Annotated in this window: 59 protein-coding genes and 1 pseudogene (1 of these 60 only partly in view); 35 read left to right on the top strand and 25 right to left on the bottom strand. The window is 72.9% G+C overall.

Features of this window, described 5'->3' with window-relative positions; all coding sequences use genetic code 11:
- A protein-coding gene (locus ACLQ25_RS20565; protein ID WP_425732423.1) for an SDR family NAD(P)-dependent oxidoreductase crosses the window boundary here: on the top strand, positions 1 to 139 show its 3' portion. 692 nt of this gene lie to the left of the window's left edge; only the last 139 of its 831 coding nucleotides appear in the window; its start codon lies beyond the left edge, outside the window; it ends in the stop codon at positions 137 to 139.
- A 5-nt stretch (positions 140 to 144) separates the two neighbouring features.
- Positions 145 to 522 (top strand): nuclear transport factor 2 family protein, encoded by a 378-nt coding sequence (locus ACLQ25_RS20560; RefSeq protein ID WP_425732422.1) that lies wholly within the window; start codon positions 145 to 147, stop codon positions 520 to 522.
- A 107-nt stretch (positions 523 to 629) separates the two neighbouring features.
- Here the strand turns inward: ACLQ25_RS20560 and ACLQ25_RS20555 are convergent, their stop codons facing one another.
- Complete coding sequence (locus ACLQ25_RS20555; RefSeq protein ID WP_357119743.1) at positions 630 to 839, bottom strand: hypothetical protein; 210 nt, start codon at positions 837 to 839, stop codon at positions 630 to 632.
- 157 nt (positions 840 to 996) lie between these two features.
- Here ACLQ25_RS20555 and ACLQ25_RS20550 point away from each other — a divergent pair, with 157 nt between their 5' ends.
- Positions 997 to 2,268 (top strand): MFS transporter, encoded by a 1,272-nt coding sequence (locus ACLQ25_RS20550; protein ID WP_425732421.1) that lies wholly within the window; start codon positions 997 to 999, stop codon positions 2,266 to 2,268.
- On the opposite strand, the gene ACLQ25_RS20545 is transcribed toward ACLQ25_RS20550, so the two are convergent.
- The 4 genes from ACLQ25_RS20545 to ACLQ25_RS20530 form a co-directional block, all read right to left on the bottom strand.
- Complete coding sequence (locus ACLQ25_RS20545; protein ID WP_355053421.1) at positions 2,223 to 2,474, bottom strand: hypothetical protein; 252 nt, start codon at positions 2,472 to 2,474, stop codon at positions 2,223 to 2,225. The two genes, ACLQ25_RS20550 and ACLQ25_RS20545, sit on opposite strands and share 46 nt — an antisense overlap.
- Before the next feature lie 108 nt (positions 2,475 to 2,582).
- A complete protein-coding gene (locus ACLQ25_RS20540; RefSeq protein WP_357119737.1) occupies positions 2,583 to 3,044 on the bottom strand; it encodes an SRPBCC family protein in 462 nt (153 codons plus the stop codon).
- A 47-nt stretch (positions 3,045 to 3,091) separates the two neighbouring features.
- Positions 3,092 to 3,508 carry a DUF2795 domain-containing protein gene (locus ACLQ25_RS20535; protein WP_425732420.1) on the bottom strand — a complete coding sequence of 139 codons (417 nt, stop codon included), beginning with the start codon at positions 3,506 to 3,508 and terminating at the stop codon, positions 3,092 to 3,094.
- An 82-nt stretch (positions 3,509 to 3,590) separates the two neighbouring features.
- Positions 3,591 to 4,568: a YihY/virulence factor BrkB family protein gene (locus ACLQ25_RS20530; RefSeq protein WP_425732419.1), complete on the bottom strand. Its 978-nt coding sequence runs from the start codon at positions 4,566 to 4,568 to the stop codon at positions 3,591 to 3,593.
- Positions 4,569 to 4,746: 178 nt separating this feature from the next.
- Between ACLQ25_RS20530 and ACLQ25_RS20525 the strand changes: the two genes are divergently transcribed.
- Complete coding sequence (locus tag ACLQ25_RS20525) at positions 4,747 to 5,148, top strand: ChaB family protein (protein WP_425732418.1); 402 nt, start codon at positions 4,747 to 4,749, stop codon at positions 5,146 to 5,148.
- 86 nt (positions 5,149 to 5,234) lie between these two features.
- Here the strand turns inward: ACLQ25_RS20525 and ACLQ25_RS20520 are convergent, their stop codons facing one another.
- Positions 5,235 to 6,668: an aldehyde dehydrogenase family protein gene (locus ACLQ25_RS20520; protein ID WP_425732417.1), complete on the bottom strand. Its 1,434-nt coding sequence runs from the start codon at positions 6,666 to 6,668 to the stop codon at positions 5,235 to 5,237.
- A gap of 72 nt (positions 6,669 to 6,740) precedes the next feature.
- Here ACLQ25_RS20520 and ACLQ25_RS20515 point away from each other — a divergent pair, with 72 nt between their 5' ends.
- Positions 6,741 to 8,351, top strand: coding sequence for a phytoene desaturase family protein (locus ACLQ25_RS20515; protein WP_425732416.1), 1,611 nt, complete (start codon positions 6,741 to 6,743; stop codon positions 8,349 to 8,351).
- Positions 8,352 to 8,402: 51 nt separating this feature from the next.
- Here the strand turns inward: ACLQ25_RS20515 and ACLQ25_RS20510 are convergent, their stop codons facing one another.
- Positions 8,403 to 9,170, bottom strand: a complete 768-nt coding sequence (locus ACLQ25_RS20510) for a polyprenol monophosphomannose synthase (protein WP_425732415.1) — start codon at positions 9,168 to 9,170, stop codon at positions 8,403 to 8,405.
- A 141-nt stretch (positions 9,171 to 9,311) separates the two neighbouring features.
- The gene (locus tag ACLQ25_RS20505; protein ID WP_425732414.1) at positions 9,312 to 9,758 is read right to left on the bottom strand and encodes an SRPBCC family protein; all 447 of its coding nucleotides are present in this window, start codon (positions 9,756 to 9,758) and stop codon (positions 9,312 to 9,314) included.
- Positions 9,759 to 9,913: 155 nt separating this feature from the next.
- Between ACLQ25_RS20505 and ACLQ25_RS20500 the strand changes: the two genes are divergently transcribed.
- Genes ACLQ25_RS20500 through ACLQ25_RS20465 form a run of 8 tightly spaced genes read left to right on the top strand, consistent with a single transcriptional unit; the run spans position 9,914 to position 18,574 of the window.
- The gene (locus ACLQ25_RS20500) at positions 9,914 to 11,587 is read left to right on the top strand and encodes an HAD-IIIA family hydrolase (protein WP_425732413.1); all 1,674 of its coding nucleotides are present in this window, start codon (positions 9,914 to 9,916) and stop codon (positions 11,585 to 11,587) included.
- Positions 11,584 to 12,558 carry a glycosyltransferase gene (locus tag ACLQ25_RS20495; protein ID WP_425732412.1) on the top strand — a complete coding sequence of 325 codons (975 nt, stop codon included), beginning with the start codon at positions 11,584 to 11,586 and terminating at the stop codon, positions 12,556 to 12,558. The genes ACLQ25_RS20500 and ACLQ25_RS20495 overlap by 4 nt, the downstream gene beginning before the upstream one ends.
- Positions 12,543 to 13,760, top strand: a complete 1,218-nt coding sequence (locus ACLQ25_RS20490) for a glycosyltransferase (RefSeq protein WP_425732411.1) — start codon at positions 12,543 to 12,545, stop codon at positions 13,758 to 13,760. The genes ACLQ25_RS20495 and ACLQ25_RS20490 overlap by 16 nt, the downstream gene beginning before the upstream one ends.
- A complete protein-coding gene (locus tag ACLQ25_RS20485; protein WP_425732453.1) occupies positions 13,757 to 14,440 on the top strand; it encodes a D-sedoheptulose-7-phosphate isomerase in 684 nt (227 codons plus the stop codon). The genes ACLQ25_RS20490 and ACLQ25_RS20485 overlap by 4 nt, the downstream gene beginning before the upstream one ends.
- A 16-nt stretch (positions 14,441 to 14,456) precedes the next feature.
- Entirely contained in the window at positions 14,457 to 15,959 is a 1,503-nt protein-coding gene (locus ACLQ25_RS20480; protein ID WP_425732410.1) for a PfkB family carbohydrate kinase, read from the top strand.
- Positions 15,956 to 16,657: an SDR family oxidoreductase gene (locus ACLQ25_RS20475; RefSeq protein WP_425732409.1), complete on the top strand. Its 702-nt coding sequence runs from the start codon at positions 15,956 to 15,958 to the stop codon at positions 16,655 to 16,657. The genes ACLQ25_RS20480 and ACLQ25_RS20475 overlap by 4 nt, the downstream gene beginning before the upstream one ends.
- Entirely contained in the window at positions 16,654 to 17,607 is a 954-nt protein-coding gene (locus ACLQ25_RS20470) for a glycosyltransferase family 9 protein (protein ID WP_425732452.1), read from the top strand. Before ACLQ25_RS20475 ends, ACLQ25_RS20470 begins: the two co-directional genes overlap by 4 nt.
- Positions 17,591 to 18,574 carry a DNA topoisomerase IB gene (locus ACLQ25_RS20465; RefSeq protein WP_425732408.1) on the top strand — a complete coding sequence of 328 codons (984 nt, stop codon included), beginning with the start codon at positions 17,591 to 17,593 and terminating at the stop codon, positions 18,572 to 18,574. The genes ACLQ25_RS20470 and ACLQ25_RS20465 overlap by 17 nt, the downstream gene beginning before the upstream one ends.
- 169 nt (positions 18,575 to 18,743) lie before the next feature.
- Here the strand turns inward: ACLQ25_RS20465 and ACLQ25_RS20460 are convergent, their stop codons facing one another.
- Together ACLQ25_RS20460 and ACLQ25_RS20455 are read right to left on the bottom strand one after the other, a co-directional pair.
- Complete coding sequence (locus tag ACLQ25_RS20460; protein WP_425732407.1) at positions 18,744 to 19,772, bottom strand: helix-turn-helix domain-containing protein; 1,029 nt, start codon at positions 19,770 to 19,772, stop codon at positions 18,744 to 18,746.
- Between the two features lie 10 nt (positions 19,773 to 19,782).
- Positions 19,783 to 20,544 (bottom strand): TetR/AcrR family transcriptional regulator, encoded by a 762-nt coding sequence (locus tag ACLQ25_RS20455; protein WP_425732406.1) that lies wholly within the window; start codon positions 20,542 to 20,544, stop codon positions 19,783 to 19,785.
- Between the two features lie 79 nt (positions 20,545 to 20,623).
- Between ACLQ25_RS20455 and ACLQ25_RS20450 the strand changes: the two genes are divergently transcribed.
- Positions 20,624 to 22,213, top strand: coding sequence for an MFS transporter (locus tag ACLQ25_RS20450; protein WP_425732405.1), 1,590 nt, complete (start codon positions 20,624 to 20,626; stop codon positions 22,211 to 22,213).
- Here ACLQ25_RS20450 and ACLQ25_RS20445 read toward each other — a convergent pair.
- The 4 genes from ACLQ25_RS20445 to ACLQ25_RS20430 form a co-directional block, all read right to left on the bottom strand.
- Positions 22,203 to 22,706, bottom strand: coding sequence for a hypothetical protein (locus ACLQ25_RS20445; protein WP_355053404.1), 504 nt, complete (start codon positions 22,704 to 22,706; stop codon positions 22,203 to 22,205). The genes ACLQ25_RS20450 and ACLQ25_RS20445 overlap by 11 nt on opposite strands.
- An 85-nt stretch (positions 22,707 to 22,791) precedes the next feature.
- Complete coding sequence (locus ACLQ25_RS20440; RefSeq protein WP_425732404.1) at positions 22,792 to 24,423, bottom strand: RecQ family ATP-dependent DNA helicase; 1,632 nt, start codon at positions 24,421 to 24,423, stop codon at positions 22,792 to 22,794.
- 74 nt (positions 24,424 to 24,497) lie between these two features.
- A complete protein-coding gene (locus tag ACLQ25_RS20435) occupies positions 24,498 to 25,448 on the bottom strand; it encodes a TIGR03557 family F420-dependent LLM class oxidoreductase (protein WP_425732403.1) in 951 nt (316 codons plus the stop codon).
- 88 nt (positions 25,449 to 25,536) lie between these two features.
- Positions 25,537 to 25,662, bottom strand: coding sequence for a hypothetical protein (locus ACLQ25_RS20430; RefSeq protein ID WP_355053401.1), 126 nt, complete (start codon positions 25,660 to 25,662; stop codon positions 25,537 to 25,539).
- A gap of 210 nt (positions 25,663 to 25,872) precedes the next feature.
- Here ACLQ25_RS20430 and ACLQ25_RS20425 point away from each other — a divergent pair, with 210 nt between their 5' ends.
- A complete protein-coding gene (locus ACLQ25_RS20425) occupies positions 25,873 to 27,366 on the top strand; it encodes a glycoside hydrolase family 3 protein (RefSeq protein ID WP_425732402.1) in 1,494 nt (497 codons plus the stop codon).
- 2 nt (positions 27,367 to 27,368) lie between these two features.
- Here the strand turns inward: ACLQ25_RS20425 and ACLQ25_RS20420 are convergent, their stop codons facing one another.
- Together ACLQ25_RS20420 and ACLQ25_RS20415 are read right to left on the bottom strand one after the other, a co-directional pair.
- A complete protein-coding gene (locus ACLQ25_RS20420) occupies positions 27,369 to 27,659 on the bottom strand; it encodes a GNAT family N-acetyltransferase (protein WP_425732401.1) in 291 nt (96 codons plus the stop codon).
- Positions 27,656 to 28,882, bottom strand: a complete 1,227-nt coding sequence (locus tag ACLQ25_RS20415) for a cysteine desulfurase-like protein (RefSeq protein WP_425732400.1) — start codon at positions 28,880 to 28,882, stop codon at positions 27,656 to 27,658. The genes ACLQ25_RS20420 and ACLQ25_RS20415 overlap by 4 nt, the downstream gene beginning before the upstream one ends.
- Positions 28,883 to 28,957: 75 nt before the next feature.
- Here ACLQ25_RS20415 and ACLQ25_RS20410 point away from each other — a divergent pair, with 75 nt between their 5' ends.
- The 7 genes from ACLQ25_RS20410 (at position 28,958) to ACLQ25_RS20380 (ending at position 33,321) form a co-directional block, all read left to right on the top strand.
- Entirely contained in the window at positions 28,958 to 29,323 is a 366-nt protein-coding gene (locus ACLQ25_RS20410) for a hypothetical protein (protein ID WP_355237672.1), read from the top strand.
- 59 nt (positions 29,324 to 29,382) lie between these two features.
- A complete protein-coding gene (locus tag ACLQ25_RS20405; RefSeq protein WP_425732399.1) occupies positions 29,383 to 30,204 on the top strand; it encodes a DUF1206 domain-containing protein in 822 nt (273 codons plus the stop codon).
- An 82-nt stretch (positions 30,205 to 30,286) separates the two neighbouring features.
- Positions 30,287 to 31,477, top strand: coding sequence for a mechanosensitive ion channel family protein (locus ACLQ25_RS20400; protein ID WP_425732398.1), 1,191 nt, complete (start codon positions 30,287 to 30,289; stop codon positions 31,475 to 31,477).
- A 289-nt stretch (positions 31,478 to 31,766) separates the two neighbouring features.
- Entirely contained in the window at positions 31,767 to 32,201 is a 435-nt protein-coding gene (locus ACLQ25_RS20395; protein WP_425732397.1) for a phage holin family protein, read from the top strand.
- Entirely contained in the window at positions 32,198 to 32,560 is a 363-nt protein-coding gene (locus tag ACLQ25_RS20390) for a DUF3618 domain-containing protein (RefSeq protein WP_425732396.1), read from the top strand. Before ACLQ25_RS20395 ends, ACLQ25_RS20390 begins: the two co-directional genes overlap by 4 nt.
- Positions 32,557 to 32,829, top strand: coding sequence for a DUF4235 domain-containing protein (locus ACLQ25_RS20385; protein ID WP_007458126.1), 273 nt, complete (start codon positions 32,557 to 32,559; stop codon positions 32,827 to 32,829). Before ACLQ25_RS20390 ends, ACLQ25_RS20385 begins: the two co-directional genes overlap by 4 nt.
- Before the next feature lie 288 nt (positions 32,830 to 33,117).
- Positions 33,118 to 33,321, top strand: a complete 204-nt coding sequence (locus ACLQ25_RS20380; protein WP_013732668.1) for a cold-shock protein — start codon at positions 33,118 to 33,120, stop codon at positions 33,319 to 33,321.
- A 121-nt stretch (positions 33,322 to 33,442) separates the two neighbouring features.
- Here the strand turns inward: ACLQ25_RS20380 and ACLQ25_RS20375 are convergent, their stop codons facing one another.
- Both ACLQ25_RS20375 and ACLQ25_RS20370 read right to left on the bottom strand, forming a co-directional pair.
- Positions 33,443 to 33,637: a hypothetical protein gene (locus tag ACLQ25_RS20375; protein ID WP_425732395.1), complete on the bottom strand. Its 195-nt coding sequence runs from the start codon at positions 33,635 to 33,637 to the stop codon at positions 33,443 to 33,445.
- 94 nt (positions 33,638 to 33,731) lie between these two features.
- Positions 33,732 to 34,715 carry an aldo/keto reductase gene (locus ACLQ25_RS20370; protein ID WP_425732394.1) on the bottom strand — a complete coding sequence of 328 codons (984 nt, stop codon included), beginning with the start codon at positions 34,713 to 34,715 and terminating at the stop codon, positions 33,732 to 33,734.
- Between the two features lie 82 nt (positions 34,716 to 34,797).
- On the opposite strand from ACLQ25_RS20370, the gene ACLQ25_RS20365 reads away from it, so the two are divergent.
- On the top strand, positions 34,798 to 35,592 hold the full coding sequence (locus ACLQ25_RS20365) for a trans-aconitate 2-methyltransferase (RefSeq protein WP_425732393.1): 795 nt from the start codon (positions 34,798 to 34,800) through the stop codon (positions 35,590 to 35,592).
- Positions 35,589 to 36,611, top strand: a complete 1,023-nt coding sequence (locus ACLQ25_RS20360; protein WP_425732392.1) for an adenosine deaminase — start codon at positions 35,589 to 35,591, stop codon at positions 36,609 to 36,611. Before ACLQ25_RS20365 ends, ACLQ25_RS20360 begins: the two co-directional genes overlap by 4 nt.
- 321 nt (positions 36,612 to 36,932) lie before the next feature.
- Here the strand turns inward: ACLQ25_RS20360 and ACLQ25_RS20355 are convergent, their stop codons facing one another.
- Both ACLQ25_RS20355 and ACLQ25_RS20350 read right to left on the bottom strand, forming a co-directional pair.
- Complete coding sequence (locus tag ACLQ25_RS20355) at positions 36,933 to 38,336, bottom strand: HAMP domain-containing sensor histidine kinase (protein WP_425732391.1); 1,404 nt, start codon at positions 38,334 to 38,336, stop codon at positions 36,933 to 36,935.
- Positions 38,337 to 38,365: 29 nt separating this feature from the next.
- Positions 38,366 to 39,055, bottom strand: a complete 690-nt coding sequence (locus ACLQ25_RS20350) for a response regulator transcription factor (RefSeq protein ID WP_425732390.1) — start codon at positions 39,053 to 39,055, stop codon at positions 38,366 to 38,368.
- Between the two features lie 73 nt (positions 39,056 to 39,128).
- Between ACLQ25_RS20350 and ACLQ25_RS20345 the strand changes: the two genes are divergently transcribed.
- Positions 39,129 to 40,091, top strand: coding sequence for an ADP-ribosylglycohydrolase family protein (locus ACLQ25_RS20345; protein WP_425732389.1), 963 nt, complete (start codon positions 39,129 to 39,131; stop codon positions 40,089 to 40,091).
- A 101-nt stretch (positions 40,092 to 40,192) separates the two neighbouring features.
- On the opposite strand, the gene ACLQ25_RS20340 is transcribed toward ACLQ25_RS20345, so the two are convergent.
- On the bottom strand, positions 40,193 to 41,056 hold the full coding sequence (locus tag ACLQ25_RS20340; RefSeq protein ID WP_425732388.1) for a DUF1775 domain-containing protein: 864 nt from the start codon (positions 41,054 to 41,056) through the stop codon (positions 40,193 to 40,195).
- Positions 41,057 to 41,232: 176 nt separating this feature from the next.
- Here ACLQ25_RS20340 and thrS point away from each other — a divergent pair, with 176 nt between their 5' ends.
- A complete protein-coding gene (gene thrS, locus ACLQ25_RS20335) occupies positions 41,233 to 43,242 on the top strand; it encodes a threonine--tRNA ligase (protein WP_425732387.1) in 2,010 nt (669 codons plus the stop codon).
- A gap of 122 nt (positions 43,243 to 43,364) precedes the next feature.
- Here the strand turns inward: thrS and ACLQ25_RS20330 are convergent, their stop codons facing one another.
- Positions 43,365 to 44,093 carry a D-Ala-D-Ala carboxypeptidase family metallohydrolase gene (locus ACLQ25_RS20330; RefSeq protein ID WP_425732386.1) on the bottom strand — a complete coding sequence of 243 codons (729 nt, stop codon included), beginning with the start codon at positions 44,091 to 44,093 and terminating at the stop codon, positions 43,365 to 43,367.
- Positions 44,094 to 44,269: 176 nt separating this feature from the next.
- Between ACLQ25_RS20330 and ACLQ25_RS20325 the strand changes: the two genes are divergently transcribed.
- A complete protein-coding gene (locus ACLQ25_RS20325; RefSeq protein WP_425732451.1) occupies positions 44,270 to 44,782 on the top strand; it encodes an HIT family protein in 513 nt (170 codons plus the stop codon).
- A gap of 25 nt (positions 44,783 to 44,807) precedes the next feature.
- Here the strand turns inward: ACLQ25_RS20325 and ACLQ25_RS20320 are convergent, their stop codons facing one another.
- Entirely contained in the window at positions 44,808 to 45,290 is a 483-nt protein-coding gene (locus ACLQ25_RS20320) for a hypothetical protein (protein WP_425732385.1), read from the bottom strand.
- 97 nt (positions 45,291 to 45,387) lie between these two features.
- Here ACLQ25_RS20320 and ACLQ25_RS20315 point away from each other — a divergent pair, with 97 nt between their 5' ends.
- A complete protein-coding gene (locus ACLQ25_RS20315) occupies positions 45,388 to 46,446 on the top strand; it encodes an aldo/keto reductase (protein ID WP_425732384.1) in 1,059 nt (352 codons plus the stop codon).
- Positions 46,447 to 46,605: 159 nt separating this feature from the next.
- On the opposite strand, the pseudogene ACLQ25_RS20310 reads toward ACLQ25_RS20315, so the two are convergent.
- Positions 46,606 to 47,850 (bottom strand): annotated as a pseudogene (locus ACLQ25_RS20310) (GTP-binding protein); the annotation flags it as partial.
- Between the two features lie 248 nt (positions 47,851 to 48,098).
- Between ACLQ25_RS20310 and pgsA the strand changes: the two are divergent.
- The 7 genes from pgsA to ACLQ25_RS20275 all read left to right on the top strand — a co-directional run bounded on the left by pgsA (position 48,099) and on the right by ACLQ25_RS20275 (position 54,107).
- On the top strand, positions 48,099 to 48,728 hold the full coding sequence (gene pgsA / locus ACLQ25_RS20305) for a phosphatidylinositol phosphate synthase (protein WP_425732383.1): 630 nt from the start codon (positions 48,099 to 48,101) through the stop codon (positions 48,726 to 48,728).
- 22 nt (positions 48,729 to 48,750) lie between these two features.
- A complete protein-coding gene (locus ACLQ25_RS20300; RefSeq protein WP_425732382.1) occupies positions 48,751 to 49,680 on the top strand; it encodes a phosphatidylinositol mannoside acyltransferase in 930 nt (309 codons plus the stop codon).
- 16 nt (positions 49,681 to 49,696) lie between these two features.
- Positions 49,697 to 50,857, top strand: coding sequence for a glycosyltransferase family 4 protein (locus ACLQ25_RS20295; RefSeq protein ID WP_425732381.1), 1,161 nt, complete (start codon positions 49,697 to 49,699; stop codon positions 50,855 to 50,857).
- Between the two features lie 82 nt (positions 50,858 to 50,939).
- Complete coding sequence (locus tag ACLQ25_RS20290) at positions 50,940 to 51,443, top strand: hypothetical protein (protein WP_425732380.1); 504 nt, start codon at positions 50,940 to 50,942, stop codon at positions 51,441 to 51,443.
- Positions 51,444 to 51,585: 142 nt separating this feature from the next.
- The gene (gene pdxS / locus ACLQ25_RS20285; RefSeq protein ID WP_357119612.1) at positions 51,586 to 52,503 is read left to right on the top strand and encodes a pyridoxal 5'-phosphate synthase lyase subunit PdxS; all 918 of its coding nucleotides are present in this window, start codon (positions 51,586 to 51,588) and stop codon (positions 52,501 to 52,503) included.
- On the top strand, positions 52,497 to 53,096 hold the full coding sequence (pdxT, locus tag ACLQ25_RS20280; protein ID WP_425732450.1) for a pyridoxal 5'-phosphate synthase glutaminase subunit PdxT: 600 nt from the start codon (positions 52,497 to 52,499) through the stop codon (positions 53,094 to 53,096). Before pdxS ends, pdxT begins: the two co-directional genes overlap by 7 nt.
- Before the next feature lie 258 nt (positions 53,097 to 53,354).
- Entirely contained in the window at positions 53,355 to 54,107 is a 753-nt protein-coding gene (locus ACLQ25_RS20275) for a YebC/PmpR family DNA-binding transcriptional regulator (protein WP_425732379.1), read from the top strand.
- A 138-nt stretch (positions 54,108 to 54,245) separates the two neighbouring features.
- Here the strand turns inward: ACLQ25_RS20275 and ACLQ25_RS20270 are convergent, their stop codons facing one another.
- Positions 54,246 to 54,431, bottom strand: a complete 186-nt coding sequence (locus ACLQ25_RS20270) for a hypothetical protein (RefSeq protein ID WP_425732449.1) — start codon at positions 54,429 to 54,431, stop codon at positions 54,246 to 54,248.
- Positions 54,432 to 54,507 lie beyond the last annotated feature (76 nt).

The following is a 54,507-nucleotide window of genomic DNA, read 5'->3' as shown; positions in this document are numbered from 1 at the left end:
CAGCGCGTTGAACGCACCGGTGCCGCCGAAGCGGATCGTGCTGGGCAACTCCGGCTACGACGCCGTTGTCGCGATGCACGAGAACGCGCTCGCGGAGCTGCGCGCGAACGAGAAGCTCTCCCGCGGAGCGGACTTCTGAGCCTGTTGCACACCGGCACGCGCCCGCGTCCGGGCACCCGAGAAGACTGGAGAGAAAAAATGAACGACATCAATCTGCCCAAGGCCGTCGATCACTTCATCACGGCAACCAACGCGCACGATGCGAACGAGCTGGCCGCGGTCTTCGGCGACGGGGCCACCGTGCGCGATGACGGGCAGACCTGGACCGGCGCGGCCGAGATCCGTGAGTGGATCCAGGGGCACCTGATCAACCCCAAGGTCGTGCTCACGCCCACCTCGTTCGCGGACGACCGGCTGGTGGCCTCCGGGGACGGTGACTTCCCTGGCGGGCCCCTGTCCTTCGCCCTCGTGTTCGACATCAAGGACGACCAGATCACCGGCCTTGCGATCGAGCCCGTCTGATTCGTCACCGGCCGGAACTGCCGGAGGGCGGCTCCGGCCGGTGACCAGGTAACGGGCAGCCAGGGGCATCAACAAAGCGCCCCTGGCCGAAAGTGCGGTTGGCCGCTCTACTCGCTGGGGGCGTTGGCGGGCCGGCGACGGGCGGCGTCATCGGCGATGATCACGGTGGCCACCATCAGCGCGACGCAGACGCTGAACAGCCACGAGTCGTCGGAGACGAGCCGGGCCGACACCGGTGCCTGGAGCGCGGCGAGCAGGAAGCCGAGCCAGGCGATGCGACGCTGACGCGTGGAGAGGATTCCGGAGCCTTGATGCATCCCGAAATTCTTACGCGCACACGCGCGTTTGCCGTCCCCCGATCGGCCGGTTCTGACTGAGCTGTCCGCTTTCTCGACCGTCCGGACACCACTTCTTGTCGCAGCGGGCGGGCGGCCTCCGCCGCCGGTAGGGTGCGCTGCGGCAGGATGCTGTCCCATGTCCACCTCGCCCCCGCCACCCCGCGCCGCGCTGCTCCTGCTGGCCTACCTCGCGTTCGTCAGCCTCGGCCTGCCGGACGGCCTGCTCGGCGTCGGCTGGCCGTCGATCCGGGCGGACTTCGGCGTCCCGACCGAGGCCGTCGGGTTGCTGCTCACCGCGGGCACCGTCGGCTACCTCACCTCCAGCGTGCTGGCCGGGTTCACGCTGGCCCGCATCGGCGTGGGCGCGCTGCTCGCCGGAAGCACCCTGCTCGCCAGTCTGGCGCTGACCGGATACGCCCTGAGCCCCGTACTGGCGGTTATCGTGGGATGCGCGCTGCTGCTCGGGCTGGGCTCCGGCGCGGTCGACTCCGGGCTCAACGCGTACGCGGCCGGCGCGTTCGGTCCGCGCCACATGAACTGGCTGCACGCCTTCTTCGGCCTGGGCGTGGCGATCGGTCCACTGATCATGACGGCGGCACTGAGCGCCGGCCTGGCCTGGCGGTGGGGGTACGGCATCGTGGCCGCCGCCCAGCTCGCCCTCGCCACGGCGTTCGCGCTGACCGTACGCGCGTGGCGACGCCGCGATCCCGCTCCCGGGGCGGACGCGGAAACGTCCGACACCGCTGCGCCGGTCCGGGTGCCGGTCCTGGCCACGCTGCGGTTGCCGGTCGTCTGGTCGGGGACACTCGCCTTCGCGCTGTACGTCGCCATCGAGGTGTCCGCCGGGCTGTGGGCGTTCCTGCTGCTCACCCAGGGGCGCGGCCTGAGCGCCGCGGTGGCGGGCGGCTGCGTCTCCGCGTACTGGGGGAGTCTCTTCGTCGGCCGGGTGGTGCAGGGGGTGGTGGCCGAACGGCTCGGGCCCCGGTTGGTGTTGCGGGTGAGCCTGGCGGGCATGGCCGTCGGCGCGGCGCTGATCGCCGTCCCCGGCTCGGCCGTGCTGGCCGTTCTCGGCCTGGTCGTGCTCGGCTTCGCCGCCGCGCCGGTGTTCCCGCTGCTCACCCTCACCACCGCCGAAAGGGTCGGCGCGGCGCACGCGGACCGCGCCATCGGGTTGCAGATCGGCGCCGCCGGTCTGGGCGCGGCGCTCGTACCGGCGGGCCTCGGCGTGCTGATCAGCAAGGTGTCGGTACAGGCGCTCGGCCCGGCTCTGGTGGTGCTCGCGCTGGCGCTGATCGTGCTCTACGAGCTGGGCGCCCGCCGGTCGTCCGGGGACGCCGGGCGGACCGGGCCGCCCGGCGTGGACTATCCGTTGTCCGGTCCGGTACGGCCGGTCGTGGACGGACGGTAGGCGCGCTCCGGGTCGGTCGGCTCCCGCCCCGGCGCCTCGCCGCCCCGGTCGGCCGCCGCCGGCCCGTGCCCGAAGGCGGCCTCCTCGCCGGCGTCGTTGCCGGTCACGTCGTCAGCCTGCCCGTCGATGCTGGAACCCGCCACGGCGCGCTCCAACTCCTCCAGCGGCAGCCGCTCCTCGTCACGCCACACCCTGTCGTCCGTCATGCCATCAGCGGTACCCGGGCGCGATGATCGCAAACAGGTGCCTCACGGCCCGGAACACGACGATGGCCGCCGGGAAACCGGCGGCCATCGTTCATCGCGTACGCCCGATCACGGCTGCGGGCGGTCCACCGAGCCACGCCAGGCGCCGGTCTCCTGACCGCGCCGCTCGATGAACGTCTTGAACCGCTCCAGGTCGCCCTTGGCGCGCCGGTCGACGATGCCGAGCTTGTCGCCAGCCTGCTCGACCACACCGTGCGGCTCGAACTCGAGCTGGAGGGTGACCCGGGTCTTGCTCTCGTCCAGGCGGTGGAAGGTCACCACACCAGCCTGCTGGGTGCCGCCGGTCGAACGCCACGCGACCCGCTCGTCGGGAAGCTGCTCGGTGATCTCGGCGTCGAACTCGCGCTTGACACCGGCGATGTCCACCGTCCAGTGGGTCATCGTCTCGGAGAGCTGCCGGACCTCCTGCACGCCCTCCATGAACTGGGGGAACTCCTCGAACTGCGTCCACTGGTCGTACGCGGTCCGCACAGGTACGGAAACCTCAACGTGTTCGGTAACGCCACTCATCGGTCAATCCTCCTTCGGCCGCTGTCTGTCGGATCGGGGGGCGATCACTACCAGCGGGTTGTCTCGTTTTTGTTGCCGAGCGCGGCCCACACCTCGGAGACCGTCTGGTACTCGGTGCCATCGGGCAGCCGTTCCAGCGCCGCCACGATGTCGTCGGGCGCCTCGTTCTCCCGCGCGCTGGCGATGAGCACCAGCCGGTCGCCGGGCAGGGCGCTCATCGAGATGAATCGGCCGAGCCGGCTGCGCTGCTCCACGTCGGTGGAACTCATCCCCTGCGGGGTGCCGGTGCGCAGGTCGCCCGCCGGGGCCGTGGTGGCCTCCGGCTGGTCCTCACCGGCCGGCTCGGGAACCCGGGATTCGTCGACCCGTGAGCCGCCGGTGCCCGGCCCCTGCACGAGGCCGCTGACCTCCTGGCTCATCTGCTCGTCGATCCTCGGTCCGTGCTTGCTGTTGCCACGCTCCATGTCTTCTGCGCTACCCGGCACCCCGTCCGGTAAACCGGCACCGGGCCACGAACCGGCCCCCGGGCCGGACATCCGGTCCCTTTCAGTCCTCGGCCGGCTTGCGCGGCGGCAGGACCGGATCGCCCGCGTCCTTCTCGCCCGCCTGCAACTGCCGGCCGCGCTGCACCTCTGAGTTGATCTGCACGCCGAGCATCAGGGCACAGTTGGACAGGTAGAGCCAGACCAGGAACGCGATGGCCGCGCCCAGGCTGCCGTAGGTCGTTTTGTAGGTGGCGAAGTTCGCGACGTAGAAGCCGAAACCGAAGGACACCACCGCCCAGGAGAGCAGGGCCACAAAGCCGCCGGGGGTGAGCCAGCGGAAACGGGGTTGGCGCACGTTCGGGGCGATCCAGAACAGCAGGGACAGCAGCACCATCATCACCAGGGCGAGCACCGGCCACTTCGCGACGCTCCACACCGTTCGCGCCAGACCACCCGCGTTGATCAGGTCGCCGACCGCGTCGGTGACCGGGCCGCTCACGATCAGGGCGAGGGCGACCACCGCGAGCAGCACCAGCGTCACGGCGGCCAGGCCGATCTGCAACGGCCGCAGCCACCAGACCGACCTGCCCTCGGTCACCCCGTAGATGGCGTTGGAGGCGCGGGTGAACGCGCCGATGAAGCCCGACGCGGACCACAGCGCGCCGAGCAGACCGAAGCTCAGCAGCACCTTGGCGTTGCTCTGCTGGACGACCACCGAGCGGATCACCCCGACCACGCCGCCGTCGTCGTCGGCCACCACCGAACTGGCACCCACCTGCTTGGCCAGGTCGACAACCGTGTCGAGGGTCCGCTCGCCGGACGAGACCAGGCCGACCAGGGCCACCACCACGATGGCGGACGGAAAGAGCGCCAGCACCCCGTAGTAGGTGAGCGCGGCGGCCCAGTCCGAACAGTTGTCGTTCACGAAGTTCTGCACGCTGCGGACCAGCACCCCGCGCCACGTCCGCCAGCTCAGTTGCCGGATCCGCCGGGGAACTCCCGAACCGGTGAGTGTCGTACCGGGATCCGTGGTCGTCATGCCCGCTCCCTGTGCCCCGGCCACCGGATGACCGGTCGTCCGGTCTGGCCTGGACCGGCCGGTACCCAGGGCGGGAAATCGACAAACCCGCTCGTCGGCCCGCCGACGCCGCTAGGGTTTGCCGCCGCGCTCGCCGGGAACGGACACGGTGACTCTGTCGATGCTTCAGGAGGACGAGATGCCCGCGCGCGAGGACCTGCCCAGCACGCTGCGACGCTCCTCGGACAAGGCGCAGCGCACCTGGGCGAAGACGCACGACTCGGCGGTGGAGACCTACGGCGAGGGCGAGCGGTCACACCGTGTCGCCTTCGCCGCGGTGAAGCACCAGTTCGAGAAGGTGGGCGACCACTGGGAGCCCAAGGGTCGTAAGGGCCCGAGCGACCGCCAGGCCGCCGGTGGAGGCCCCGAGCGGCGTGCCCCCACCGCCGGTGGGGTGGACGCCAACGCCAGCAAGGACCACCTGATGTCGGTGGCCCGCAAGCTGGATGTACCGGGCCGGTCCAGCATGACCAAGTCGGAGCTGGTCACGGCCATCGAGAAGGCCAACGACCGGGCGACCCGCAAGGCTCGCGGCGACTGACCCACGCGCAGCGTGGCACGGGACGGACGCGCCACCCCTGCGTCCGCCCCGTGCCGCTCACCACCGGTCCGCTCACCTTGGACCGCTCACCACCGCCCGCCGCCGGGCGCCTCGATGTGCACCGCCTTCGTGGCCGTGAACTCGTCCAGCAGCTCCGGGCCGTAGCCGAAGCCCTGCCCGCTGGCCCGGCGCGGATGCGCGGCCCCGCCCGGCGCCCCGCCGAACACCGCGTTGACCTTCACGGTGCCCACCGGCAACTCCCGCCAGGCCCGCTGCGCGTGGCTCATCGACGCGGTCAGCACCGTGGCCGCCAGCCCGTACGGGGAGTCCGCCGCACAGGTCAGCGCCTCGTCGAACGAGTCGACCACCACCACCGGGGCCACCGGCCCGAACGTCTCCTCGCGCACCAACGCCATGTCGTGCCGGCAGTCGGCGACCACGGTGGCCGGGTAGTACGCGCCCGGTCCGTCCGGCAGCTCCCCGCCGGTGCGTACCCGCGCGCCGGCCGCCACCGCCGCCGTCACCTGTCCGTGCACGTGGTCGCGGTGCCGCCGGTCCACGAGCGGGCCCAACTCGGTGCCCGGGTCGCGCCCCGGCCCGACCCGCAACGCCTCTGCCCTGCGCACCAGCGCCGCCACGAAGTCGTCGGCCAGGTCGCGATGTACGTAGATCCGCTCCACCGCGACACAGATCTGCCCGGCGTTGGCGAACGCGCCGAGTGCGGCCTGTTGCGCCGCCCACTCGGGGTCGACACCCGCGTCGACGACGAGCGGGTCGCTGCCCCCGTTCTCCAGCAGCACCTTCGCGCCGGTGCCGGCCGCGGCGGCGGCGATCTTCCGCCCGGTGGTGGTGGCGCCGACGTGCGCGATCACGTCCACGTCCTGCGCGGCCAACGCCGCCCCGACCTCCGGGCCGCCGGTGAGCAGGGACAGCACGCCCGCCGGCAACGCCCCGTCCAGGGCCCGGGCCAGCAGCCAGCCCGTCGCGGGCGTCCGCTCGCTCGGCTTGTAGAGCACCACGTTGCCGGTGACCAGGGCCGCGCCGAGCAGCCCGCACGACACCGCAACCGGGTCGTTCCAGGGGGTGATCGCGGCGACCACGCCGCGCGGCTGCGGAGTCATGAAGTCCACCGCGTCGGTCGCGCCGTGCAACGTCCGCCCGCCGCGCAGCGGCGCGAGTTCCGCGTACTGTCGCAGGGTGCCGATGCCCGCCTCGACGCCGCCGCGGGCGTCCGCGAGTGGCTTGCCCATCTCCGCGGTGACCGCCGCCGCCAGCTCGTCGGCGAGCGCCGCGACCGCGTCCGCGGCCCGGTGCAGGGTCGCCGCCCGCTCGGCCGGCGCGGTCGCCGCCCATTCGTCGGCCGCCTCGCGTGCCGCCTGGGCCGCCTTGCCGACCTCATCGGCCGTGGCGACCGGCGCCGAGGTGACCGGTTCGCCGTCCGCCGGATCACACACGACCAGCTCGCCGCCGGACCCGCCCGCGCCCCACACCCCGCCCACCAGCTGCGCAACCGTGTACATGCGGCGCTGGATGCCCGGGTCCCGGCGAGACAAACGCGTTTCGCCCGGTTGCGCCCCGGGTAGGCGGGTCGGATGACTACCACCGGCGCGGAGAGCGCGGACGCCGTCGTCATCGGCGCCGGGCACAACGGCCTGGTCGCGGCGAACCTGCTGGCCGACGCCGGGTGGGACGTGGTCGTGCTGGAAGCGACCGCCGTACCCGGCGGCGCCGTCCAGTCGGCCGAGGTCACCGCGCCCGGCTATCTGAGCGACCTCTACAGCTCGTTCTACCCCCTCGGGTACGCCTCGCCCGTGCTCAACGGCCTCGACCTGGGCCGCCACGGGCTGTCCTGGCGGCACGCCCCGGACGTGCTGGCGCACCTGCTGCCCGACGGGCGGGCCGCGGTGATCAACCGGGACCCGGACGCCACGGCCGCCTCGTTGGAACAGTTCGCCCCCGGCGACGGGAAGCGCTGGCTGAACGCGTACACGGACTGGCTCGAGGTGGCCGAGCCGATGCTGACCACGATCACCACGCCGTTCCCGCCGGTACGTGGCGGACTGGGTCTGCTGCGCCGGCTGCGGGTCGCGGGGGCGCTGCGGCTGGCCCGCCGACTCGTGGTGCCGGTGCGCAAACTCGGCGACGAGCTGTTCGACGGCGAGGGGGGCCCGGCGCTGCTCGCCGGATGCGCCCTGCACACCGACCTGTCCCCTGAGGAGGCCGGCTCCGGCGTGTACGGCTGGCTGCTGGCCATGCTCGGTCAGCAGGTCGGCTGGCCGGTGCCCGACGGGGGCGCGCGGCGGATCACCGACGCGCTGGTGGACCGCCTCGCCGAACGCGGCGGCCGCATCCTGTACGGCGCACGCGTCGACCGGGTGCTCACCGCGCGCGGCCGGGCGATGGGCGTACGCACCGAGGGCGGCACGCTGTGGCGGGCCCGGCGGGCGGTCCTCGCCGACGTGCCGGCGCCCGCCCTCTACCTCGACCTCGTCGGTGCGGCGGTCCTGCCGTCGCGGCTCGTGGAGGACCTGGCGCACTTCCGGTGGGACGGCTCGACGCTGAAGGTGGACTGGGCGCTCTCCGCCGGAGTCCCGTGGACCAACCGGGCGATCGCCGGGGCCGGCACCGTGCACCTCGGCGCGGACCTCGACGGGCTGACCCGCTACGCCGGCGAGCTGGCCCGGGGTGAGCTGCCCCGTGACCCGTTCCTGCTGGTCGGGCAGATGTCCGTGGCCGACCCCAGCCACTCGCCGCCGGGCACCGAGTCGCTCTGGTCGTACACCCACCTGCCGTTCCGGCGGAACTGGCGGGCCGAGGACATCGCCGAACACGTGCAGCGCATGGAGGACGTGCTCGAAGCGGCCGCTCCGGGGTTCCGGCAGCTCATCGTGGGCCGGCACGTGGCCGGGCCGGCCGACCTGGAGAAGGGCGACCCGAGCCTGGTCGGTGGCGCGCTGGGTGGGGGCACCGCCGCCGCGTACCAACAGTTGTTCCTGCGCCCGATCCCCGGCCTGGGCCGTGCGGACACTCCGGTGGACCGGCTCTTCCTGGCCAGTTCGTCGGCGCACCCGGGCGGTGGGGTGCACGGCGCGCCGGGCGCGAACGCGGCCCGCGCGGCCATGGCCCGCGACCGGGCCCTGACCGGCGCCGCCTACGCGGCGGCCATCGCCGCGGCCCACCGGACCGTCTACCCGCCGAACTGAACCGTCGGCCAGGAGGTTCGCGCCGCGAACCTCCTGGCCGACGAGGTGGGCTCAGGAAGTGATGTTGCGGTGCTTGCTGCGCAGGCGGAACGGCATCAGCGCGCTCTCGACCTTGGTCGCGGTGGTCATCTTGGAGACGCCGTCACGCCGCTCCTCGAAGCGGATCGGGACCTCCAGGATGGTGTGGCCCAGCTTGGTGGCCAGGTAGTGCATCTCCACCTGGAAGCTGTAGCCGTTGGACTGCACCCGGTGCAGGCCGATGTCCTTCAGCGCGTCGGCCCGCCAGATCTTGAAGCCGGCGGTCAGGTCGCGGATGCGCACCCGCAGCAGCGTGTGCACGTAGAGGTTCGCCCAGCCGCTGAGCGCGCGGCGGTACAGCGGCCAGTTCTCGTCCAGCTCGCCGCCCGGCACGTACCGGGAACCGATCACCACGCCCGACTGGGTGGAGAGCAGCGCGCCCAGCATCCCGGGCAGCGCCTCCGGCGGGTGCGACAGGTCGGCGTCCATCTGCGCCACGAACTCGGCCCCGCCCTCGAGCGCCCGGGTCATCCCGTCGACATACGCCCGACCCAGGCCCTCCTTGCCGGCCCGGTGCATCACCTCGATCCGCTCCGGGTACTCGATGGCCAGCTTGTCGGCCACCTCGCCGGTGCCATCGGGGGAGTTGTCGTCGGCGACGAGGATGCGCAGCCCCGGCAGCGGCAGCGCGAGCAGCCGCTCGACCAGCGCCGGCAGGTTGCCCGCCTCGTTGTAGGTGGGCACGACGACTGTCAGGTGTACGTCTCGCCACGGCGACGGCAGTTGGACGGGCTCGATCATGTCGGACATCCTCGGTTTGCGGACACGGCTACCCCAGAGGGTAGCCAGTTGCCCGACCCGGATTGAAAAGGCTCCCCGTGGGTCCGGCCGTCCGCAGGTGGCGGCGCGCTCAGCGCGGGCGGCGGCGCACCACCGTCCGCGTCACTGCGGGCCCTTCTGCCGGGTGGCGATGTCGGAGAGCCGGGCCAACGTCTCCCGGTTGCGCAGGTGCAGCACGAGGTCGTTGGCCTTGTTGCGGACCCAGCGCAGCGGACCGGCGGCGAAGTCCTCACCGATCCGGACGCGGGTGGCGCCCCCGTCGACCGGTTCCAGGGTGAACGCGACGATCGCCTCCCCGGCCGGCCACAGCCCGGCGCGCAGCACCAGACGGTGTGGCGGCTCGCAGACCAGCACCGTCGAGGCGTCCTGCAACGAGAACGGCCACGGGCCGGCCCGGTGGTGCAACTGGCTGCCCACCCGGGGCCAGGCGTCGTCCACGTCGCGCACGTGCGCCGTACCGACCACCCAGTCGCTGTACGTCCACCCGTCGGCAAGCACGTCGAACACCTGCTGCGGGGGAGCGTCGATCACTTTCTCCACTATCGCCACTGAACTCCCATACCCCTGCGGTGACGGAGGCTAACGAGCCGGCGGGTTAGCTTCTTCCGGGCGGCGGGTAAGGCCGACCGGGGCACCGCCGGTGGCGTTGGCCCACGGCGCCGACGACGACGTTTACTCCTTCGGGCGCCGGGAACCCGCCGGCTGTGCGACAGGACCAGGAGGATCCGTATCAGCGCAGGTCAGCCCGGGTGTACGCCGGTGCTGGCCGGGTTGGTCGCGGGCCTGCCGCACCCCCCGCTGGCGTCCTGTACGACGCGGTGCTGCTCGACCGCGACGGCACCCTGATCGAGGACGTGCCGTACAACGGCGACCCGGAGAAGGTACGCCCGCTGCCGGGTGTCCGCGCAGCGCTGGACCGACTGCGGGCCGCCGGTCTGCGCCTCGCGGTGGTGACCAACCAGTCCGGCCTGGCCCGGGGCTACTTCGACGAGGAGCAGATGCGGGCGGTGCACGCCCGCGTCGAGGAGCTGCTGGGCGGCTTCGACGCCTGGCTGGTCTGCCCGCACGACGACGCCGACGGCTGCGACTGCCGCAAGCCGTCGCCCGGCCTGGTGCACGCCGCCGCCCGGGAGTTGGGCACGAGCGCGTCGCGTTGCGTACTGGTGGGCGACATCGGCCGTGACGTGGGCGCGGCGCTGGCCGCCGGTGCGGCCGGGGTGCTGGTGCCCACGCCGGTGACCCGCCCGGAGGAGATCGCCGCCGCCGGCTGGGTGGCGACGGACCTGCCGTCCGCGGTCGACGAGATCCTGCGCCGCCAGCGGGCCGTGCGGCCCACGCGAACCGCCCACGGAGTGGGTACCGCGCTGGTGGTGCGCTCGGACTCGGCCGGGGACGTGCTCGTCACCGGGCCGGCGATCCGGGCCGTCGCGGCCGGCGCGCGACGGGTGGTGCTGCTGTGCGGACCACGTGGGCGGGCCGCCGCCGAGATGCTGCCCGGCGTCGACGAGATCATCGAGCACCCGCTGCCGTGGATCGATCCCGCGCCGACGCCCGTCGACCCGGACGACATGCGACGCCTGACCGCCCGGATCGCCGCCGTCGGCGCGGACGAGGCGGTGGTGTTCACCTCGTTCCACCAGTCGGCCCTGCCGCTGGCGTTGCTGCTGCGGATGGCCGGGATCACCCGGATCGCCGCGATCAGCGACGACTACCCGGGCGCGCTGGTGGACATCCGCCACCGGGTGCCGGTAGGCGTCCCCGAACCCGAGCGGGCGCTCTCCCTCGCCGCCGCGGCCGGCCACCGGTTGCCGGCCGGCGACGAACCCGTGCTGCGGCTCCGCGACGACGCCGTGGCGTCCCGCCCGGCCGCTGTCGGTGACCCCGGCTACGTGGTGCTGCACCCGGGCTCGGCCGCGTCGAGCCGGGCCTGCCCGACCGAGCTGGCCGCCCGCATCGCCGGGGCGCTCAGCGCGGCCGGGCATCGCGTGCTGGTCACCGGCGGGCCCGACGAGCGGACGGTGACCGCCCGGGTCGCGGCGGCGGGCGGCACCGACCTGGGCGGTACGACCGACCTGGCCGGACTGGCCGCGCTCGTCGCCGACGCCGCCGCCGTGGTGGTCGGCAACACCGGGCCCGCGCACCTGGCCGCCGCCGCCGGCGTACCGGTGGTGAGCCTGTTCGCACCGACCGTCCCCTTCGGGCAGTGGGGTCCCTACCGGGTGCCCACCGTGCGGCTCGGCGACGCGAGCGCGCCCTGCCGCGACACCCGGGCGGCGAGCTGCCCGGTCCCCGGCCACCCGTGCCTGAGCGGCGTCGACCCGGCCGAGGTGGTCGAGGCGGTACGGACACTGACCGCCAGCGGTGGTGGCGTCCGATGAACATCCTGCTCTGGCACGTGCACGGTTCCTGGACGACGTCCTTCGTGCACGGCAGTCACCGCTACCTGATCCCCACCACGCCCGACCGGGGTCCGTACGGCCTCGGCCGGGCGCGGACGTATCCGTGGCCGGACAGCGCCGTCGAGGTGGCCCCCGACGACCTGCCGGACGCCGACGTCGACGTGGTCGTCCTGCAACGCCCCGAGGAGATCGACCTGGCCGAGCAGTGGCTGGGCCGGCGTCCGGGTCGCGACCTGCCCGCCGTCTACGTGGAGCACAACACACCCAAGGGCGCCGTCCCCAACACCCGGCACCCGATGGCCGACCGTGACGACCTGCTCGTCGCCCACGTCACCGGGTTCAACCAGATCTTCTGGGACACCGGCTCGACCCGCACCGGCGTTGTCGACCACGGCATCGTCGCGCCCGCCGTGTCGTACACGGGTGAACTGGACCGGCTCGCCGTCGTGATCAACGAGCCGGTGCGGCGGGGACGGGTCACCGGCACCGACCTGCTGCCCCAGTTCGCCGAGATCGCGCCCCTGGACGTGTTCGGCATGGGCGTCGCGGGCCTCGCCGACCACCTCGGACTGCCCGCCGACCGGCTCACCAGCCACGACGACGTCCCGCAGGACCGGATGCACGCCGAACTGGCCCGCCGGCGGGCGTACCTGCACCTGTGCCGCTGGACCAGCCTGGGGCTCAGCCTCATCGAGGCGATGGCGATCGGCATGCCGGTCGTCGCGCTCGCCACCACCGAGGCGGTCACCGCCGTGCCCCCGGAGGCGGGGGCCCTCGCCACCCGGATGGACGTCCTGCTCGACGCCGCTCGCCGGTTCATCGCCGAGCCGGCGGCCGCACGCCAGGCCGGCGTGGCGGCCCAGGCCGCCGCGCGCGACAGGTACGGCCTCGACCGTTTCCTCGCTGACTGGGACCGGCTGCTGGAGGAGGAAGTATGCGGATCGCGATGATCTCGGAGCACGCCAGCCCGCTCGCCATCCTCGGAGGGGAGGACGCCGGCGGCCAGAACACGCACGTGGCCGAGTTGTCCGCCGCGCTCGTCGCCGCCGGGCACGACGTACGGGTCTACACCCGCCGCGACGCCCTCGACCTGCCGGTGACCGTCCGCGCCCCGGACGGGTACGACGTGGTGCACGTGCCCGCCGGTCCGGCCGAGCCGGTCGCGAAGGACGCGCTGCTGCCGCACATGCGCGAGTTCAGCCGGTGGCTCGTCGATCGGTGGCGGGGCGGGGACTGGACGCCCGAGGTGATCCACGCGCACTTCTGGATGAGCGGCCTCGCCGCGTTGACCGCCGGCCGGCAGGCCGGCGTGCCGGTGGTGCAGACGTACCACGCGCTGGGCACGGTCAAGCGCCGCCACCAGGGCGTGCAGGACACCAGCCCGGCCCGGCGCATCGCCTACGAGCGGGAGCTGGGCCGCTCGGTGGACCGGGTGGTCGCCCAGTGCCGCGACGAGGTCGGCGAGTTGGTCCGGATGGGGGTGCCCCGGAACCGCATGACGGTCGTGCCCTCCGGCGTCAACCTCGCCTCGTTCGCCCCGCTCGGGCCGGCCGCCGACCGGGAGCCGGGCCGCGCCCGCATCCTCACCGTGGGCCGGCTGGTCGAGCGCAAGGGCTTCCAGACGGTTGTCCGCGCGATGGCGCTGGTGCCCGACGCGGAGTGCGTCGTGGTGGGCGGGCCGCCCGAGGGGCTGCTGGAGACCGACCCGTACGCCCGGCGGCTGCGGGCCCTCGCCGAGTCGTGCGGGGTCGCCGACCGGGTGCACCTGGTCGGCGCGGTGCCCCGCGAGGAGATGGGCCGCTGGTACCGCTCCGCGGACCTGCTGGTCGCCGCACCCTGGTACGAGCCGTTCGGCCTGACGCCCCTGGAGGCGATGGCGTGCGGCGTTCCGGTCGTCGGCACCGCCGTGGGCGGCATCCGCGACACCGTCGTCGACGGTACGACCGGTGACCTGGTGCCGGCCCGCGACCCCAACGCCCTCGCCGCCGCGATCCGGGGACTGCTCGACGACCGGATCCGCCGCTTCCGGTACGCCACGGCGGCCCGCGAGCGGGCCCGGTCGCGCTACTCGTGGGAGGTCACCGCCGAACGCCTCGCCGGGGTCTACAACGAGGTCGCCGCCGTACGTCGGCCGACCCGGGTGGTGGCCTGATGCCGGCGGTCAGCCCGCTCGATACGCACCTGACCAACCTCGCCGCGGCACTGCAGCCGTACCGCCGGTGTGAACCGCAGTTGGCTCGCTGGGGCGCGCACCTGGCACACCGGCTGGCCGGCGGCGGACGACTGCTCGTCGCCGGCAACGGCGGCAGCGCCGCCGAGGCCCAGCACCTCACCGCCGAGCTGGTGGGCAAGCTGCACGACGACCGCCAGCCCCTGTCGGCGATCGCCCTGCACGCCGAGACCAGCGCGGTGACCGCCATCGCGAACGACTACGGCTACGCCGACGTCTACGCCCGTCAGGTCCGCGCCCACGGCCGACCCGGCGACGTGCTGCTGCTGCTGAGCACCAGCGGCGTCAGCGGCAACCTGCTCAGCGCCGCACACGCCGCGCGCGACGCCGGCCTGACCACCTGGGCGCTCACCGGACCCGCCCCCAACCCCCTCGCGGACGCCTGCGACGAGGCGCTCGCCGTGCCGTCGGCCGACACCCAGGTCGTCCAGGAGCTGCATCTCGTGACCAGTCACCTGATCTGCGAGTACCTCGAGAAGGAACTGCCGGCGGCGCTGGCCGCCGTGGAGCCCGCGACGGCCGGTCGGCTCGCGTCCGAGCCGGTACGCACCGGCGTCGAGGTCGTGCTCGACGGCCCGACCGCACAGCAGATCGACGCGTGAGCATGAGGAGGTAGGCGTGAGGGGACCCGTGGTGGTCGTCGGGGACACCCTGCTCGACCGGGACGTGGAAGGGGTGGTGAACCGCCTCTGCCCGGACTCCCCGGTGCCGGTGCTCGACGAGACCTCGGCCGTCGACCGGCCCGGCGGCGCGGGCCTCGCGGCGGTCTTCGCCGCCGCGCAGGGCGCCGACGTGGTGCTGGTCACCGCGCTCGCCGACGACGCCGGGGGCGCGCGGCTCAGCGCGCTGCTGGCCGCCGCGGGCGTGCGGGTCTACCCGCTGGCCCTCGCGGGCGCGACGCCGGAGAAGATCCGGCTGCGGGCCCGGGGTCGGGTGCTGCTGCGCCACGACCGGGGCGGTCCCTCCGGTGAGCCGGGTCAGCCCTCCGACGAGGTGCTGCGGGTGCTCGCCGCCGCGTCGGCAGTGCTGGTCAGCGACTACGGCCGGGGCGTCGCCCGCCAGCCCGCGCTGCGCGCCGCGCTGGCCGCCACCCGCGCGCCGGTCGTCTGGGACCCGCACCCGCGCGGGCCGGCGGCGGTACCCGGCGTGCACCTGGCCACGCCGAACGAGTCGGAGGTGCGCGAACTGGTCCCGACACTGCCCGGCGCGTCCCGGCTCGCCACCGCCTCCCAGGGTGCGCAGGGGCTGCGTCGACGGTGGCGGGCGGGCGCGGTCGCGGTGACGTTGGGCGGGGACGGCGCGTTGCTCTGCCACGCCGGGTCGACGCCGCTGGTGGTGCCCACGTCGGGCAGCGCCGAGGGCGACACCTGTGGGGCGGGCGACCGTTTCGCCGCCGCCGCGAGCCTCGCGCTGGCCCAGGGCGCGCTCGTCTCCGAGGCGGTGCAGGTGGCCGTCGCCGAGGCCTCCACGTACGTGGCGGGTGGCGGAGTGGCCACGGCTCTGCCGCCCCCCACCGACGTGGTGAGCGTGCGCGGCGCCCGCCGGCCCGGCGTCGGCGCTGAGCGGGTGGGTGTCGCGGCGGTCGCCGCGCTCCTTTCCGAGGTGCGGGGCGCGGGCGGCACGGTGGTGGCCACCGGAGGCTGCTTCGACCTGTTGCACGCCGGGCACCTGGCCACCCTTCAGGCCGCCCGGCAGCTCGGCGACTGCCTGATCGTCTGCGTGAACTCCGACGCCAGCGTCGCCGGGTTGAAGGGGCCGCAGCGACCCGTGCTGCCCGAGGGCGACCGCGCCCGGCTGCTGGCCGCTCTGAGCTGCGTCGACGCCGTCCTCGTCTTCGACGAGCCGACGCCCGAGGCGGTGCTGTCCTGGGTGCGCCCGGACGTCTGGGTCAAGGGCGGCGACTACGCGAGCGGTGTCGGCGACGCGGCCACACTGCCCGAGGCGGAGGTGCTGCGTCGGTGGGGCGGGAACACGGTGGTGGTGCCGTACCTGGACGGCCGCTCCACCAGCGACCTCATCGCGCGTGCCGCCGCCGGGCCGGCCCCCGGCACGGACAGCGGGCCGCCACCGCCGGTCGGCATCGCCGTGCCGGTCACGACGACAGGGGAGCGGACCCGATGACCGCCACACGACCCGACGCCGGACCCGCCGTCCTGGTCACCGGCGGTTCCAGCGGGCTCGGCGCGGCGGTGGTCGCGGCGGTGGCCGCCTCCGGTGGCCGTCCACTCGTGCTGGACCGGCAGCCGCCGGTCGACGGCGTGGACTGGACCGAGTGCGACCTCGCCGACACCCGCGCCGCCGAGGTGGCCACCCGGCACCTCGCTGAGCAGGCCGGTGGCCTGGACGCGGTGGTGACGGCCGCCGGTGTGGACGTGCCGGGCCGGCTCGCCGACGTGCCGGGGGAGACGTGGGACCGGATCGTCGCCGTGAATCTGCTGGCCACGGCCGCGGTGATCCGGGCCGCGCTCCCGTTCCTGCAGACCTCCGCCGGGCGCATCGTCACGGTCGCCTCGACCCTGGGCGTGAAGGCGGTCAGCGACGCCACCGCGTACTGCGCGGCGAAGTTCGGCGTCGTCGGGTTCACCCGTGCGCTGGCCGCCGAGCTGGCCGGCCAGGTCGGGGTCACCCTGCTCATCCCCGGTGGCATGCGCACCGCGTTCTTCGACGAACGCGATCCGCAGTACAAGCCGGGTCCGGACGCCATCCTCAACGACCCCGCCGACACGGCCGCGGCGATCATGTTCGCGCTTCAACAGCCGCCCGGCTGCGCGGTGCGGGAGATGGTGGTGTGCGCCGAGCAGGAGACGTCGTACCCGTGATCCTCGTGCTGCGCTCCCTCGGCGTTGGCGACCTGGTCACCGCGGTGCCCGCGCTGCGGGCGCTGCGGGCCGCGTACCCGGATCACGAGCTCGCGCTCGCCGCGCCCGGCGGCCTGGCCCCGCTGGTCGACCTGGTCGGCGGCGTCGACGAGCTGGTGGACACCACCGGGCTGGACGGGCCGCTGCGGCCGGGCCGTGCGCCGGAGATCGCGGTGAACCTGCACGGGCGTGGGCCGCAGTCGCACCGACTGCTGGCCGCCGCCCGTCCCGGGCGGCTCGTCGCCTTCGCCAACGCCGACGCCGGGTTCGACGACGGTCCGCGCTGGCGCGACGACGAGCACGAGGTGGACCGTTGGTGCCGGCTGCTCTCCTGGTACGACATTCCGGCCGACCGCCGTGACCTGGGCCTGCGCCGGCCCGACCCGGCCGGCCTGCCGGTCGGCGCGACCCTGCTGCATCCGGGCAGCAACGTCCCCGCCAAGCGGTGGCCGGCCGAGCGGTTCGCGGCGTTGGCCCGGGCGCTGCGGGAGCGGGGGCACCGCGTGCTGGTCACCGGCTCGGCCGACGAACGCGGGTTGGCCGAGCGGGTGGCCGAGGCGTCCGGTCTGCCGCCGGCCGCCGTGCTGGCGGGCCGGACCGACCTCGGCGCGCTGGCCGCGCTGGTCGCCGACGCCCGGCTGGTGGTCAGCGGGGACACCGGTGTGGCGCACCTGGCCACCGCGTACGGGACCGCCTCGGTGGTGCTCTTCGGGCCGGTGCCGCCGGCGGCGTGGGGGCCGCCGCCGGACCGGCCCCGGCACCGGGCGCTCTGGGCCGGCGAGGGGGATTGGCCCAGGTGGGACGGGGTAGGAAGCCACCCGACATTGACGGCTCTGCCGCTGGACGAGGTGCTGGCCGCCGTGGACGAGGTGGAGAGAGTGGTGCGGGTTTCCGGTGCGGTTACGGCGTAGCGACCCGGCTCGGCCCGGCTACGGGCGACGTCGGCGCGGCAAGGGCTGGACCTTCGTCGATCCGAGTGGCGCCGTCGTGCGCGATCCGGCCATCCGGGCGCGGCTGAACGACCTCGTGATCCCGCCGGCCTGGCAGGACGTGTGGATCGCGCCGCACGCGAACGGACACATCCTGGCCACCGGCGTCGACGCGGCCGGGCGCAAGCAGTACCTCTACCACCCGGTGTGGCGGGAGAAGCAGGACGCGGCGAAGTTCGACCACATGCTGGAGGTGGCCCGACGGCTGCCGACGTTGCGTGAGCGGGTGGGGCAGGACCTCGTCGGGCGTGGACTGAACCGCGATCGGGTGCTGGCCACCGTGGCCCGCCTTCTCGACATGGGGATGTTCCGGGTCGGCAGCGACCAGTACGCGGCCGGCGACGATCCGACGTTCGGCGTGTCGACCCTGCGCCCGGAGCACGCGCGACGCAGGGGCGACTGCGTGGTCTTCGAGTTCCCCGCCAAGGGCGGTATCGAGCAGGTGCGCCGGATCGAGGACCCGCAGCTGTGCGAGGTGCTGGTCAACCTGCGTCGGCGTCGCCGCAGGGCGGACCGGCTGTTCGGCTACTGGGACGGCCGGGAGTGGCGGGACGTGCGCAGCGACGAGGTCAACGGCTACCTGCGCGACGCCAGCGGCGGCGAGATGACCGCCAAGGACTTCCGCACCTGGCACGCCACGGTGCGCGCGGCGGCGGAGTTGGCCGCCGCCGACCCGGCCCGCTCGGTCACCGCCCGGCGCAGGGCGGTGGCCGCGGTGATGCGGGCGGTCGCGGAGCTGCTCGGCAACACCCCGACCGTGGCGCGCACGTCCTACGTGGATCCGCGGGTCGTCGACCTCTACCACGACGGGGTGGTGGTGCCGGTCGACCCGAGCGCCCCCCGCGAGGAGATCGAGCGGGTCGTGTTGGAGTTGCTGGAGAAGGCCTGACCGGCCCCGCCGACGATCCTGGGGGGGAAGCGACGGGGCCGGAGCCTCGGCCGGGGGCGACACCGGGCGGCCGCCCGCCGCGCGCCACGGCGGGCGCCTCGCCACGGCCCCCGTTCGCGGCCAACGCGGGCCCCGGAGTACGCGGGCGCCGCCTCTGCCGCGTCGGTTGTCAGTCTGCCTGGCCCGAGTTGACTCTGGACGCCAGGTCGTTGACGTGCCGTGCCGTAACCGGGTCGCCGTCGCGGCACGCCTGCGGGCTCACCCCGTACGCCGCCCGGAATGCCCGGCTGAAGTGGGCCTTGTCGCCGAACCCCCAGCGTGCGGCGATGACCTGCACGGGCTGGGCCCGCAGCGCCGGGTCGGTGAGGTCGCGCCGGCACCGGGCCAGCCGAAGGTCGCGGATGTACGCCGCCACGGTGGTGTTCTCGGCCTCGAACAGGCGGTGCAGCGTCCGCAGCGAGATGTGGTGGGCGTCCGCGATGGTCTGCGGGCCCAGCGTGGCGTCGCCCAGGTGACGGTGGACATACGCCTGCACCTGGGTGATCAGCGCACGGCGGCGGACCTCGGTCGGCACCGCGTCCTCGGCGACCAGGTTCCGGCCGAGCAGGGTGGTGGCCAGATCGAGGCCCACCGTGCCGAGCCGGCCGGCGTCGGCGGCGTGGTACTGCTCGGGGTGGCCGGTCACCTGGATCAGGAACTGCGCCAGCAGCGCCCCGAGCCCTTCGCTGCCCGACATCCGGCCGCCGTAGAGCGCGGCCATCCGCTTCGGCGGCAGCGGGAGCGCGGAGTGCGGAATCACCGTCGTGATCGAGGTGGCCTGGGTCCGTCCCGGCTCGCTCGCGTGGTGGCAGACGTCGTGCGGGCGCGAGGCGTCGTAGAAGGTGAACTCGCCGGCCAGGATGTCGCTGCGCCGACCGTCCTGGCTGGACGTGCCGACCCCGCTGGTGGTGAAGGCGAGTATGTACAGCTCCGGGTCCGACTGTCGGATCAGCTTGCGGGTGGCATCGAGTGAGGGGTACTGGTACCGGGCGAGATGGATCGCGCCGAGGTCGATGAATTCGGCCTGGGCGGCGAAGTCGTCGGCGTACGGGGACTCCATCCGCAACGGTACGGACGTGCGCGCCACCAGGTCCAGCCACATCCCGAACCGCTCGGCGGGCGGCAGGACGGTCGTGTCGATGGTGTTCCTGGCTAGCATCCGCGCCCCCTCACGTCGTCCGGCGGGCGATCAGGGCCTCGACGCCGTCGAGGATCCGGTCCAGGCCGAACGTGAACTCGTCATCCGGTCCATCGTCCTGGTCGAGGACGCCGGCATCGAGCACCCGTGTCAGCGCTGGGAAGCGGACCGGGTCGATCAGTCGCGCCAGCATCGCGCCGTACGCCGGCATCATGTCGCCCGGCTCGACACCGGTGGCCCGGCTGCCCTCGGCGATCTGGTTGGTGAGCATCGCCTCGTTGCGGACGTACCCGGTGAGGAGCAGGAGGATCGACATCTTCTCGGCCTCGGGTAGCGGGGTGCCGTCGAGGCAGCCCAGGCCGTCCTCCATCCAGCCGAGCTGCTGGGGCGTGATCGGCGGTCCGGAGATCGGTATGTGCAGCAGCCAGGGGCGTTGCCGCAGCACGTCGTGTTCCGCCCAGGCCCAGCGGGTCAGGCCGGCGCGCCAGTCGTCGTCCGGCGCGGCGGGGCCGGGCGAGGGGCCGTAGCCGACGTCCACCATGAGCGTCAGCAGGTCGTCCTTCGAGCCGACGTGCCGGTAGAGAGCCATGGTGGCGGCACCCAACTCCTTGGCCACGCGGCTCATCGACACGGCCGCCAGCCCGTCGGCGTCGGCGACCCGTACGGCCGCGTCGACGATGCCGGGCACGGTGAGGCCGGGCCGGGGGCCCTTCGGCGCCCGCTCCCGCAGCCCCCAGGCGCTCTCGATGGCCGGGGGGAGCGCCGGGCCGCTGTCGTCTTTCGTCTCCGCCACTTTTCCTCCTTGCCTCGCCATCCTAGTTCTGCGTATGGTCTACGCATTAAAGCGTACGGCATACGCAGAAGGAGTTCTCATGACAGTGACGACCGCACCGGCACCCCGCGCGGGCCGGGGGGAATGGATCGGATTCGCGGTGCTGATGCTGCCGCTGCTCCTGGTCTCGATGGACGTGTCGGTGCTCTACTTCGCCGTCCCGTTCATCAGCGAGGAGCTGCGGCCCAGCGCCACCCAGCAACTCTGGATCTTCGACATCTACGGCTTCGTGCTGGCCGGGCTACTGATCACCATGGGCGCCCTGGGTGATCGGATCGGTCGCCGTCGGCTCCTGCTGCTGGGCGCGACCGCGTTCGGGGCGGCGTCCCTGCTGGCCGCGTACGCCGACAGCGCCGAGACTCTGATCGCCGCGCGCGCCGTGCTCGGCGTCGGCGGGGCCACCCTGATGCCGTCCACGCTCGCCCTGGTGCGCAACATGTTCCACGACGCCAAGCAGCGGGGCACCGCGATCGGCATCTGGACCGCCACGCTCACCGGTGGCATCGCCGTCGGCCCGGTGCTCAGCGGCGTCCTGCTGGAGCACTTCTGGTGGGGCTCCATCTTCCTGATCAACATTCCGGCGATGCTGCTCCTGCTCCTGCTCGCCCCGGTCCTGGTGCCCGAGTTCCGCAACCCGGCGCGCGGCCGGTTCGACCTGCTCAGCGCGGCGCTGTCGCTCGGCACGCTGCTGCCGGTGATCTACGGCATCAAGGAGATGGCCCGCGACGGCGTCAGCGCCACGCGGGTGCTGGCCGTCGTCGCCGGCCTGCTGGTCGGGGCGCTCTTCCTGCACCGGCAGCGGACCCGGGTGTACCCCATGATCGACCTGGCGCTGTTCCGCCGGCACGGCTTCGCGGGATCGCTGGCGGTCAACCTGCTCGCGATGTTCGCCCTGGTCGGGTTCGCCATCTTCACCACCCAGCACCTCCAGTTGGTGCTCGGCCTGAGCCCGCTGCGGGCGGCACTGTGGAGCCTCGTGCCGTCGCTCGCGGTCGGCGGTGTCGCCCCGGCCGCCGCGGCGCTCGCCCAGCGCGTCGAGCGGGCGTACCTGATCGGGGCCGGCTTCGTGATCGCCGTCGTCGGCTTCGCGGTGCTGACCCGGGTCACCCCCGAGACGCCGCTCTGGCTGCTGCTCGTCGGCGCGAGCGTCTACGCGGGCGGCCTGGTGATGGTGATGTCGCTCGTCACCGAGCTGGTGCTCGGCGCGGCCCCGCCGGAGCAGGCCGGTGTCGCGTCCGCGCTGACCGAGTCCAGCAGTGAGCTGGGTGGCGCGCTGGGAATGGCCATCCTGGGCAGCGTGGGTGCCGCGATCTACCACCGCGAGGTTCTCGACGAGCTGCCGGCCGGGCTGCCGACGGGCGTCCGCGACGCGGCCGGCGAGACCCTGGGCGGCGCGCTCGCCGTGACCCGGGGACTGCCGGTGGAGGTCGGCGACGCGGTGCTGCACGCGGCCCGGTTCGCCTTCACCGACGGGCTGCACCTCGCCGCCCTCGCCGCCATGGTGGCGATGGCGCTCGGCGCGGTGACCGCGCTGCTGACGCTGCGCGGCGTCCGGCCGGCCGACCCCGCGGCGCTGGCCGCCGAGCCGACCGAACCGTCGCTGTCAGACGCCGCCCCGGTCAGTCGTTGAGCACCTGGGCGAGTCGGTCGCGGAACCGTCGCTCGGAGTCGCTGACCGACTCGCCGCCCAGGCCCAGCAGACCGCCGCTGGACGCGGCGCCCACGACCTGGTCGGCGATGGTCACCAGCCAGTGCTTGTACGCGCCGGCCTCGCCCTCGTCAACCCGGGCGGCCAGCAGCACGGCCGCCTCACGAGCCCGCACCAGCACGTCGTCGATGTACGCCTGCGGGTCGGCGGGCGCGATGACCGGCAGCTCCTCGCCGGCCTCGGGGTCGCCGACCCGGGTCACGATCTCACCGGCCACTGCCGCGACCAGGGGGTTGGCCGACTCCCGGCCCGCCCCGATGGACTCCAGACCGGCCGCGTTCTCCGCCATGGTCCGGCGCGTGCCGTCGGACTCGGCGGCGCTCGCCGCGGTCAGCACCGACTGCGGCAGGCCGACCAGCAGCCCCCACTCCTCGTCGGAGAAACCGAAACCGGTGTACGCCGGCTGCTCGATCACGGCAATGCCCCTTCCGCCCTGCTCTGTACGGTCAATCGGTGCTGCTTCGTCGATCCGCCGGGCCCCGTGCGGTGCCCGGGTCAGGCTAGTCGAGGGTCAGCAGACCCTGCTCGGACACCACGCGCACCGAGAGGGTCTTGTAACCGACCTCGTCGAACAGGACCGTCATCTTGTCGTCCTCGTAGCTGAGCACCAGGCCACGCCCCCACTCGCCGTGACGCACCTGACTGTGCACCGGGAACGGGCCGACCGCGCCCTCGTCGGCGGTGCTGGTGCCCCGGTGGCAGTTGTCGCAGTGCGCGCAGACCTCGGTCATCTGCTCGCCGAAGTAGGCCAGCAGGGTCTGCCCCCGGCAGGCGGTGGTCTCGGCGAACGCCCGCATCATGTCGGTACGCGAACGCGTCACCGTCTGCTGGCGTTCCGCCTCGGCCAGGGCCGCCGCCGCCGCGTCGACCGGCGCGGGGGAGTAGCGCGGGGCCCCGATGCGCTGGCGGGCGCGGGGCTCGGCGGCCCCCACCTGCTCCAGCAGCGCCAGGTACTGGCCCAGCTTGCGCGGTCCCAGGCCGGTGGCCTCCCGCAGCTCGGTCTTGGTGGCCGGCTTGCGGCGCAGCAGAGCGGCCAGGTCCCGCAGCTCGTTCTCGTCCGGCAGGCCGCCGCTGAAGAACCGTTGCAGGCCCACGTCCTCGGCCCGCCAGAGCAGCAGCACCCGGGCCGGTTGCCCGTCCCGCCCGGCCCGGCCGATCTCCTGGAAGTAGCTGTCCGGCGAGTCGGGCAGCGCCGTGTGCACCACCCAGGCGATGTTCGGCTTGTCGATGCCCATGCCGAACGCCGAGGTGGCGACCATGATGGGCACCTGGTCGGCGAGGAACGCCTCGTGCAGCTCGTTGCGCGCGCCGGTCGCCATCCCACCGTGGTAGAACTGCGCCGGGAAGCCCGCCTTGGTCAACTTCTCGGCCAACTCCTCGGCCGAGCGGCGGGTCGGCACGTAGATGATCCCGGGCCGTACGTCGTCGCGCAGCAGGGCGATCAGCCGCCGCCACCGGTAGTCCTCGGTGGGGCAGTGCGCCACCTCGAGGAAGAGGTTGGGCCGGTCCAGCCCGGAGACCACCACCTCCGGGTCGCGCAGCCGCAGCCGGGCGATGATGTCGTCACGGACCGGCGGGGACGCGGTGGCGGTCAGCGCGACCACCGGCGGTCGGCCGAGGCCCTCGATGAGGTGACCCAGCGCCAGGTAGTCGGGACGGAAGTCGTGCCCCCAGGCCGAGATGCAGTGCGCCTCGTCGATCGCCACCAGCGCCGGCTTCAGCGCGGCGACCTCGGCCATCCGGTCCGGGTTGCTCAACTGCTCCGGGGTGATGAACAGGAACTCGGCACGCCCGGCCTGGATCTCGGCGATCGCCTCGGCCTGCTGGCCGGCCGACTCGTTCGAGCTGATCCGTACCGCCCGCAGCTCGGGACGTTGCCGCTCGTTGAGCGCCGCGATCTGGTCCTGCTGAAGGGCCAGCAGCGGAGAGATCACCACGGTCGGGCCGGGGATCAGGCTGGCCGGGATCTGGTAGATCGCCGACTTGCCGGCGCCGGTGGGCAACACCACCAGGGCGTCGTGTCGCTTCATCACCGCGCGCATGGCGGCGAGCTGGTTGGGCCGGAGCGCTTTCCAGCCGAAGAGGCTCTTCGCGGCGCGGCGCAACGTCATCGAGTGCGTGGACAGTTTCATCGAGGGCCGGAGGTACCCGAGCTCACGACCACCGAAACACTCTTTCGCGATCATGGGCTCGGGTACGTTCCGTCTCACCGTAGGCGGGGCAGGACCTCGCGCTGGTAGAGGTCGAACAGGCCCTGGAAGTGCGGGCCGGTGTTGGCCATGTACAGCTCGTCAAAGCCGGCCTTGGCGTACTGGTCGATCATCTCCAGGTGCGCGTCAGCGTTGTTGCCGCAGACGAACGCCTTCCGCACCATGTCCTGCGAGACCAGTTCGGAGGCCTGCTCGAAGTGGTGCGGCGAGGGCAGCACCTGCGACAGCTCGCCGGGCACGCCCGCGTTGGGCCACCGCTCGTACGCGATCCGCGCGCCCTCTTCCTCGCTGGCCGCGAACGCCGCCTTGAACCCGGCCTGGCACGGCTTGTCGCCGCCGCCGTTCTCCCGGAAGCGCCGGACCAGCTCGCCGTCGGGCATGGTGCTCACGTAGCCGTCGCCGATGCGGGCGGCCAGGTCGACGGCCTTCGGCCCGAACCCCGAGACGTAGATCGACGGCGGGGTGTCCGGCAGCGTGTAGACCCGGGCGTTCTCCACCGTGTAGTGCGTGCCCCGGTGGTTGACGAAGCCGCCCCGCCACAGCTCGCGCATGACCTCGACGGACTCTTCGAGCATCTCCAGCCGCACGTCGGCGGACGGCCAGGCGTCACCGAAGATGTGCTCGTTGAGCGCCTCGCCGGTGCCGACGCCGAGCACGAACCGGCCGCCGTGCAGCACCGCGCTGGTCGCCGCCGCCTGGGCGATCACGGCCGGGTGGATCCGTACGGTCGGGCAGGTCACCGCCGTGGTCACCGGCAGCGCGCAGACCTGGCTGAGCGCGCCGATCATCGACCAGACGAAGGGGCTCTGCCCCTGCGCGTCGACCCAGGGGTGGTAGTGGTCGGAGATCCACAGTGCCTCGAAGCCGGCCGCCTCGGCGCCGCGGGCCTGCGCCAGCAGCTCGGCCGGTGTGTACTCCTCACTGGACAGAAAATATCCGATCTTCATGGCTTCCCCTTCGGCGCGCGGTCCTGCTGTTGGGAGAGCCGTACCCCGGTCGCGGCGGGCCACACCGGCGGGTGGGGGCCGGATCGCCTCAGCGTCGGCCGAACATGGCCCGGATCGCGGCGAGCAGCAGCAGAGCGCCGACCACCAGGCCGAGCAGGCGTACGCCGGGGATGTCGGCCGGGCTCGTGGCGTCGGCCAGCGGGGCGGTGTCCATCCCCGCACTCTTCCGGGGAAGGGTCCCGCCGGGCAACTGTAAGGTTTATTGACTATTGAATCGCTCGGTGTGACCATGGCAGCACCGCCTGCCCAGGGCGGTGCGCCGAGGGCGCGCGAGAGATGGGGTACGGGGCCGCATGAGCGAGCGCATCCAGCGGGTCGGCGTCACCGCGCCGGCGAGAAACGTCGACCGTTCCGAGGCGACGGCGTGACCGCGCCGGCCGGGCACCTTCCGACGTTGGCCGCCGCCGTCCTGCAACCCGGTTTCGTCGGCACCACGCCGCCGCCCTGGGTGTGCCGTTGGCTCGGCGAAGGGCTCGGCTCGGTGGTGCTGTTCGCCCGCAACGTCGTCGACACCGCCCAGGTGGCGGCGCTCACCGCGACGCTGCGCGCCGAGCGGCCGGACGTCATCGTGGCGATCGACGAGGAGGCCGGTGACGTCACCCGGATCGAGTCCGCCCGGGGCAGCTCCCGACCGGGCAACTACGCCCTCGGCGCGGTCGACGACCCGGCGCTGACCGAGGCCGTCGCCCTCGACCTCGGCATCGAGCTGGCGGCGGCCGGGGTGACCCTCGACTACGCCCCGGACGCCGACGTCAACTCCAACCCGGCCAACCCGGTGATCGGCGTCCGGTCGTTCGGGGCCGACCCGGCGCTGGTCGCGCGGCACACCGCCGCCTGGATCCGCGGCCTCCAGGGCGCCGGCGTGGCCGCCTGCGCCAAGCACTTCCCCGGGCACGGGGACACCCGCGTCGACTCCCACCACGACCTGCCGCGCATCACCGCCGACCGGGCCCGCCTGGACGCCTGCGAGCTGGCCCCGTTCCGTGCCGCGGTGGCGGCCGGCGCGCAGGCGGTGATGACCGGCCACCTGCTGGTACCCGCGCTCGACGCGGACCTGCCGGCCACGCTGAGCCAGCGCATCCTGGGTGGCCTGCTCCGCGACGAGTTGGGCTTCTCCGGCGTGGTCGTGACCGACGCCGTGGAGATGCGCGCGGTCGCCGACCGGTACGGCTTCGCGGGCGCGGCCGTGCGGGCGCTCGCGGCCGGGGCCGACGCCATCTGCGTCGGTGGCGAGCGCAGCGACGAGGAGGCCGCGCGGGAACTGCGCGACGCCATCGTGGCCGCCGTCGTCTCCGGCGAGCTGCCCGAGGAGCGCCTCGCCGAGGCCGCCAAGCGCGTCGGTCAGCTCGCCGCCTGGACGGTGGCCGCCCGCGCCGCCCGCCCGAGCGCCGCCCACCGGGCCACCGACGTCGGGCTGGTCGCCGCCCGACGGGCCGTACGGGTCAGCACCGGCCCGGACGCCCCGGTCACGCTGCCCCTGACCCGCGTCGCCCACGTGGTCGAGTTCGAGCCGCCGCGCAACATCGCCATCGGCGCGGAGACCCCGTGGGGCATCGGCGAGCCGTTGGGCGATCTGCTGCCCGGCACGACGACGGTCCGCCACGCCGAGCCCGACGTGCCCGCCGACCCGGGAGCCGACGCCGGGGACCGCCCGCTGGTGCTGGTCGTCCGTGACCTGCACCGGCACGACTGGATGCAGGCGGCGGTACGGCGGGCGCTCGCCAATCGGCCGGACGCGGTCGTGGTCGAGCTGGGTGTGCCCGAGCTGGTCGTCGGGGCGGTACACCTGGCCACCCACGGCGCCACCCGGGCCAGCGGGCAGGCCGCCGCCGAGGTGCTGACCGGCCGGACCCGCTGACGCTACGGGTGCTCGGCGACCAGGTCGGCGTACTCGGGATGCTTGTCGATGAACGCCGCCACGAACGGGCACTGCGGCACCACCCGCCCACCCCGGGCCCGCACCTGGTCGAGGGCGGCGCGGATCAGCGCGCCGCCGACGCCCTTGCCCTGGAAGCTCGGGTCCACCTGGGTGTGCGTGAAGACCAGCACGTCCTCGCCACGCTGCAGGTAGGCGGTGAAGCCGGCCAACGCGTCGTCGACCAGGATCTCGAATCGGTTCTTGGCGGGATTGTCCTCGACGAGGGTGCTCACCGGGCCATTGTCCCAGCCCCGGCGGCCAGCACGTCGAGTTCGGCGAGCAACCGGTCCACCTCGTCCACCGTGTTGTAGTGGTAGATGCTGGCCCGCACCGCGCCACCGCTGTCGCGCAGACCCATCGTCTGGAAGTACTCGTAGGCGTAGTAGTCGCCGGCCGACAGGCAGAACCCGGCATCGCCCAGCGCCTGCTGGGTCTGCTGCGGCGACAGCCCGGCGACCCGGAAGGAGACGGTCGGGCAGCGCCGGGCCGGCGAGCCGTAGACCGTGACGGCGGGCCGCTCGGCGAGACCGGCGAGCAACCGATCCAGCAGCGCCTTCTCGTGGGCCTGGGCGGCGGCCAACCCGGCCCGCAGCCGCGCCCGGCGGTCGCCGGTCGCGTCCGGGTCCAGGGCGGCGAGGTGATCCACGGCGGCCGTCACGCCGGCCAGCAGCGGAAAGCTCGGTGTGCCGTACTCGAAACGGTCCGGCGCGGCGTCGGAGGACGGCACCAGCTTCACCGGGCGCAACGCCGCCCACCGGCTCGGGTCGGCCACCATCGCGGCCAGGTGCGGCCCGGACCACTTGTACGCGCTGGTGACCAGCACGTCCGCGCCGAGCGATGCCAGGTCGGTCGGACCGTGCGGTACGGAGTGCACGCCGTCCACGCAGACCAGCGCCCCGACCGAGTGTGCGATCTTGGCGATCGCCGGCACTTCCGGCACGGTGCCGATGGCGTTGCTGCCGGCGGTCACCGCCACCAGCCGGGTCCGCTCGCCCACCAGGTCGGCGTACTGGCCGCTGGGCAGCTCACCGGTGTGCCGGTCGAACTCGGCCCAGCGCACCGTCGCGCCGGCCGCCTCGGCGGCCTGCACCCACGGGCGCACGTTCGCGTCGTGGTCGAGCCGGGACACCACCACCTCGTCGCCGGGCCGCCAGGCCGCGCCGAGGGTACGGGCCAGGGTGTACGTCAACGCTGTCGCGCTCGGACCGAGCACCACACCGTCCGGCTCGGCCCCGAGCAGGTCGGCGACCGCCTGACGGGCCTGCGCCACCATCTCCAGCGAGCGACGACCGGGCGTGAAGGCGGCGCTGCGGTTGCCGACGGCCGCGCGCATGGCGTCGGTGACCGCATCGATCACGCCGGCCGCGGTCTGCGTGCCCCCGGCGCCGTCGAAGTGGACGAAGCCCTCGGTCAGGGCGGGATAGGCGGCCCGGGTACGGGCGATGTCGAAGGCCATGCCCGGACCCTAGCCGGGACGCCTGCCGCTCTCGCCCCCGCCCGGTCGTCGCGGACGTCTCGTACCCTTGGCGGCGTGACGAACCGACCCGCCACCATCCCCCTGCCCCCCGTCCGTCGCGCCGCCGGCCTCGTCGCCGCCGTGGCGCTCGGCCTCGCCGTGCTCGCCGGTTGCAGCTCCCAGGGCGCCTCCACCGACTGCGGTCTGGACGCCTGCACGGTCACCTTCGAGCGGGGTGTCGAGGCGAGCGCCACCATCCTGGGCGTCGAGGCCAAGCTGGTCGGCGCCGAGGGCGACCAGGTGACCGTCGAGGTCGCCGGCGAGCAGCTCACCCTCACCACCGGCCAGCAGGCCACCGAGGCCGGTGGCTTCGCGGTCACCGTCGACAGCGTCACCGACCAGCAGGTCAAGATCCGCGTCTCCCGCAACCCGGGTAACTGAACCGGGCGGGCGGCGGTGGCCGACGTTTGGGAATCTTCGTAATCGGAGATTGTGACGCCATGTCACTCACCCGTAGCGCCGAAGCCACCGCCTCCCGAACGGCGGACAGCCGGTGGCTGGAACTTCTCGCCCGGGCCGGCTTCATCGGCTACGGCATCGTCCACCTCCTCTTCGCCTGGTTGGCGTTGCAGATCGCGTTCGGCACGTCGTCCGACGACGGCGACCAGTCCGGCGCGCTGCGTACCCTCTCCGCACAGCCCCTCGGTAAGTTCCTCGTCATCGCCGTCGCGGTCGGCCTGCTCGCCATGGCGATCTGGCAGGGCCTCGAGGCGGCGGGCGGGCACCGCGCCGAGCGGGGCAAGGAGCGGGCCATGGAGCGGCTGGCCTCGGCCGGCCGGACCATCGTCTACCTCTACTTCGCCTGGACCGCCTTCAAGGTGTTCTCCGAGGCCGGGTCGAACAGCGCCGACAACCAGGAGGCGCTGAGCGGCAAGCTGATGACCTCCACCGGTGGCCGCTGGCTGGTCGGCCTGGCCGGGCTGGTGGTCGCGGCGATCGGCATCGGCCTGGTCATCTACGGCATCCGCAAGACGTTCGAGAAGCACCTCAAGACCGGCGAGATGAGCCCGAAGACCCGCCAGCTGGCCCGCCGCCTCGGCATCGCCGGATACGTCGCCAAGGGTGTCGCGTACGGCATCGCCGGCCTGCTGGTCATCGTTGCGGCGGTGAAGTACGACCCGGAGAAGGCCCGTGGTCTGGACGCCGCCCTGCACACGCTGCGCGAGCAGTCGTACGGCTCGTTCCTGCTGGCCCTGGTCGCCCTCGGCATCGCGGCCTTCGGCGTCTACTGCTTCCTCCAGTCCCGGTACCGCAAGGTCTGAACTGGTCGATACCGAGGACGTCGGGAACTATTGGGCTTTTGCCCTAAGTTCCGCCGCTCGGTCGAAGGGAAGCGCCCCACTCGTGCAGAGCTATCTCGAAACGACCGTCGCCGCGCTCGCCGCGGCGGCGGTCGCTCTCTTCCTGGTCGAGGTCGTCCACCGGATCACCCGGCGGTTCGGCCGCCGGTCCCTGTTGTTGACCGAGTTGACCGACCACGCGCACCGTCCCTTCCAGGTCGCCGCCACCGTCCTCGCGGTGCAGTTCGCCGCCCGCTTCACCACCGGGTACGCCGTCGGCGAGAGCTGGCGGCGGCTCCTGCTGCACCTGCTGGTGCTCTGTGTGATCGCCAGCGCCGCCTGGCTGGTGGCGGCCCTGTTGATCGTCGTCGAGGACACCGCGCTCGCCCGGTTCCGGGTCGACGTGCCCAACAACCGGCACGCCCGGCGGGTGCGTACCCAGGTGGTGATGCTGCGCCGGCTGACCGTCGCGGTGATCGTCATCCTGACCGTCGGCGTGATGCTGATGACGTTCCCGAGCGTGCGCGGCATCGGCGCCGGTGTGCTGACCTCCGCCGGCGTCGTCGGTGTGGTGGCCGCCCTGGCCGCCCAGAGCCTGCTCGGCAACGTCTTCGCCGGGCTGCAACTCGCCTTCAGCGACGCGGTCCGCCTCGACGACGTGGTGGTCGTCGAGGGGGAGTGGGGTCGGATCGAGGAGCTGACCCTCAGCTATGTCGTGGTCCAGATCTGGGACGATCGGCGGCTGATCCTGCCCACCTCGTACTTCACCAGCAAGCCGTTCCAGAACTGGACCCGTACCGAGGCGGCGGTGCTCGGCACCGCCGAGTTCGACGTCGACTGGGCCGTGCCGGTGCAGACGATGCGGGAAGAGCTGCGCCGGCTCGTCGAGGGCACCGAGCTGTGGGACGGCCGGGTCTGCGTCCTCCAGGTCACCGACGCCACCGGCGGGATGGTGCGGCTGCGCGCGCTGGTCAGCGCCGCCGACGCGGGCAGTCTGTGGGACCTGCGCGCCCTCGTGCGCGAGCACCTGGTGGCCTGGATCCGGGACAACCGGCCCACCGCCATGCCCCGCGTACGCACCGAACTGGGCGACGCCACCAGCAACCTGTCCTGGCAGTGGGTGCAGCCCAGGCGACCCCAGACCCGACGCCCGTCCGACACCGAGGCCCCCGACGACGCCCGCGTCTTCGGCGGCAGTGACGACGGCGACGCCCGCAGCGAAGCCTTCGTAGGCCCCGAAGAATCCCGCCCCTAACTCCCGGCGTCGTTCACCCCGTTGATCATGAAGTTATTGCCTCTCGCTTCGGCGTGTCCTGGCAATAACTTCATGATCAGCGCGAATGGAAAGGGTGGGGTCTGGGGAGGTTTGGTTGGGGTTGCGCGGGGGATGTGCTGCCGGACGTCTCTGCCGTGATCGGAGTGATCCACGCCAGCTTGTCGGCGCGGCATCCGGACAACGGCGACAGGTCGCCGCACCTCGAGTTTTAGGATTGACGGGCGACGACTCCGGGCATACAGCGCGGTGATGAGGAAAGGAGGACAGCATGGCTGACGTGGCGAATGCCCGCACATCCCGCAATGGGAGCGAGCCCTCCACCGCCGAGCTGGTGCAGCGGGCCACCGAACAGGTATCCCGTCTGGTACGGGACGAACTGGCGCTGGCCCGGGCGGAGTTGACCCAGAAGGGCAAGCACGCCGGCATCGGGATCGGCCTGTTCGGCGGCGGCGGGGCGCTGGCGTTCTACGGCCTGGGGGCGCTCGTCGTCACCGCCATCCTGCTGTTGGATCTGGTGCTGCCCGCCTGGGCCGCCGCGCTGATCGTGGCGGTGGCGCTCTTCCTGGTGGCCGGCATCCTCGCACTGGTGGGCAAGAAGCAGGTCAGCCGTGCGGTCCCACCGGTGCCGGCGGCGACGGTCCGCAGCCTCCGTGCCGACGTGGACACCGTGACCGCCGCCGTGAAGGACAGGGGACGGGCATGACGGGCAACGGAACGGGCGACACGGAGGCCCTGCGCGAGGAGATCCGCCGTACCCGGGTGGAGCTGGGCGAGACCATGGAGGCGTTGGCCGCCAAGGCGGACGTCAAGGCCCGCCTGAAGGAGTCCGCCGAACAGGCGAAGGAGCGGATGCGCGAGCAGGCGGCGCAGACCGTGGCCCGGGTCCGCGGGCAGGCTGCGCGCGGCGCCGGGATGGCCCGCGCCCAGGCGTACGACAAGGGCGGCCTGGTCCGCGAGAAGAGCGAGCTGGTTCGACGCAACCCGGTGCCGTGGGCGGCGATCGCCGCCGGCGCGGTGGCCACCGTGGTGGTGCTGATGATCGTGCGGGGGAGGCGTAGGTGAGCAGGAGCATCGGCAAGGTCGCGTACCGGCCGGTCGGCGTGTTGTTGGGTATCGCCGCGGGTACGGTGGCCGGCGCGATCTTCCGGCAGGTCTGGAAGGTCACGGCGGGCGACGGCGAAGCGCCGAACGCCACCGACGAGGACCGCGGTTGGGGCGAGATCCTGGCCGCCGCGGCGTTGCAGGGGGCCATCTTCGCGGTGGTCCGTGCCGCCGTGGACCGGGGCGGAGCGGTCGGTGTCCGCCGGATGACCGGCCACTGGCCGGACTGACCGACGCATAGACGTCAGGCCCCCTTCCCTATCGACGGGAAGGGGGCCTTTCGCACGACTCGGAACGCCGCCCAGCGACCTGAGTCATCCGTCAGGTCACATGTCGGAGAAATTCGTCGGACAGGTCGTGCAGACTTTTTGCGTACGTGATTTGCTGTTCCACGCTGTTGCGAGATGGCGTGGGTTGAGAGAAGTCTCCTTCGTGGAGGCCGCCTCAGACGCCGCTGCTCGAAAACGGCCAATCGGCCGCACGGCGTGCACGGCCGCCAGTTTTAGAAGGAGATACACATGGCGCAGGGAACCGTGAAGTGGTTCAACGCTGACAAGGGCTTCGGCTTCATCACCGTCGACGGCGGGGGTGCTGACGTGTTCGTCCACTTCTCGGCCATCCAGTCCAGCGGCTACCGCACGCTGGAGGAGAACCAGCGGGTGGAGTTCGAGATCGCCCAGGGTCAGAAGGGCCCGCAGGCCGAGCAGGTCCGTCCCCTCTGACACATCTGGCCGGCCCCCGCCGGTCAGGGCTCGTTGAAGTGAAGCCCCGTATCCCGCACCGGGATGCGGGGCTTTCCACGTCCACCGCTCACCCGCTCGCGCCGGCGACCAGGCTGGCTTCTCACAGTCGGCGTCGCGAGCGCAGTCCCAACCAGAGCGCCACCAGCCCGGCGGCGGCCACGATCGGGCCCACCACCACCCAGAGCGTCTCGTCGGTCATCGGGCTGCCGCTGACGTAGCCGAGGCCCTGCACCGTCCACACCGCACCGATCACCACGGCCAGCAGGCCGAGGGTGAGTGTCAGCCAACCCCTCATCGCGCACCCTCCTCGCCGCCTCGGGCGGCACGCCGCCCCGGGTGTCCAGCATCGTCGTACCGGAGGCGCGATGCGAGCACCCGGGGTCGGCGGCTCACCACCGGTCGTGCACCTGCGGGCGGATCAGCTCGTCGTAGACCTCGCGTACGCCGGCCAGTTGGGCGGTCGTGAGTGGCGGCAGGTCCGCCGCGGCGGCGTTGCGCCGCGCCTGCTCGGCGTCGCGCGCGCCCGGGATGACGACGGTGACGCCGGCCTGGTCCAGCACCCACCGCAGCGCGAACTGCGCCATGGTGCGGTCGGCGTCGACAAGCGGCGCGAGCCGGCGTACGGCCGCGAGCCCCTGCGTGTAGTCGACGCCGGAGAACGTCTCGCCCACGTCGAACGCGGCGCCGTTCCGGTTGTAGTTGCGGTGGTCGTCGGCGGGGAACTCGGTGTGCTCGTCGTACCGGCCGGAGAGCAGGCCACTGGCCAGCGGCACCCGGGCGATGATCCCGACGCCGGCCTCGGCGGCCGCCGGCAGCACCTGCTCCAGCGGCTTGTGCCGGACGGCATTGAGGATGATCTGGACGCTGGCCACGCCGGGCCGGGCGATGGCGGTCAGCGCCTGGTCGCAGGTCTCCACGCTGACGCCGTACCCCGCGATGGCCTTCTCCGCGACGAGGGTGTCCAGGGCGTCGAAGACCGCGTCGTCGGCGAAGACGGCGATCGGCGGGCAGTGCAGTTGGACCAGGTCCAGGGTGTCCATCCCGAGGTTGGCCCGGGACCGGTCGGTCCACTGCCGGAAGTTGGCCATGGTGTACGCCTCGGGCCGCTGCTCGACGCGCCGGCCCATCTTGGTGGCGACGGTCAGCCCGGCGTCCGGCCGGGAGCGCAGGAAGCGGCCGATCAGCTGCTCGCTGCGGCCGTCGCCGTACACATCGGCGGTGTCCAGGAAGGTGACTCCGGCGTCCACGGCGGCGGTGAGCACGGCCATGGCGTCGGCCTCGCTGACCGTTCCCCAGTCGGCGCCGAGCTGCCAGGCGCCCAGGCCGACCACTCCGACGGTCCGGCCGAGCCGGTTGAAGCTGCGCTGTTCCATGCCCCGAGCCTAGTGATCGGGTTGCCGGGCTGCCACGCGAGTCGTACCGTCAACAAGACGGACGTACGGTTTGGAGGCGACGATGTGGGATCCGACGACGTACCTGCGCTACTCCGACGAGCGCTCCCGCCCCTTTTACGACCTGCTCAGCCGGGTCCCCGCCGTCCGGCCCCGCACGGTGGTCGACCTCGGCTGCGGTCCCGGGCAGCTCACCGCCACCCTGGCCGAACGCTGGCCGGACGCCCGAGTCGTCGGCCTGGACTCCGCGCCCGAGATGATCGACCGCGCGCGGGCCCTGCCGACCCCGGTCGAGTTCGCCGTCGCCGACCTGCGCGACTGGCGTCCAACCGGTGACGAGGACGTGGTGGTCACGAACGCGGCACTGCAATGGGTGCCCGGCCACCAGGAACTGCTGCGCCGCTGGGCCGTCGAACTGCCCGCCGGCGCCTGGCTCGCCATGCAGGTCCCCGGCAACTTCGACGCCCCGTCACACCGGGCACTGCGCGAGGTCGCCGGTCTCCCGGCCTGGCGGGCCGAGCTGGCCCCGCTCCAGCGGGCCGACCCCGTCGACGACCCGGCCGACTACGCGGACCTGCTGACCACCGCCGGCTGCGCGGTGGACGCCTGGGAGACTACCTACGTGCACCTGCTGCCGGCCGATCCCGCCGCCGACCACCCGGTACTGGCCTGGATGGAGGGCACCGCGCTGCGACCCGTCCGGGCCGCGCTGGACGCCGCCGGCTGGTCGGCCTTCCGGGCCGAGCTGGGGGTACGCCTCGACGCCGCGTACCCGGTGCGGCACGGTCAGGTGTCCTTCCCGTTCCGCCGCGTCTTCGTCGTCGCCCGTACCGGCGCCCCCGTACAGGAGAACCCGTGACCGATCTGACCACCTTCATCGCCGGTCTGCCCAAGGTGGAGCTGCACGTGCACCACGTCGGCTCCGCCTCGCCCCGGATCGTCGCCGAGCTGGCCGCCCGCCACGAGGGCAACACCCCCGTCCCGGCCGACCCGGACGCGCTCGCCAGCTACTTCGAGTTCCGCGACTTCGCGCACTTCATCGAGGTCTACCTGAGCGTCGTCGACCTCATCCGGGACCCGGAGGACGTCTGGCTCCTCACCCACGAGGTGGCCCGGGAGTTGGCCCGCCAGCAGGTCCGGTACGCCGAGCTGACCATCACCCCGTACTCGCACGTGCGGCGGGGCATTCCCGCGCCGGCGTTCTGCGAGGCGATCGAGGACGCCCGCAAGCGCGCCGCCGCCGACTTCGGCCTCGACCTGCGCTGGTGCTTCGACATCCCGGGCGAGGCCGGCCTGCCGGCTGCCGAGGAGACGCTGCGCATCGCCCTGGACGAGCGCCCCGACGGGCTGGTCAGCTTCGGTCTCGGCGGCCCCGAGATCGGCGTACCCCGGCCGCAGTTCCGGCCCTACTTCGACCAGGCCCGCGCGGCCGGACTGCACTCGGTGCCGCACGCCGGCGAGACCACCGGCCCGCAGACCATCTGGGACGCCCTGCACGAGCTGGGCGCGGAGCGGATCGGGCACGGCATCTCCGCCGCACAGGACCCGGAGCTGCTCACCTACCTCGCCGAGCGGCAGATCGGGATGGAGATCTGCCCGACCTCGAACGTGCGGACCCGGGCGGTGGCCAACCTCGACGAGCACCCGCTGCCCCGGCTGGTCGAGGCCGGGCTGCTGGTCACCATCAACTCCGACGACCCGCCGATGTTCGGCACCACCCTCAACGACGAGTACGCGGTGGCGGCCCGACTGCTCGGTGCGGGCCCGGGGGAGTTGGCCGCGCTGGCCCGCAACGCGGTGACCGCGTCCTTCCTCGACCCGGCCGGCAAGCAGCGGATCATCGAGGAGATCAACGCGTACGTGGCCGAAGCCGGCTGAGGTACCCGTTGAGCGGGGCGCGCGGCGGGAGCGTGGGTGTGGGGGGACCTGAGACTCCCGCCGCGCGCACGGCTCCACCGGCCGGTGGGTGCGCGGTGCGCTGGCCGGTGGAACTGGTGGGTTCGTGCACTGATCCTGTCAGCCCGCAAGCGGCTGACCGCGCTCGTTAACCTCGATCTAAGGAAGACTTGTGCCGCCGCACAGCCCCGGCCCGCCCGGCCGATCGGAGCGTGCCCGTCAACCGATCGGCCGGGCGGGCCTCGGCCGTCGGTCGACAGTGCTCGGTCGTCGGTCGGGCGGTCCTCGCCCGCCGGTGGACGTTCAGTCGTCGGTGGGGCGCTGGCGGGGCCAGCGACGACCGCTGCTCTTCTGATCCCGGGCGTCGCGGGCCATCCGGCCCACCAGGCCGAACCGGTTGACCTGCCGGGGCGTCGCCTCGGGGTCGGCGAGCAGCATCACCACGCTGGCGCCGCCCAGCCGGGCCCGGTCGATGCTCACCGAGCCGTTCGCCTGCAATGACACCCGCTTGGCGATGTCCAGGCCGAGCCCGGTCGAGCCCTGGTCGCTGGCGCCCCGCCGCAGCGCCCGATCCGGGTTGGCGATCCCCGGGCCGGCGTCGTCGATCCGGATCGCCACGTACCCGTCGCGGCGGGACACGGCGACCTCGAACGCCGTACCCTGCGGCGTGTAGCGGAAGACGTTGCCGATCACCGCGTCCAACGCGGCGGCCAGCTCGGCCCGCGGCACGGGCGCGGGGATGCGCAGTTGCGCCCCGGTGACCCGGTGTGGCCGGTTCTGGTCACCGGCCAGCGCCGCCCAGAACACCATCCGGTCCCGGACCACCTCGCTGACGTCGCACATGGCCGGGCCGGCCTCGTGCGCCACCGCCTTGCGGGTGGTCTTGATCAGCACGTCGATCTCACCCTCCAGGGTGACGATCGCCTGCCTGATCCGCCGGATCCCGCGCAGCCGGTCCAACTCCGCCGGGCTGAACGAACCCACGCTCGTGTCGTCGGACTCCAGCGCCTCCGCGTCCAGACGCAGCACGGTCAGCGGCGTCCGCAACCGGTGCGACAGGTCGGCCACCAGCTCTCGCTCGTCCGTGCGGGCCGCGTCCAGCCGGTCGGCCATCCGGTTGAAGGCGAACCCGGCCTCCGCCAGCTCGCGCGGGCCGGTCGGGTCCACGCGTACGCCCTGGTCGCCGTCGCCGATGGCCAGGGCGGCCTTGACCAGCCCCTGGGTGGCGTCCACCGCACGGGCGGCCACCCGGTCGACCACCAGCACCGCCGCGCCCACCATCGCCGCGCCCACCGCGAACAGCAGCAGCCACGTGCCGCCGGCTCCCTCGCTCAGCGCCGAGTCCGGTACGAACACCTCGACCACGGCCGTCCGGTCACCCAGGACCACCGGGTCGAGCCGCACCACCCCGCCGTCGACGTCGGTGACCAGCGAGCGGCGGTCGGCGCGGGCCCGGTCCAGATCGGCGCCACCGGCGCGGCCCGCGGACTCGTCCAGCCCCAACCCGTACACCACCGGCCGGACGGCGGCATCGTCGCCGCTGGCCACGACGGCCCGTTCGACCACCGCGCGGTCCGTGCTCACCGCCAACGCGCCGGTGACCAGCGCGCTGCGTCGGGCCGCGTCGGCGATCGCCTCCTCGCGCGTCTGCTCGCGCAGGCTCAACCCGAGCGGGATCAGGAACGCGAGCGCGACGAGGCTGCACATGCCGGCCGTGAGCAGGGCCAGCGCCGTCCTCAGTCCGGTGCCACCAGCCGGAACCCGACCCCCCGCACGGTGCGCAGGTAGCGCGGCTTCGCCGCGGACTCGCCCATCTTTCGGCGAAGCCAGTACAGGTGTACGTCGATGGTCTGATCCTCGCCGACCGATGGCTGCCGCCATACCTCCTCCAAGAGTTCCCGGCGGGACACTACCCGCCCGGGTCGTGCGGCGAGATACGCCAGCAGGTCAAATTCCTTACGGGTCAGCGCCAGCGGCTCCCCGTCGAGATGGGCGCTGCGCTCACCGACGTCCACCCGCAGCCCGCCGACGGTGTGCACCGCCGGCTGCACCGTCCGGCTGGCCCGTCCGGCGCGCCGCAGGACCGTGGTGATGCGGGCGTCCAGGTGCGCGCCCGTGAACGGCTTGACCATGTAGTCGTCGGCCCCGGCGCGCAGCAGCCTGACCACCGACTGCTCGTCGTCGCGCGCGGTGGCGATGATGATCGGGATGTCGGTGATGCCGCGCAGCATCCGCAGCGCGTCCGACCCGTCCAGATCGGGCAGGCCCAGGTCCAGCACCACCAGGTCGGGCGTCTCCGCAGCGACCCTTCGCAGCGCGTCCAGGGCGGTGCCCACGGCGTGCACGGCGTGCCCCCGGTCAGCGAGGGACCGCAGCATCGCGCCGCGTACGACGTGATCGTCTTCGACCAGGAGCACGGAGGCCACGACAAGACGGTACTTGGCCTGGCAAGTTGATCGCGTTGCGACGTACCCGGGAAGCGGGCAAGCTGGTACGACGATGTCCTTCACCCTGTTCGCCGACGCTCGGCTGGCGCTCGCCCGGGACAGTCTCGCCGGCCTCTCCACCGGTGACGCGCTCGGCGAGCGGTACGCCCCGCCGGCCCCGGCCGTCGTTCCCGGCGACGACGTGCTCGGCGCGTGGACCGGCCCGTCGGGCGTGACCGATCCCGGCGCGGGCATCCTGCCACCGGCACCGTGGTCCTGGACCGACGACACCGAGATGGCCTGCTCGGTCGTCGCCGAACTGGCCGCGGCGGGCACCATCGACCGGGACCGGCTGGCGTTCGCCGAGCGCTGCGACGCGCGACGCGGCTACGGCGCGGGCGCGATGCTGATCCTGCGGTTGATCCGCAGCGGCACCCCGTGGCCGGTGGCCGCCGCGTCCGCCTTCGACGGGCAGGGCTCCTGCGGCAACGGGGCAGCCATGCGGGTGGGTCCGCTGGGCGCGTACTTCGCCGACTCCACGGCCCGCGCGGCCGCGCAGGCACGCGCCTCGGCCGAGGTGACCCACGCGCACCCCGAGGGGACCGCCGGCGCGGTCGCCGTGGCGGTGGCCGCCGCGCTCGCCGCCCGGGCCCGCCTCGACGGCCACCGACCGGCCCCGGCCCGGCTCCTCGCCGGGGTCGCCGCCGTGGTCGACGCGGGCACCGAGGTGCACCGTGGCGTACACACCGCCGTCGGGCTGCTCGGCCGCCCGCTGTCCCGCGTGGTGGCCGCGCTCGGCAACGGCGCCCGGGTGACCGCCCAGGACACCGTCGCGTTCACGCTCTGGGTGGCCGCGACACACCTCGACGACTACCCGGCGGCGATCCGGACCTGCGTACGCGCCGGCGGCGACGTGGACACCACGGCCGCCATCGCGGGGGCGGTGGTGGCGGCGTACACCGGGGTCGGCACCCCGGGCGGCGTCCCCGACGCGTGGCTGGCCGCCCGCGAGCCGCTACCCGCCTGGCTGCCCTGACGGCCAGGGCCGCGCCGGGCTGGGTTTGATCGACTCGGGTTCCCGGAAATCGGGCTGTCCGCGAGCCTCGGATGCCGCGGTTTCCAGGAACCTGGGGTGGATCAGCGGGCGGCGGACACCGGCTCGTCCGCGCGGCGGGTGACCTCGGCGAGGGAAGGTGGCTCGTCGCCGCTGCCGGTCACCTCGTCGAGCGCCTCGGCCTGGTCCGGGTCGCGTCGACGCCAGCGACTGACCACCCAGCCGATCGCCGCGCCGCCGCCCAGCCCGGCCAGTAGGCCGGCGGCCAGCATCCCGTCGGCGTTGCCGGATTCCTCGTCGCTCTCCCGGCCGACCGGTGCGGGATTCAACCCACTGTCCCCGGCGGCGGGTCCGCCGGCCGCGGGCGCCCCGTGGCCGCCGCCGTGCGCGGCCGGTCCAGCGGCGCCCGGAACCGCCGGCAGCAGCGTCAGCGCCGGCGCGCGGTGGTCGCCGTCGGCATCCGCCCACCGGACGACCGTGCCGTCGGCGTACGTCTGGACGACCTCGAACGTGAGCCGCTCGGCCTGCGGCAACGGGCCCATGGACAGGGCCAGCTTGGCCGGGCCGGTCGCACCCGGGCCGACGCGGACCCACGTCACCGCCGTGGTCACGGTGCTCACCCCGGAGGAGTGGATGCCCGCCACCGGCTTGTCCAGGGTCTTGGAGTCGATCCTGGGCGCCCAGCCGTCGACCGACATCGGGTAGACCTCGGCCACCGGCGCGTCGGCCGGCAACCGGATCTCGATCTGCTTGGTCGTCGTGCCGGCGCGCTCCTCGGGCACGCTGAACTCCAGCCGTACGGCGTCGCCCTGCCGTGCCTCCGTCGGGGTGGTCGTCACGTCCGCGGCCTGCGCCGCCGCAGCGGGCCAGAGCAGCAGCCCGGCCGCGGTCAGCGCGGTCACCGCCGCGATCCGCCGCGGACGGTCACCGCCGTGCGTGCTCGCCATCTCGTGCCCCCATCCGTCTCGGCGCGACCGGCACCGGTTTCCGGCCACACCAGGTAGTTCGGATTCGAGGCGCGAAAGGTTCAACGCGAGCCGTCCGGAAGGTGCCGACGTCGCGACCGATAGCATCGGCAGGAGCCGAGGACCGGCACCGTTTCGTACCGCTTGGAGGAGTCACCGTGTCCGCACCCCGTACCCCCGCCGTGGCCGACCCCGTCGTCGTCGCCGCCGGGACGACGGCGGCCGACGCGGTGGCCGCGGCCGGACTGCCCGCGAATGGCCCCAAGGCGATCGTCGTGGTCCGCGATCCGCAGGGCCAGCTCCGCGACCTGGACTGGACGCCGGCCGAGGACACGACCGTCGAGCCGGTCAGCCTGGACTCGCCGGACGGGCTCAACGTGCTGCGGCACTCCACCGCGCACGTCCTCGCCCAGGCCGTCCAGGACGTCTTCCCCGAGGCCAAGCTGGGCATCGGGCCGCCGATCGAGAACGGCTTCTACTACGACTTCGATGTCGACAAGCCGTTCCAGCCCGATGACCTCAGCAAGCTCGAGAAGCGCATGCAGGAGATCATCAAGTCCGGGCAGCGGTTCCGTCGCCGCCGCTTCGGCAGCCTCGACGAGGCGCGCGCCGAGCTGGCCGACGAGCCGTTCAAGCTGGAGTTGATCGAGGTCAAGGGCGAGGGCCTGGACACCGACGAGGTGATGGAGGTGGGCGGCGGCGAGCTGACCATCTACGACAACCTCGACGCCAAGGAGGACAAGGTCTGCTGGTCGGACCTGTGTCGGGGCCCGCACCTGCCGACCACCCGCCTGATCGGCGCGTTCAAGCTGATGCGCTCGGCCGCCGCGTACTGGCGCGGTTCGGAGAAGAACCCCCAGCTCCAGCGGGTGTACGGCACCGCGTGGCCGACCCGGGACGAGCTGAAGGCGTACCTGAAGCTGTTGGAGGAGGCCGCCCGGCGCGACCACCGCAAGCTCGGCGCGGACCTGGACCTGTTCAGCTTCCCCGACGAGATCGGCTCCGGCCTGGCGGTCTTCCACCCCAAGGGCGGCATCATCCGTCGGGAGATGGAGCACTACTCGCGGCGGCGGCACGAGGAGGCGGGATACGAGTTCGTCAACACTCCGCACATCACCAAGGCGCAGCTGTTCCACACCTCCGGTCACCTGCCGTACTACGCGGACACGATGTTCCCGCCCATGCAGCTTGAGGGCGCGGACTACTACCTCAAGGCGATGAACTGCCCGATGCACAACCTGATCTTCAGGTCGCGCGGGCGGTCGTACCGGGAGCTGCCGCTGCGGATGTTCGAGTTCGGCACCGTCTACCGGTACGAGAAGTCCGGCGTGGTGCACGGCCTGACCCGGGTCCGGGGTCTGACCCAGGACGACTCGCACATCTACTGCACCCGCGAGCAGATGGCCGGTGAGCTGTCCACGCTGCTGAGCTTCGTGCTCGACCTGCTGCGCGACTACGGCCTGGACGACTTCTACCTGGAGCTGTCGACCCGCGACGACTCGCCCAAGTTCATCGGCGCGGACGAGGACTGGGCGGAGGCCACCGAGGCGCTGCGTACCGCCGCCGCGACCTCCGGCCTGGCGCTGGTGCCCGACCCGGGTGGCGCGGCGTTCTACGGGCCGAAGATCTCCGTGCAGGCCCGCGACGCGATCGGCCGGACCTGGCAGATGTCCACTATCCAGGTCGACTTCAACCAGCCGGAGCGCTTCGGGCTGGACTACCAGGCCGCCGACGGCAGCCGCCAGCGTCCCGTGATGATCCACCGGGCGCTGTTCGGGTCGATCGAGCGGTTCTTCGGTGTGCTCACCGAGCACTACGCGGGCGCGTTCCCGGCCTGGCTGGCCCCGGTGCAGGTGGTCGGCATCCCGATCCGCGAGGACCACACCGACTACCTGCACGGTTTCGTCGCGGCGCTGCGCGCCGAGGGCATCCGGGCGCAGGTGGACGCGGGCGACGACCGGATGCAGAAGAAGATCCGGACGGCGCAGCAGCAGAAGATCCCGTTCATGGTGATCGCCGGTGACGACGACGTGGCCGCCGGCACCGTCTCCTTCCGCTACCGCGACGGCTCGCAGCGCAACGGTGTGCCGATCGCCGAGGCGGTGACCCACATCCTGGACGTGGTCACCTCTCGCACCAACATCGGCCCGTCCGCCGCCGCGAAGTAGCCCCGCGCGCCGCGCGTCATGATCGTGCTCGATCCATGAAGTAGTGGCCTCCCGAAGCGGGGAGGCCACTACTTCCATGTTCGAGCGCGATCATCGCCCGGGCGGCGGCCCGAGCGATCGGGTCAGATACCGCAGTTCGGCGCTGACCAGCCGCCGACCGCCGCCACGTGGGTGTGGTCGTTGTGGTCCGGGTAGCCGGGGCCGAGGATCTGGCCGAAGCCGTGGTAGCGGGCCTGCTGGGCGAGCCGGCAGAACGACGGTGAGCCGACCAGGTCGACCGCGTCGCCGTAGAGGTGCCGGCTGTTCGACGCCCCGCCGACCGCGCTGTTGCAGGCGTAGCTGCGGAAGCTGCTGCTGATCGCGATGGGTACGTCGCCGAGGGCGCGCCGCAGCGCCTGGAGCTTCCACATCGAGACGAGCGCGTTGGCGCGGGCGGTGCTCGCCGAGACCGCGCCGCCGGACCAGGTGCTGTTGCAGTTGTTCAGCTCGGCATAGCTGAAGTTGGCGGGTGTGCAGTCGTCGTCCTGGAGCGCGTAGAGCCGGTTGAAGGTGTTCGGGCCGGCGATTCCGTCCGCGCCCAGCCCGTACGCCTGCTGGAAGCGGATCACCGCCGACCGTGTGGCCGGGCCGAACGCGCCGTCGATGGTGAGCACGGCGGCGTAACCGGGGTAGCCGGCGACGCGGATCTGCAGTTGCCGGACGTCCTCGCCGGACATCCCCTGGGACAGGGTGCGACCCCAGGTGTAGCAGCCGTCGGCGTGCGCGGCGCTGGAGGTGAGAGTGACCCCGGTCACGGTGGTGACGGCGGCCAGCGCGAGCGCCGCGAGGATCCTGCCGAGCTGACGGATCATGAAGCTCTCCATCCATCGATCTAATGAAATGAATGAATGGAAGTTTCAGGGCTGAGTCTCGACTCCGTCAAGAAGTTGCAGCAGCGAGTTTCCGGTCACGGGTGTCGCGGCCCGCCGGCCCGGCTCCGTAGGATCGGCTCGTGACAGGGGCGGAGCGACACACGGACAGCGGCGGCATGGCGGACGGCCTCGAACGGCTCTGGACGCCGCACCGGATGACCTACATCTCGGGTGAGGACCGCCCCGCCGAGGGCTACGAGAAGCCGATCGGCTGCCCGTTCTGTCTCGCCCCCGGGCTGCCCGCCGAGGAGAGCCTCGTGGTGGCCCGCGGCGAGCACGTCTTCGTCGTGCTCAACCTCTACCCGTACAACCCGGGGCACCTGCTGGTCTGCCCGTACCGGCACGTCGCCGACTACACCGACCTCGACGAGGCGGAGACCGTGGAGCTGGCGTCCCACACCCAGACCGCGATGCGGGTGATCCGCAAGGTGAGCAACGCGCACGGCTTCAACCTCGGCATGAACCAGGGTGGCGTCGCCGGCGCCGGCATCGCCGCCCACCTGCACCAGCACGTGGTGCCGCGCTGGGGCGGCGACGCGAACTTCATGCCGGTGATCGGCCGTACCAAGGTGCTGCCGCAGCTGCTGCACGACACCCGCGACCTGTTCGCCCGCGCCTGGCCGTCCTGACCGCGCGGCGTCCGCGCCGGGCCGGCTAGTCGGCGCGCAGCAGCGGAACCAGCTCCGGCCAGCTCTCCACCCGGTGTACGAGCGGCAGCAGCGCGGCGTACGCGGCGACCTGCGCCGGGCGGGGTCGGAACAGGAACCGGTGCGGCACCGAGTCGAGGTAGCCCAGCACCTCCAACTTGTCGTCCACGAAGTGGGTCAGGCCGAGCCGCCGGGCGATCGGCGCCTTGGCCGGACGGGTCCGGCAGAAGTGCATCCGCTCGACCGGGATCCCAGTGCGGGCCGTGAAGTCGTGGTGCGCCAACCACTGGAGGGTCCGCCGCTCGGTGGACTCGCCGCACTTCGAGACCAGGTGCACCTCGTCGAACGCCGGCCCGAGCGCCGCGAGCGCGTCGAACGCGCCGTCGACCATGGGCGTACGCAGGTAGTGCGCGCCGAAGAAGGAGGTGTCGGCGTCATCGTCGGCCGGTTCGATGAGCACCCCACCGATGTCCACGCCCAGCCGTCGCATGGCGACGATCATGCCGCACGCCGTCGGCGCGCGCGTACCGCGTTTCCGCGTCGGTGGTTGCTACACCCCGGCCCGTCGAAGGTGGCACGATCGGCCGATGGCAGTCACGACACGGATGTTGGGGCGCAGCGGCATCGAGGTCAGCGCCCTCGGCATGGGGTGCTGGGCGATCGCCGGCCCCTGGGCGGAGGGCAGCCAGCCGTTGGGCTGGGGCGCGGTCGACGACGACGAGTCGGTGCGGGCCGTACGCCGCGCGCTCGAGCTGGGCGTGACCCTCTTCGACACCGCCGACACGTACGGCGCGGGGCACGGCGAGCGGGTGCTGGGCCGGGCGCTCGCCGGCCACCGGGACGACGCCGTGATCGCCACCAAGTGGGGTTACACGTTCGACGAGGCGACCCGGCAGGCCACCGGCGAGGACGCGTCACCGGCGTACCTGCGGCGGGCCGTCACCGCCTCGCTGCGCCGGTTGGGCACCGACCGGATCGACCTGTACCAGCTCCACCTGGCCGACCTGCCCGTGCGCCGGGCGGAGGCGTTGTTCGCCGCCTGCGAGGATCTCGTCGCCGAGGGCCTGATCCGGGCGTACGGGTGGAGCACCGACCGCGCCGACCGGGCCGCCGCGCTCGGGCCGGCCGCCCCGGGGGCCACCGCCGTGCAGCACGCCCTGTCCGTGCTGCGCGACGCCCCCGAGGTGCTCGCCGTCTGCGACAAGTACGACCTGGCCAGCATCGACCAGGGGCCCCTCGGGATGGGACTGCTCACCGGCAAGTACACGGCCGCGTCCACGCTGCCCCGTGACGACGTACGCGGGTTGACGCCGGGCTGGCTGGAGTGGTTCCGCGGCGGCCGGCCGGCGCCGGAGTGGCTGCGCCGGGTCGGAGCGGTCCGTGCCGCGCTGACCGCCGACGGTCGTACCCTCGCCCAGGGCGCGTTGGGCTGGATCTGGGCCCGCAGCGGGCGGACCATCCCGATCCCGGGTTGCCGTACCGTCGCCCAGGTCGAGGAGAACGCGGCGGCACTGCACCGCGGCCCGCTGCCGGCGGACCAGTTCGTCGAGGTGGAACGCCAACTAGCCGCCCTGCGCACGGCGGCCCTCCGGGACGCCGACCGCCCCCACTGGCCCCGCCCCACCCACCCGACGGTCCACCCGTGACCTTTGGCGGGCTGCCCTGTCGATGTTCTGTGGAGCGGTATACCTCAGAGGTATGAATATGACTCTGAGGTATACCGCCGACGACGGTATCCGCTTCCACGCAGGTGCCCGAGGGTAGCCGGCCCCGGCGTAAGGTCAGGTGTTAGCCGTCCAGGACGTCTCCCACGACGCGATCAGCAGCGGGTCGTCCTCGGCCGAGATGGTGTCACCGGTCTTCGCGCCGGGTGACGTGGTGATCGCGCAGATGTCACCGGCCACGCAGTGCGGCACCGTGCGCAGGGTCGCGCCCAGCGGCGTGTGGATGTGCCCGACCCTCTCGTCGGCGTCGTGGTCGGGATGCCCCCGCTCAGCCGTGCCGTGCCCGCGCACGTGCACTGTCGCGTCGGGGCGCAGCGTGCCGGTGAAGACCCGGACCAGCGAGACCCGGCCGACGTGCTGATCGACGGTGGTCTTGACGACCTCGGCGACGAGCGGGCCGTCCGGGTCGCAGCTCAGCGGCGGGCGGGGGGAGCCGTCCACGCCGGTGACCGCCGGCAGCTCGCGCTCCAGCGGTGACGGGAACGCGGCGGTCAGCACCTCCAGCAGCGCGTCCAGGCCGACGCCGGTCTCGGCGCAGACGGGCACCACCGGATAGAAGTGGGCCCGGGCCACGGCCTTCTCCAGGTCGTCGACGAGCACCTTGTCGCTGATCTCCTCGCCGTCGAGGTAGCGGTCCATGAGGGTGTCGTCCTCGCTCTCGGCGATGATCCCCTCGATCAGCTCGTCCCGGGACTCGTCGATGGCCCGCTGGTGCTCCGGGTCGGGGGCGCGTACGTCGGCGGGCAGCCCGGCGGTGTAGTCGAAGACCCGGCGGGTGATCAGCCCGAGCAGCCCCTCGGTGGAGACGCCGTCGTCGCCGAGCATCGGCAGGTAGAGGGCCATCACATTGTCGCCGAAGAGCCGCTGGCAGAGCGCCACCGTCTCGTCGAAGTCGGCGCGGGGCGCATCGAGACGGGCCACCGCGACAGCGCGCGGCATGTCGAGCGCGGCGCACTCCTCCCACCGGGCGACGGTGGCCGCGTCCATACCGTCGGAAGCCGAGACCACGAACAGCGCGGCGTCGGCGGCCCGCAGGCCGGCGCGCAACTCACCGACGAATTCGGCGTCACCGGGGGTGTCCAGCAGGTTGACCTTGATGCCGTCGTGCAGCAGGGATGCGCAGGACAGACCCGCCGAGGGTTGCTGGCGTACGGCGGCGGGGTCGTGGTCGCCCACGGTCGTGCCGGTCGCGGCGAGCAACGCCTCGACGAGCGTTGTCTTGCCCGCGCCGGAGTGACCGACGAGCACCACGTTGCGTATCCGCGCGGGGTCGGTCACCACCGGCGTGCCGCCGGTGGTGACGTTGTCCTGATGTTCCTGCGCCATGGTGGCGCACCTCCCTCAGCCGGTGGTGGCGACCGCCGCGCGAGATGGAAGCGGCCCGGGGCGAGTGCGCGGCAATATCCTCCGGCGGTCTGCTCCGAAGTGAAAAACCAACGGGCGGGTGGGTGAGCTGGGTCACCTTCCGGCTCGATCTCACACCCGTTGCCGGACACGCACAAGCTTGCCCCGGGCGGGTCGCCGGGACCGGCGTTATGGCCGGAGCTGGGCGGACCGTTATCGTGGGGACCGCCATGGCGAAGATCTTCCAAGTGTCGGCCCGCGCGGGGATGACCCGCGTCGTCGAGCCGATTGCCCGCGCCCTGCTGCGCGCGGGCGTCACCCCCAATGTCGTCACCGTCGCGGGCACCGTTGGTGTGCTCGTCGGCGCGCTCGGCTTCGGTGCCCGCGGCCATCTGGTCGCGGGCGCGTTGATCGTGACTCTGTTCGCGTTGACCGACCTGCTCGACGGGACGATGGCCCGGATGAGCGGCGGTTCCACCCGATTCGGCGCGTTCCTCGACTCAAGCATGGACCGGGTCGCCGACAGCGCTGTCTTCGGCGCGGTGGCGTACTGGCTGGCCACCCAGGGTGACCACTCGGGCGTCGCCGCCGCGCTGCTCTGCCTGGCCGCTGGCGGGCTCGTCTCGTACGTGAAGGCGCGTGCCGAGGGGCTGGGCATGACCTGCAACGTGGGCATCGCCGAGCGCACCGAGCGACTGCTGATCGTCGGTGTCGGCGGGATCCTCACCGGCGTGGGCGTGAAGCCCGCGTTGGAGATCGCGCTCTGGCTGTTGGCCGCCATCTCGATCTTCACGGTGGGGCAGCGCATGGCGCACGTCTACCGCCAGGCCCAGCAGCTCCAGCCGGACGGTCAGGCGTGAGCGCGACCGGCGGCCGGGCCGCGTGAACCTCACCGAGCTGGGCTACGTCGCTGGCTGGCGGCTGGTCCGCGCGCTGCCCCGGCCGCTGGTGGCGGCGGCGTTCGCGAAGGGCGCGGACCGCGCGCACCGCCAGGGCGGCGGGAGTACGACTCGACTGCGCGCCAACCTGCGCCGAGTTATCGGCCCGGAGGTGCCCGAGGCCGAGCTGGACGACCTCGTGCGGCGTGGCCTGCGCTCGTACGCCCGGTACTGGATGGAGGCGTTCCGCCTGCCGTCGTTGAGCCGGGCGCAGATCCTGTCCGGGTTCCATCTCGACGGCGCGGAGCTGCTGGCCGCCGACGTGGCCGCCGGCCGGGGCGCGGTGGTGGCGCTGCCGCACGCCGGCAACTGGGACGCGGCGGGCGCCTGGGTGGCGGCCTCCGGCTGGCCCATCACCACCGTCATGGAGCGGCTCAAGCCGGAGGGGCTCTACAAGCGTTTCGTGGCGTTCCGCGGGAAGCTGGGGATGGAGATCCTGCCCACCCACGGCGGCCCGCGTCCGGCGTTCGACGTGCTGCTGGACCGCCTGCGCTCAGGGGCGATCGTGCCGCTGCTGGCCGACCGGGACCTGTCGGCCCGTGGCGTCGAGGTGGACTTCTTCGGCGCGAAGACGCGCATGCCCGCCGGCCCCGCGCTGCTCGCGATACACACCGGTGCGCCGCTCTACGTGGCCTCGATGTGGTACGAGCAGGACAGGGCGTGTGCGTCGCTCGCCGGCCCGCTGCCGGTGCCCGGGCCGGAGGCGGGGCCGCTGGACGTGCGGGTCCGGTCGCTGACCCAGATGATCGCCGACCGTCTGGCGGCGGGTATCGCCCGGCATCCGCAAGACTGGCACATGTTGCAGCGGATGTGGCTGGACCAGCGCGGCGCGGGGGGCACGGATCTGCCGGCGTCTACCTCGGGTCGGTCCTGAAGGGGGTGGCTGACGCATGCGGATCGGTATCGTCTGCCCGTACTCCTTCGACGTGCCCGGCGGCGTGCAGAACCACGTCGTGGACCTCGCCGAGACGCTGATCACCCTCGGGCACGAGGTCAGCGTGCTCGCGCCGGCCGACGAGGACGCCGACCTGCCGGAGTACGTGGTGTCGGCCGGTCGGGCGGTGCCGCTGCCGTACAACGGGTCGGTGGCCCGGATCGCGTTCGGCCCGGTCTCCACGGCCCGGGTCCGACGGTGGCTCACCAACGGTGACTTCGACGTGCTGCACGTGCACGAGCCGCTGACGTTGAGCCTGTCCCTGCTGGCGGTGCTGTCGGCGCGTGGGCCGGTGGTGGCCACCTTCCACACGGCGATGACCCGCTCGCGGGTGCTGGCGGCCGCGCAGGGCGTGCTGCAGATCGTGTTGGAGCGGATCACCGCCCGGATCGCGGTGAGCGCGCTGGCCCGCAAGGTCCAGGTCGAGCACATGGACGGCGGGGCGGTGGAGGTCCCCAACGGGGTGGCGGTGGCGAAGTTCGCCCACGCCGAGCCGCTGCCGGAGTGGCCGGGGGAGTGCGGGCCGGGCACCGGCGGCACGCTGGGCTTCCTGGGGCGGTTCACGGAGGCGCGCAAGGGTTTCCCGGTGCTGCGGGACGCCTTCGTGGCGCTGGCGGCGACCCGCCCGGGCCTGCGGCTGCTGGTAGCCGGCCCGGGTGACCCGGACGACCTCTACGACCAGTTCCCGGCCGAGCTGCGGGATCGGGTGACCTTCCTCGGTCTGGTCTCCGAGCCGGACAAGGCGCGGATGCTGCGCAGCGTGCACCTCTACGTGGCGCCGAACACCGGCGGCGAGTCGTTCGGGATGATCCTCACCGAGGCGTTGGCCGCCGGCACCACGGTCGTGGCGAGCGACCTGGACGCGTTCCGCCGGGTGCTCGACGGTGGGCGGGCGGGACGGTTGTTCCCGACCGGCGACGCGGTGGGGCTGCGGGACGCGCTGTCCGAGTTGCTCGACGATCCGGGAGCACGGGCCGCGCTGACGGCCTGCGGTGATCAGGTGGTGGCGAATTTCGACTGGCCCATGGTTGCCCGCCGTGTTCTGGAGGTATACGCAGCGGCGATCGAGGCGACCGACGGACGGGTCATCGACCAGGAATGGGTGGGGCTGGGCTGAGCCGGAGTGACCGATGGTGCGCTGGTGACGCCGGTGACGAGCGGCGACGCGCGCGATGGAGGAGAAACGGAGCAGCACTACGATGCCGCACATGTGGTGGGTGGTGGCCGCGAGTGTGCTCGTGGGGGTGCTTGCGGCGTACCTCATCTGGACCGCCGGCCGGGTCGAGCGGCTGCAGGCCCGCGCGGAGCTTGCGGCGCGGGCCCTCGACGCCCACCTGTTGCGCCGGGCGGCGGCCGCCGCGGTGCTGGCGGAGCGGCGGTTCGGCGTCGAGCTCTACGCGGCGGCCCGGATCGCGCTCGACGCCGTGCCGGACGAGCGGGAGGCGGCGGAGAACGACCTGACCCGGCAGCTACGCACGGTGCGGTTGGATCCGGGCGACGCGGACTGCACGGCGGTCATCGCGGCGAGTCGCCGGCTCGCGTTGTCCCGGCAGGTGCACACCGACCTGGTCCGCGACGCCCGGTCGGCGCGTAGCCGTCCGCTGGTGCGGTTGTTGCGGATGGGGCGGGGCCGTGAGTGGCCGCGCTACTTCGACATCGACGATCCGACGCTCGTCGTGCCGGCGGACGTGCCGGCCGGCTGACCAGGTCGAAAGCGATGCCGGCGGACCGTGAGCGGGGCCACAGAGCAGGCCACCGGGGGTCTGATTGGCTGTCGAAACGGCGTTGCGCCGTGCGTAGCATTTTCGCTGCCACCGCCGCCGCACGTTCTAGGAGCGCCGATCCGTGTCCGACACCACCGCATCGACCACCGGTACCGCCCCCGTCGTCGGCACGGCCCGCGTGAAGCGGGGCATGGCCGAGATGCTCAAGGGCGGCGTGATCATGGACGTCGTCAACGCCGAGCAGGCCAAGATCGCCGAGGACGCCGGCGCGGTCGCGGTGATGGCGTTGGAGCGGGTGCCCGCTGACATCCGCGCGCAGGGCGGGGTGTCCCGGATGAGCGACCCCGACATGATCGACGGCATCATCTCGGCGGTCTCGATCCCGGTGATGGCCAAGGCCCGCATCGGCCACTTCGTCGAGGCGCAGATCCTCCAGTCGCTGGGCGTGGACTACGTCGACGAGTCCGAGGTGCTGACCCCGGCCGACTACGCGAACCACATCGACAAGTGGGCGTTCACGGTGCCCTTCGTCTGCGGCGCGACCAACCTGGGCGAGGCGCTGCGCCGGATCACCGAGGGCGCGGCCATGATCCGCTCCAAGGGCGAGGCCGGCACCGGTGACGTCTCCAACGCCACCACCCACATGCGGAAGATCCGGCAGGAGATCCGCCGGCTGTCGTCGCTGCCGGCCGACGAGCTGTACGTGGCGGCCAAGGAGTTGCAGGCCCCGTACGAGCTGGTCAAGGAGGTCGCCGAGAGCGGCAAGCTTCCGGTCGTGCTGTTCACCGCCGGTGGGATCGCCACCCCGGCGGACGCCGCGATGATGATGCAGCTCGGCGCGGAGGGCGTGTTCGTCGGCTCCGGCATCTTCAAGGCCGGTAACCCGGCGCAGCGGGCCGCCGCGATCGTCAAGGCCACCACCTTCCACGACGACCCGGACGTGCTGGCCAAGGTCTCCCGTGGTCTGGGTGAGGCGATGGTCGGCATCAACGTCGACGAGATTCCCCAGCCGCACCGCCTGGCCGAGCGCGGCTGGTGAGCGTGATCGGCGTTCTCGCGCTGCAGGGTGACGTGCGCGAGCATGTGGCGGCGCTGACCGCGGCGGGCGCGGACGCCCGTCCGGTCCGCCGCCCGGGCGAGCTGGACGCGGTCGACGGTCTGGTGATCCCCGGCGGCGAGTCCACCACCATCAGCAAGCTCGTCGACATCTTCGAGATGCGCGAGCCGATCGACAAGCGGATCGCCGACGGCATGCCCGTCTACGGCTCCTGCGCCGGCATGATCATGTTGGCCACCGAGGTGCTGGACGGCCGCGCCGACCAGCGCGGTTTCGCCGGCATCGACATGACGGTACGGCGCAACGCGTTCGGGCGGCAGGTCGACTCGTTCGAGGCGCCGGTGGAGATCACCGGCGTGGCGGGCGACCCCTTCCACGCGGTGTTCATCCGCGCGCCGTGGGTCGAGCGGGTCGGCCCGGCCGTCGAGGTGATCGGCACGGTGAGCGGCGGCCCGGCTGCCGAGCGAATCGTGGCGGTCCGGCAGGGCAACCTGCTGGCCACCTCCTTCCACCCCGAGCTGACGGGCGACCTGCGCCTGCACGCGTACTTCGTCGAGTTGGCGCGCACCGCCTGAACGGCCGACGCCGCCTCGCGGGCATGGATCGGGCCCCCAGGCCGTTGGTCTGAGGGGCCCCGACGCCGCGCCGCTGCCCCGCGCGGGTCCCGGGTGTGACATGGCGGGGCGTGACCTCGGTAAGATTGCCGCGGTTCGGCAGGGCCGTCACCCGGCGCGGCACTTCCCGCGGGGCCGACCGGCCGCCGGACCGCCGGATGCGGCGCGGAATCGGTGCGGCAGTCGACGCAGGCGTGCAATGACAGACGGAGGTAGAAGATGTCCGGCCACTCAAAGTGGGCGACCACCAAGCACAAGAAGGCCGTCATCGACGCCAAGCGCGGCAAGATGTTCGCCAAGCTGATCAAGAACGTCGAGGTGGCTGCGCGGACCGGCGGCGGCGACCCCTCCGGCAACCCGACACTCTTCGACGCCATCCAGAAGGCGAAGAAGAGCTCGGTGCCGAACGACAACATCGACCGCGCCGTCAAGCGCGGCTCCGGTCTGGAAGCCGGCGGCGCCGACTGGCAGACGATCATGTATGAGGGGTACGGCCCGAACGGTGTGGCCATGCTGATCGAGTGCCTCACCGACAACCGCAACCGGGCGGCCACCGAGGTGCGCACCGCGCTGACCCGCAACGGCGGCTCGCTCGCCGACGCCGGCTCGGTGTCGTACATGTTCTCCCGCAAGGGCGTGGTGATCGTGCCCAAGGAGGGCACCAGCGAGGACGACATCATGATGGCCGTCCTCGACGCTGGCGCCGAGGAGGTCAACGACCTCGGTGAGGCGTTCGAGGTGGTCTCCGAGCCGACCGACCTGATCCCGGTGCGGACGGCGTTGCAGGACGCCGGCATCGAGTACGAGTCGGCGGAGTCCTCCCTGATCCCCAGCATGAACGTGCCGCTGGACGAAGAGGGCGCCCGCAAGATCTTCAAGCTGATCGACGTCCTGGAAGACTGCGACGACGTGCAGAACGTCTACGCGAACTTCGACGTGTCCGACGACGTGATGGCCGCCGTCGACGCGTGAGGTCCGGCCTCCGTCCGCCGGGCGCGTGATCGACTCGACTTCACGGAAACCGGGGTGTCCGCCACACGCGGACACCCCGCTTTCCGTGAACCGGAGTCGATCAAATGCCCGGCCTGGCCTTGAGCGGCCTGACCTGTGTCAGCGCTCCCTTGCCCGCGATCTGACGACCGGTCGCAGTCCGGCGGGCCGTACGAAGATCGACCGTCGGGCGATCGCGTCCATTCTCGGTCCGACCTCGTAGCCGTCGAGCCAGACCCACCCGTCGTAGGTGGGCCAATCGAGCACGCGGATGACGCGGAACAGGATCGGTCGGCTGAACTGGATACTGAGGTGATCTCAGCAAGATTCGGCGGCCGAGTGGGGATGACACGGGCGTAACGTCCATACCGGACGGCGTTGG

It is taken from the genome of Micromonospora sp. DT44 (assembly GCF_049841635.1).
Taxonomy (GTDB): domain Bacteria; phylum Actinomycetota; class Actinomycetes; order Mycobacteriales; family Micromonosporaceae; genus Micromonospora.
This window is presented reverse-complemented; position numbering and strand designations above follow the sequence as displayed.

Bases quoted from the DNA above. Each gene is read 5' to 3' on its own strand.
- ACLQ25_RS20555 (WP_357119743.1), bottom strand. From the start codon at position 839: ATGCATCAAGGCTCCGGAATCCTCTCCACGCGTCAGCGTCGCATCGCC.
- ACLQ25_RS20450 (WP_425732405.1), top strand. From the start codon at position 20,624: ATGACAGTGACGACCGCACCGGCACCCCGCGCGGGCCGGGGGGAATGG.
- ACLQ25_RS20330 (WP_425732386.1), bottom strand. From the start codon at position 44,093: ATGATCCGTCAGCTCGGCAGGATCCTCGCGGCGCTCGCGCTGGCCGCC.
- ACLQ25_RS20550 (WP_425732421.1), top strand. From the start codon at position 997: ATGTCCACCTCGCCCCCGCCACCCCGCGCCGCGCTGCTCCTGCTGGCC.
- ACLQ25_RS20440 (WP_425732404.1), bottom strand. From the start codon at position 24,423: ATGAAACTGTCCACGCACTCGATGACGTTGCGCCGCGCCGCGAAGAGC.
- ACLQ25_RS20295 (WP_425732381.1), top strand. From the start codon at position 49,697: ATGCGGATCGGTATCGTCTGCCCGTACTCCTTCGACGTGCCCGGCGGC.
- ACLQ25_RS20275 (WP_425732379.1), top strand. From the start codon at position 53,355: ATGTCCGGCCACTCAAAGTGGGCGACCACCAAGCACAAGAAGGCCGTC.
- ACLQ25_RS20365 (WP_425732393.1), top strand. From the start codon at position 34,798: ATGTGGGATCCGACGACGTACCTGCGCTACTCCGACGAGCGCTCCCGC.
- ACLQ25_RS20375 (WP_425732395.1), bottom strand. From the start codon at position 33,637: ATGAGGGGTTGGCTGACACTCACCCTCGGCCTGCTGGCCGTGGTGATC.
- ACLQ25_RS20315 (WP_425732384.1), top strand. From the start codon at position 45,388: ATGGCAGTCACGACACGGATGTTGGGGCGCAGCGGCATCGAGGTCAGC.
- ACLQ25_RS20405 (WP_425732399.1), top strand. From the start codon at position 29,383: ATGTCACTCACCCGTAGCGCCGAAGCCACCGCCTCCCGAACGGCGGAC.
- ACLQ25_RS20475 (WP_425732409.1), top strand. From the start codon at position 15,956: ATGACCGCCACACGACCCGACGCCGGACCCGCCGTCCTGGTCACCGGC.
- ACLQ25_RS20390 (WP_425732396.1), top strand. From the start codon at position 32,198: ATGACGGGCAACGGAACGGGCGACACGGAGGCCCTGCGCGAGGAGATC.
- ACLQ25_RS20370 (WP_425732394.1), bottom strand. From the start codon at position 34,715: ATGGAACAGCGCAGCTTCAACCGGCTCGGCCGGACCGTCGGAGTGGTC.
- ACLQ25_RS20535 (WP_425732420.1), bottom strand. From the start codon at position 3,508: ATGGAGCGTGGCAACAGCAAGCACGGACCGAGGATCGACGAGCAGATG.
- ACLQ25_RS20490 (WP_425732411.1), top strand. From the start codon at position 12,543: ATGCGGATCGCGATGATCTCGGAGCACGCCAGCCCGCTCGCCATCCTC.
- ACLQ25_RS20320 (WP_425732385.1), bottom strand. From the start codon at position 45,290: ATGCGACGGCTGGGCGTGGACATCGGTGGGGTGCTCATCGAACCGGCC.
- ACLQ25_RS20495 (WP_425732412.1), top strand. From the start codon at position 11,584: ATGAACATCCTGCTCTGGCACGTGCACGGTTCCTGGACGACGTCCTTC.
- ACLQ25_RS20340 (WP_425732388.1), bottom strand. From the start codon at position 41,056: ATGGCGAGCACGCACGGCGGTGACCGTCCGCGGCGGATCGCGGCGGTG.
- ACLQ25_RS20395 (WP_425732397.1), top strand. From the start codon at position 31,767: ATGGCTGACGTGGCGAATGCCCGCACATCCCGCAATGGGAGCGAGCCC.
- ACLQ25_RS20355 (WP_425732391.1), bottom strand. From the start codon at position 38,336: ATGTGCAGCCTCGTCGCGCTCGCGTTCCTGATCCCGCTCGGGTTGAGC.
- ACLQ25_RS20515 (WP_425732416.1), top strand. From the start codon at position 6,741: ATGACTACCACCGGCGCGGAGAGCGCGGACGCCGTCGTCATCGGCGCC.
- ACLQ25_RS20430 (WP_355053401.1), bottom strand. From the start codon at position 25,662: ATGGACACCGCCCCGCTGGCCGACGCCACGAGCCCGGCCGACATCCCC.
- ACLQ25_RS20510 (WP_425732415.1), bottom strand. From the start codon at position 9,170: ATGATCGAGCCCGTCCAACTGCCGTCGCCGTGGCGAGACGTACACCTG.
- ACLQ25_RS20545 (WP_355053421.1), bottom strand. From the start codon at position 2,474: ATGACGGACGACAGGGTGTGGCGTGACGAGGAGCGGCTGCCGCTGGAG.
- ACLQ25_RS20460 (WP_425732407.1), bottom strand. From the start codon at position 19,772: ATGCTAGCCAGGAACACCATCGACACGACCGTCCTGCCGCCCGCCGAG.
- ACLQ25_RS20290 (WP_425732380.1), top strand. From the start codon at position 50,940: ATGCCGCACATGTGGTGGGTGGTGGCCGCGAGTGTGCTCGTGGGGGTG.
- ACLQ25_RS20380 (WP_013732668.1), top strand. From the start codon at position 33,118: ATGGCGCAGGGAACCGTGAAGTGGTTCAACGCTGACAAGGGCTTCGGC.
- ACLQ25_RS20520 (WP_425732417.1), bottom strand. From the start codon at position 6,668: ATGTACACGGTTGCGCAGCTGGTGGGCGGGGTGTGGGGCGCGGGCGGG.
- ACLQ25_RS20325 (WP_425732451.1), top strand. From the start codon at position 44,270: ATGGCGGACGGCCTCGAACGGCTCTGGACGCCGCACCGGATGACCTAC.
- ACLQ25_RS20345 (WP_425732389.1), top strand. From the start codon at position 39,129: ATGTCCTTCACCCTGTTCGCCGACGCTCGGCTGGCGCTCGCCCGGGAC.
- ACLQ25_RS20525 (WP_425732418.1), top strand. From the start codon at position 4,747: ATGCCCGCGCGCGAGGACCTGCCCAGCACGCTGCGACGCTCCTCGGAC.
- ACLQ25_RS20435 (WP_425732403.1), bottom strand. From the start codon at position 25,448: ATGAAGATCGGATATTTTCTGTCCAGTGAGGAGTACACACCGGCCGAG.
- ACLQ25_RS20540 (WP_357119737.1), bottom strand. From the start codon at position 3,044: ATGAGTGGCGTTACCGAACACGTTGAGGTTTCCGTACCTGTGCGGACC.
- ACLQ25_RS20530 (WP_425732419.1), bottom strand. From the start codon at position 4,568: ATGACGACCACGGATCCCGGTACGACACTCACCGGTTCGGGAGTTCCC.
- ACLQ25_RS20415 (WP_425732400.1), bottom strand. From the start codon at position 28,882: ATGGCCTTCGACATCGCCCGTACCCGGGCCGCCTATCCCGCCCTGACC.
- pgsA (WP_425732383.1), top strand. From the start codon at position 48,099: ATGGCGAAGATCTTCCAAGTGTCGGCCCGCGCGGGGATGACCCGCGTC.